The sequence below is a fragment of the Bacillus sp. CFBP9009 genome (assembly GCF_036541465.1).
GTDB lineage: Bacteria > Bacillota > Bacilli > Bacillales > DSM-1321 > Peribacillus.
In genome coordinates this window covers 230,687-288,357 of record NZ_JAZHFU010000004.1, presented here as the reverse complement: position 1 = coordinate 288,357, position 57,671 = coordinate 230,687, and the positions used below count along the sequence as shown (strand labels likewise).

59 protein-coding genes and 2 pseudogenes (2 of these 61 running past the window's edge) are annotated in these 57,671 nt (G+C 42.2%); 49 read left to right on the top strand and 12 right to left on the bottom strand.

Features of this window, described 5'->3' with window-relative positions:
- The 7 genes and pseudogenes from dxs to V3595_RS14480 all read left to right on the top strand — a co-directional run.
- Positions 1 to 186 carry the end of a 1-deoxy-D-xylulose-5-phosphate synthase gene (gene dxs, locus V3595_RS14510; RefSeq protein ID WP_485907905.1) on the top strand. 1,707 nt of this gene lie to the left of the window's left edge, so the window shows 186 of its 1,893 coding nt (coding positions 1,708–1,893); the start codon falls outside the window, past its left edge; it ends in the stop codon at positions 184 to 186.
- A gap of 4 nt (positions 187 to 190) precedes the next feature.
- Complete coding sequence (locus tag V3595_RS14505) at positions 191 to 1,018, top strand: TlyA family RNA methyltransferase (protein ID WP_485907904.1); 828 nt, start codon at positions 191 to 193, stop codon at positions 1,016 to 1,018.
- Between the two features lie 331 nt (positions 1,019 to 1,349).
- A complete protein-coding gene (gene ahrC / locus V3595_RS14500) occupies positions 1,350 to 1,799 on the top strand; it encodes a transcriptional regulator AhrC/ArgR (protein WP_034308279.1) in 450 nt (149 codons plus the stop codon).
- 22 nt (positions 1,800 to 1,821) lie between these two features.
- Complete coding sequence (gene recN, locus V3595_RS14495; protein ID WP_148358711.1) at positions 1,822 to 3,537, top strand: DNA repair protein RecN; 1,716 nt, start codon at positions 1,822 to 1,824, stop codon at positions 3,535 to 3,537.
- A gap of 161 nt (positions 3,538 to 3,698) precedes the next feature.
- The gene (spoIVB, locus tag V3595_RS14490) at positions 3,699 to 4,991 is read left to right on the top strand and encodes a SpoIVB peptidase (protein WP_485907903.1); all 1,293 of its coding nucleotides are present in this window, start codon (positions 3,699 to 3,701) and stop codon (positions 4,989 to 4,991) included.
- A gap of 328 nt (positions 4,992 to 5,319) precedes the next feature.
- The gene (spo0A, locus tag V3595_RS14485; protein WP_137016177.1) at positions 5,320 to 6,111 is read left to right on the top strand and encodes a sporulation transcription factor Spo0A; all 792 of its coding nucleotides are present in this window, start codon (positions 5,320 to 5,322) and stop codon (positions 6,109 to 6,111) included.
- Positions 6,112 to 6,644: 533 nt separating this feature from the next.
- Positions 6,645 to 7,389: pseudogene (locus V3595_RS14480) on the top strand (glycerophosphodiester phosphodiesterase).
- A gap of 45 nt (positions 7,390 to 7,434) precedes the next feature.
- Here the strand turns inward: V3595_RS14480 and V3595_RS14475 are convergent.
- Positions 7,435 to 7,671: a DUF2627 domain-containing protein gene (locus tag V3595_RS14475; protein WP_101222519.1), complete on the bottom strand. Its 237-nt coding sequence runs from the start codon at positions 7,669 to 7,671 to the stop codon at positions 7,435 to 7,437.
- A gap of 205 nt (positions 7,672 to 7,876) precedes the next feature.
- On the opposite strand from V3595_RS14475, the gene V3595_RS14470 reads away from it, so the two are divergent.
- The 15 genes from V3595_RS14470 to V3595_RS14400 all read left to right on the top strand — a co-directional run bounded on the left by V3595_RS14470 (position 7,877) and on the right by V3595_RS14400 (position 26,796).
- Positions 7,877 to 9,934, top strand: coding sequence for a sigma-54 interaction domain-containing protein (locus tag V3595_RS14470; RefSeq protein ID WP_485907900.1), 2,058 nt, complete (start codon positions 7,877 to 7,879; stop codon positions 9,932 to 9,934).
- A gap of 368 nt (positions 9,935 to 10,302) precedes the next feature.
- Complete coding sequence (gene bcd, locus V3595_RS14465; protein WP_485907898.1) at positions 10,303 to 11,400, top strand: branched-chain amino acid dehydrogenase; 1,098 nt, start codon at positions 10,303 to 10,305, stop codon at positions 11,398 to 11,400.
- Positions 11,401 to 11,531: 131 nt separating this feature from the next.
- Positions 11,532 to 12,953, top strand: a complete 1,422-nt coding sequence (gene lpdA / locus V3595_RS14460; protein ID WP_421162640.1) for a dihydrolipoyl dehydrogenase — start codon at positions 11,532 to 11,534, stop codon at positions 12,951 to 12,953.
- 24 nt (positions 12,954 to 12,977) lie between these two features.
- On the top strand, positions 12,978 to 13,973 hold the full coding sequence (locus V3595_RS14455; RefSeq protein ID WP_048679300.1) for a thiamine pyrophosphate-dependent dehydrogenase E1 component subunit alpha: 996 nt from the start codon (positions 12,978 to 12,980) through the stop codon (positions 13,971 to 13,973).
- Positions 13,974 to 13,985: 12 nt separating this feature from the next.
- Complete coding sequence (locus tag V3595_RS14450) at positions 13,986 to 14,969, top strand: alpha-ketoacid dehydrogenase subunit beta (RefSeq protein WP_048679296.1); 984 nt, start codon at positions 13,986 to 13,988, stop codon at positions 14,967 to 14,969.
- Between the two features lie 25 nt (positions 14,970 to 14,994).
- Positions 14,995 to 16,278, top strand: a complete 1,284-nt coding sequence (locus V3595_RS14445; protein ID WP_485907895.1) for a dihydrolipoamide acetyltransferase family protein — start codon at positions 14,995 to 14,997, stop codon at positions 16,276 to 16,278.
- A gap of 343 nt (positions 16,279 to 16,621) precedes the next feature.
- Positions 16,622 to 18,499, top strand: a complete 1,878-nt coding sequence (locus tag V3595_RS14440) for a methylmalonyl-CoA mutase family protein (protein ID WP_485907893.1) — start codon at positions 16,622 to 16,624, stop codon at positions 18,497 to 18,499.
- 1 nt (position 18,500) lies between these two features.
- Positions 18,501 to 20,693 (top strand): methylmalonyl-CoA mutase, encoded by a 2,193-nt coding sequence (gene scpA / locus V3595_RS14435; RefSeq protein ID WP_485907892.1) that lies wholly within the window; start codon positions 18,501 to 18,503, stop codon positions 20,691 to 20,693.
- Complete coding sequence (meaB, locus tag V3595_RS14430) at positions 20,693 to 21,820, top strand: methylmalonyl Co-A mutase-associated GTPase MeaB (RefSeq protein ID WP_485907891.1); 1,128 nt, start codon at positions 20,693 to 20,695, stop codon at positions 21,818 to 21,820. Before scpA ends, meaB begins: the two co-directional genes overlap by 1 nt.
- A gap of 210 nt (positions 21,821 to 22,030) precedes the next feature.
- The gene (locus V3595_RS14425; protein ID WP_034308239.1) at positions 22,031 to 22,468 is read left to right on the top strand and encodes a BrxA/BrxB family bacilliredoxin; all 438 of its coding nucleotides are present in this window, start codon (positions 22,031 to 22,033) and stop codon (positions 22,466 to 22,468) included.
- 312 nt (positions 22,469 to 22,780) lie between these two features.
- The gene (locus V3595_RS14420) at positions 22,781 to 23,584 is read left to right on the top strand and encodes a transporter substrate-binding domain-containing protein (RefSeq protein WP_170971507.1); all 804 of its coding nucleotides are present in this window, start codon (positions 22,781 to 22,783) and stop codon (positions 23,582 to 23,584) included.
- Positions 23,585 to 23,692: 108 nt separating this feature from the next.
- On the top strand, positions 23,693 to 24,352 hold the full coding sequence (locus V3595_RS14415; RefSeq protein WP_095392033.1) for an amino acid ABC transporter permease: 660 nt from the start codon (positions 23,693 to 23,695) through the stop codon (positions 24,350 to 24,352).
- A complete protein-coding gene (locus V3595_RS14410) occupies positions 24,345 to 25,067 on the top strand; it encodes an amino acid ABC transporter ATP-binding protein (RefSeq protein WP_402834979.1) in 723 nt (240 codons plus the stop codon). Before V3595_RS14415 ends, V3595_RS14410 begins: the two co-directional genes overlap by 8 nt.
- A 191-nt stretch (positions 25,068 to 25,258) precedes the next feature.
- A complete protein-coding gene (locus tag V3595_RS14405; protein ID WP_485907890.1) occupies positions 25,259 to 26,248 on the top strand; it encodes an aromatic acid exporter family protein in 990 nt (329 codons plus the stop codon).
- Positions 26,249 to 26,280: 32 nt separating this feature from the next.
- Positions 26,281 to 26,796, top strand: coding sequence for a L,D-transpeptidase (locus tag V3595_RS14400; protein WP_485907888.1), 516 nt, complete (start codon positions 26,281 to 26,283; stop codon positions 26,794 to 26,796).
- A gap of 40 nt (positions 26,797 to 26,836) precedes the next feature.
- On the opposite strand, the gene prli42 is transcribed toward V3595_RS14400, so the two are convergent.
- Positions 26,837 to 26,932 carry a stressosome-associated protein Prli42 gene (gene prli42, locus V3595_RS14395; RefSeq protein ID WP_155726463.1) on the bottom strand — a complete coding sequence of 32 codons (96 nt, stop codon included), beginning with the start codon at positions 26,930 to 26,932 and terminating at the stop codon, positions 26,837 to 26,839.
- A 167-nt stretch (positions 26,933 to 27,099) separates the two neighbouring features.
- On the opposite strand from prli42, the gene mce reads away from it, so the two are divergent.
- The 5 genes from mce to gndA all read left to right on the top strand — a co-directional run bounded on the left by mce (position 27,100) and on the right by gndA (position 33,535).
- Positions 27,100 to 27,525 (top strand): methylmalonyl-CoA epimerase, encoded by a 426-nt coding sequence (mce, locus tag V3595_RS14390; protein ID WP_202190570.1) that lies wholly within the window; start codon positions 27,100 to 27,102, stop codon positions 27,523 to 27,525.
- A complete protein-coding gene (locus V3595_RS14385; RefSeq protein ID WP_063233117.1) occupies positions 27,522 to 29,072 on the top strand; it encodes an acyl-CoA carboxylase subunit beta in 1,551 nt (516 codons plus the stop codon). The genes mce and V3595_RS14385 overlap by 4 nt, the downstream gene beginning before the upstream one ends.
- A 235-nt stretch (positions 29,073 to 29,307) precedes the next feature.
- A complete protein-coding gene (locus V3595_RS14380) occupies positions 29,308 to 30,429 on the top strand; it encodes a tripeptidase T (RefSeq protein WP_485907885.1) in 1,122 nt (373 codons plus the stop codon).
- 376 nt (positions 30,430 to 30,805) lie between these two features.
- The gene (locus V3595_RS14375) at positions 30,806 to 32,080 is read left to right on the top strand and encodes a DNA polymerase IV (RefSeq protein ID WP_485907884.1); all 1,275 of its coding nucleotides are present in this window, start codon (positions 30,806 to 30,808) and stop codon (positions 32,078 to 32,080) included.
- Between the two features lie 42 nt (positions 32,081 to 32,122).
- Positions 32,123 to 33,535, top strand: coding sequence for an NADP-dependent phosphogluconate dehydrogenase (gndA, locus tag V3595_RS14370; RefSeq protein WP_352920090.1), 1,413 nt, complete (start codon positions 32,123 to 32,125; stop codon positions 33,533 to 33,535).
- A 104-nt stretch (positions 33,536 to 33,639) separates the two neighbouring features.
- Here the strand turns inward: gndA and V3595_RS14365 are convergent.
- Positions 33,640 to 33,812: pseudogene (locus V3595_RS14365) on the bottom strand (asparagine synthase).
- Between the two features lie 293 nt (positions 33,813 to 34,105).
- Between V3595_RS14365 and V3595_RS14360 the strand changes: the two are divergent.
- Positions 34,106 to 34,267: a hypothetical protein gene (locus V3595_RS14360; RefSeq protein WP_485907881.1), complete on the top strand. Its 162-nt coding sequence runs from the start codon at positions 34,106 to 34,108 to the stop codon at positions 34,265 to 34,267.
- Between the two features lie 44 nt (positions 34,268 to 34,311).
- On the opposite strand, the gene zwf is transcribed toward V3595_RS14360, so the two are convergent.
- Positions 34,312 to 35,811 carry a glucose-6-phosphate dehydrogenase gene (zwf, locus tag V3595_RS14355; RefSeq protein WP_485907879.1) on the bottom strand — a complete coding sequence of 500 codons (1,500 nt, stop codon included), beginning with the start codon at positions 35,809 to 35,811 and terminating at the stop codon, positions 34,312 to 34,314.
- Between the two features lie 232 nt (positions 35,812 to 36,043).
- Between zwf and rnz the strand changes: the two genes are divergently transcribed.
- The 5 genes from rnz to V3595_RS14330 all read left to right on the top strand — a co-directional run bounded on the left by rnz (position 36,044) and on the right by V3595_RS14330 (position 40,900).
- Positions 36,044 to 36,985 carry a ribonuclease Z gene (gene rnz, locus V3595_RS14350; RefSeq protein WP_485907877.1) on the top strand — a complete coding sequence of 314 codons (942 nt, stop codon included), beginning with the start codon at positions 36,044 to 36,046 and terminating at the stop codon, positions 36,983 to 36,985.
- Between the two features lie 63 nt (positions 36,986 to 37,048).
- Complete coding sequence (locus V3595_RS14345) at positions 37,049 to 37,864, top strand: squalene/phytoene synthase family protein (RefSeq protein WP_485907875.1); 816 nt, start codon at positions 37,049 to 37,051, stop codon at positions 37,862 to 37,864.
- A 207-nt stretch (positions 37,865 to 38,071) separates the two neighbouring features.
- Positions 38,072 to 39,067: an ABC transporter substrate-binding protein gene (locus V3595_RS14340; protein ID WP_101222497.1), complete on the top strand. Its 996-nt coding sequence runs from the start codon at positions 38,072 to 38,074 to the stop codon at positions 39,065 to 39,067.
- Positions 39,068 to 39,099: 32 nt separating this feature from the next.
- Positions 39,100 to 40,131, top strand: coding sequence for an ABC transporter permease (locus V3595_RS14335; protein WP_402897534.1), 1,032 nt, complete (start codon positions 39,100 to 39,102; stop codon positions 40,129 to 40,131).
- Positions 40,106 to 40,900, top strand: coding sequence for an ABC transporter ATP-binding protein (locus V3595_RS14330; RefSeq protein ID WP_485907873.1), 795 nt, complete (start codon positions 40,106 to 40,108; stop codon positions 40,898 to 40,900). Before V3595_RS14335 ends, V3595_RS14330 begins: the two co-directional genes overlap by 26 nt.
- A 157-nt stretch (positions 40,901 to 41,057) precedes the next feature.
- Here V3595_RS14330 and V3595_RS14325 read toward each other — a convergent pair whose 3' ends face one another.
- On the bottom strand, positions 41,058 to 41,609 hold the full coding sequence (locus V3595_RS14325) for a MerR family transcriptional regulator (protein WP_485907871.1): 552 nt from the start codon (positions 41,607 to 41,609) through the stop codon (positions 41,058 to 41,060).
- A gap of 284 nt (positions 41,610 to 41,893) precedes the next feature.
- On the opposite strand from V3595_RS14325, the gene V3595_RS14320 reads away from it, so the two are divergent.
- Positions 41,894 to 42,325 carry a VOC family protein gene (locus V3595_RS14320; protein ID WP_485907870.1) on the top strand — a complete coding sequence of 144 codons (432 nt, stop codon included), beginning with the start codon at positions 41,894 to 41,896 and terminating at the stop codon, positions 42,323 to 42,325.
- A gap of 70 nt (positions 42,326 to 42,395) precedes the next feature.
- On the opposite strand, the gene proC is transcribed toward V3595_RS14320, so the two are convergent.
- On the bottom strand, positions 42,396 to 43,241 hold the full coding sequence (gene proC / locus V3595_RS14315; RefSeq protein ID WP_133347699.1) for a pyrroline-5-carboxylate reductase: 846 nt from the start codon (positions 43,239 to 43,241) through the stop codon (positions 42,396 to 42,398).
- Positions 43,242 to 43,753: 512 nt separating this feature from the next.
- On the opposite strand from proC, the gene V3595_RS14310 reads away from it, so the two are divergent.
- From V3595_RS14310 to V3595_RS14300, 3 genes are all read left to right on the top strand, one after another.
- Positions 43,754 to 44,722: an MBL fold metallo-hydrolase gene (locus V3595_RS14310; protein WP_137023177.1), complete on the top strand. Its 969-nt coding sequence runs from the start codon at positions 43,754 to 43,756 to the stop codon at positions 44,720 to 44,722.
- A gap of 23 nt (positions 44,723 to 44,745) precedes the next feature.
- Entirely contained in the window at positions 44,746 to 45,537 is a 792-nt protein-coding gene (locus tag V3595_RS14305; RefSeq protein ID WP_241663219.1) for an SDR family NAD(P)-dependent oxidoreductase, read from the top strand.
- A 155-nt stretch (positions 45,538 to 45,692) separates the two neighbouring features.
- The gene (locus tag V3595_RS14300) at positions 45,693 to 46,220 is read left to right on the top strand and encodes a DUF3221 domain-containing protein (RefSeq protein ID WP_485907867.1); all 528 of its coding nucleotides are present in this window, start codon (positions 45,693 to 45,695) and stop codon (positions 46,218 to 46,220) included.
- 50 nt (positions 46,221 to 46,270) lie between these two features.
- On the opposite strand, the gene V3595_RS14295 is transcribed toward V3595_RS14300, so the two are convergent.
- Complete coding sequence (locus V3595_RS14295) at positions 46,271 to 46,930, bottom strand: C40 family peptidase (protein WP_485907866.1); 660 nt, start codon at positions 46,928 to 46,930, stop codon at positions 46,271 to 46,273.
- A 413-nt stretch (positions 46,931 to 47,343) separates the two neighbouring features.
- Here V3595_RS14295 and V3595_RS14290 point away from each other — a divergent pair, with 413 nt between their 5' ends.
- The 3 genes from V3595_RS14290 to V3595_RS14280 all read left to right on the top strand — a co-directional run bounded on the left by V3595_RS14290 (position 47,344) and on the right by V3595_RS14280 (position 49,502).
- Positions 47,344 to 48,603, top strand: coding sequence for a Y-family DNA polymerase (locus V3595_RS14290; protein ID WP_137023178.1), 1,260 nt, complete (start codon positions 47,344 to 47,346; stop codon positions 48,601 to 48,603).
- Between the two features lie 26 nt (positions 48,604 to 48,629).
- Complete coding sequence (locus tag V3595_RS14285) at positions 48,630 to 48,962, top strand: YolD-like family protein (protein ID WP_101222486.1); 333 nt, start codon at positions 48,630 to 48,632, stop codon at positions 48,960 to 48,962.
- Between the two features lie 216 nt (positions 48,963 to 49,178).
- The gene (locus V3595_RS14280) at positions 49,179 to 49,502 is read left to right on the top strand and encodes an iron-sulfur cluster biosynthesis family protein (RefSeq protein WP_485907864.1); all 324 of its coding nucleotides are present in this window, start codon (positions 49,179 to 49,181) and stop codon (positions 49,500 to 49,502) included.
- A gap of 43 nt (positions 49,503 to 49,545) precedes the next feature.
- On the opposite strand, the gene V3595_RS14275 is transcribed toward V3595_RS14280, so the two are convergent.
- The gene (locus tag V3595_RS14275) at positions 49,546 to 50,445 is read right to left on the bottom strand and encodes an alpha/beta hydrolase (protein WP_063233135.1); all 900 of its coding nucleotides are present in this window, start codon (positions 50,443 to 50,445) and stop codon (positions 49,546 to 49,548) included.
- A gap of 130 nt (positions 50,446 to 50,575) precedes the next feature.
- Between V3595_RS14275 and V3595_RS14270 the strand changes: the two genes are divergently transcribed.
- The gene (locus V3595_RS14270) at positions 50,576 to 50,836 is read left to right on the top strand and encodes a YqkE family protein (RefSeq protein ID WP_095389715.1); all 261 of its coding nucleotides are present in this window, start codon (positions 50,576 to 50,578) and stop codon (positions 50,834 to 50,836) included.
- A 163-nt stretch (positions 50,837 to 50,999) separates the two neighbouring features.
- The gene (locus V3595_RS14265; RefSeq protein ID WP_485907861.1) at positions 51,000 to 51,437 is read left to right on the top strand and encodes a MarR family winged helix-turn-helix transcriptional regulator; all 438 of its coding nucleotides are present in this window, start codon (positions 51,000 to 51,002) and stop codon (positions 51,435 to 51,437) included.
- Positions 51,438 to 51,482: 45 nt separating this feature from the next.
- Here the strand turns inward: V3595_RS14265 and V3595_RS14260 are convergent, their stop codons facing one another.
- The gene (locus tag V3595_RS14260) at positions 51,483 to 51,908 is read right to left on the bottom strand and encodes an Ohr family peroxiredoxin (protein WP_403162341.1); all 426 of its coding nucleotides are present in this window, start codon (positions 51,906 to 51,908) and stop codon (positions 51,483 to 51,485) included.
- Between the two features lie 73 nt (positions 51,909 to 51,981).
- On the opposite strand from V3595_RS14260, the gene V3595_RS14255 reads away from it, so the two are divergent.
- Positions 51,982 to 52,137, top strand: a complete 156-nt coding sequence (locus tag V3595_RS14255; RefSeq protein ID WP_485907859.1) for a hypothetical protein — start codon at positions 51,982 to 51,984, stop codon at positions 52,135 to 52,137.
- 32 nt (positions 52,138 to 52,169) lie between these two features.
- Here V3595_RS14255 and V3595_RS14250 read toward each other — a convergent pair whose 3' ends face one another.
- Entirely contained in the window at positions 52,170 to 53,078 is a 909-nt protein-coding gene (locus tag V3595_RS14250) for an aldo/keto reductase (RefSeq protein WP_485907858.1), read from the bottom strand.
- Between the two features lie 56 nt (positions 53,079 to 53,134).
- Positions 53,135 to 53,296 (bottom strand): Z-ring formation inhibitor MciZ, encoded by a 162-nt coding sequence (gene mciZ, locus V3595_RS14245; RefSeq protein WP_485907856.1) that lies wholly within the window; start codon positions 53,294 to 53,296, stop codon positions 53,135 to 53,137.
- Between the two features lie 75 nt (positions 53,297 to 53,371).
- Here mciZ and V3595_RS14240 point away from each other — a divergent pair, with 75 nt between their 5' ends.
- Together V3595_RS14240 and V3595_RS14235 are read left to right on the top strand one after the other, a co-directional pair.
- Positions 53,372 to 53,923, top strand: a complete 552-nt coding sequence (locus V3595_RS14240) for an NUDIX hydrolase (RefSeq protein ID WP_485907854.1) — start codon at positions 53,372 to 53,374, stop codon at positions 53,921 to 53,923.
- Positions 53,924 to 55,105, top strand: a complete 1,182-nt coding sequence (locus tag V3595_RS14235; protein ID WP_485907852.1) for an endonuclease Q family protein — start codon at positions 53,924 to 53,926, stop codon at positions 55,103 to 55,105. It begins immediately after the preceding gene.
- Between the two features lie 38 nt (positions 55,106 to 55,143).
- Here V3595_RS14235 and V3595_RS14230 read toward each other — a convergent pair whose 3' ends face one another.
- Positions 55,144 to 55,707 (bottom strand): GNAT family N-acetyltransferase, encoded by a 564-nt coding sequence (locus V3595_RS14230; protein WP_485907850.1) that lies wholly within the window; start codon positions 55,705 to 55,707, stop codon positions 55,144 to 55,146.
- A 138-nt stretch (positions 55,708 to 55,845) separates the two neighbouring features.
- Between V3595_RS14230 and spoIIM the strand changes: the two genes are divergently transcribed.
- The 4 genes from spoIIM to xerD form a co-directional block, all read left to right on the top strand.
- The gene (spoIIM, locus tag V3595_RS14225; protein ID WP_057278761.1) at positions 55,846 to 56,493 is read left to right on the top strand and encodes a stage II sporulation protein M; all 648 of its coding nucleotides are present in this window, start codon (positions 55,846 to 55,848) and stop codon (positions 56,491 to 56,493) included.
- 119 nt (positions 56,494 to 56,612) lie between these two features.
- Entirely contained in the window at positions 56,613 to 57,071 is a 459-nt protein-coding gene (gene fur / locus V3595_RS14220; RefSeq protein ID WP_101223459.1) for a ferric iron uptake transcriptional regulator, read from the top strand.
- Positions 57,072 to 57,231: 160 nt separating this feature from the next.
- Entirely contained in the window at positions 57,232 to 57,459 is a 228-nt protein-coding gene (locus tag V3595_RS14215; RefSeq protein WP_057914302.1) for a YqzK family protein, read from the top strand.
- A 5-nt stretch (positions 57,460 to 57,464) separates the two neighbouring features.
- Positions 57,465 to 57,671: the beginning of a site-specific tyrosine recombinase XerD gene (gene xerD, locus V3595_RS14210; protein WP_101222475.1), read on the top strand. The gene runs 687 nt beyond the window's last position; 207 of the gene's 894 nt are visible here — the first part of the coding sequence; it begins with the start codon at positions 57,465 to 57,467; its stop codon lies beyond the right edge, outside the window.

Sequence of the window (57,671 nt, the reverse complement as noted above, 5' to 3'; positions counted from 1 at the left end):
AGTTCAGTACTTGAATATGCCCATGATCAAGGATTTTATGGGGCAATTATAGATCGAATGGGGATACCTGATTATTTCATTGAACATGGAAGTGTCGATGAACTGCTTGAAGAAATCGGTTTAACGACTGAGACAGCGATCAAAAAGATTAAAATGATAACACCCAAAAAAGAAAAAAGGGCCTGACAATATGAAAGTGATGAAAGAAAGAGTAGATGTATTACTTGTAGAACAAGGCTTGGCCGATACACGTGAAAAAGCGAAGCGTATGGTTATGGCTGGTCTTGTCTACGCGAATGAAGAGAGGTACGAAAAACCGGGGGAAAAAGTGCCGGTCGATCTCGAATTTACGATCAAAGGAAAAGTCATGCCTTACGTTTCAAGAGGCGGTCTTAAACTTGAGAAGGCATTAAGGGAATTCGATTTACAAGTGAATGGAAAAATACTGCTTGATATCGGTTCATCAACTGGTGGGTTCACGGATTGTGCATTGCAAAATGGCGCTCTAATGTCTTATGCGCTTGATGTGGGCTATAATCAACTTGCTTGGAAGCTTAGGCAGGATGAGCGGGTTAAAGTAATGGAACGAACCAATTTTCGTTATGTTACACCCGCCGATCTCGATGGGGAGATGCCAAACTTTGCAAGCATTGATGTTTCTTTCATCTCGCTTACGTTAATTTTACCGGTGCTAAAGACCTTGCTCGTCCCGAATAGTGATGTCGTTGCCTTGGTTAAACCGCAATTCGAAGCTGGGAAGGATCAAGTGGGTAAAAAGGGGATTGTTCGCGATCCCAAAATCCATAAACAAGTATTGGATAAGATCATTTCTTTTTCTATAAAGGAAGGCTATGATATTAAGGATGCCTCCTTCTCACCGATTACCGGCGGTGATGGAAATATTGAATTCTTACTTCATTTACACTGGCAAGGGTCGAAGGATGAAGGAGCGATATTGCTTTCGAAAACGGTTGACGACATCGTTGGAGAGGCCCATGCCCAATTTAAAAAAGAATAGTTAGAACTTTGTATGGGCTCCTTTGGCTGAATGGTTGGCTAAAGGAGCTTTTTAACTATAGATTGTGGTCATGCACTGAACCATTTAATGGTGGATACATAAAATAGGTACGTACAAAAAAATAGACTTGTATTCATTTTTAGAGAAAAAGTTGTACAATTGCATAAAAATCCGATAACATTAATATTAGCCACTTTCTAAAGCGGCCTATTTGCACGTACTGAAGATAACGAAGCAATCCCATATTGGGGCAGCTTGCTTAAGTAAGAAATGAAAGTGATACCATTACCATTAAATGAGCAACAGCAGTTGAGAAGAGGTGCTTCTACTTATGAATAAAGGACAACGACATATAAAAATAAGGGACATCATAACGAATAATGATATCGAAACCCAGGATGAGTTAGTTGAAGAATTGAAATTAGCTGGATACAATGTAACTCAAGCCACTGTTTCAAGGGATATTAAAGAGCTTCACCTTGTAAAGGTTCCTTTGACGGATGGAAGGTATAAATACAGTCTGCCGGCCGACCAGCGCTTCAATCCACTTCAAAAATTAAAGAGAATCCTTGTCGATGCATTTGTACGCATTGACTCAGCCAACAATTTACTGGTTATGAAAATGCTCCCAGGTAATGCCCAGGCAATCTGCGCATTGATTGATAATTTAAATTGGCAAGAAATACTCGGGACGATCGGCGGCGACGATACTTGTTTGATTATCTGCCGTTCTGAGGAAGATGCAAAGATCATTTCCGGCAAATTCTTGGACATGCTCTAATAATGTTGTGAGGTGACCTAGTTTGTTAACAGAACTATCGATTAGGAATTTTGCGATCATAGACAGCCTGTCCGTTTCATTTGAGAAAGGCTTGACGGTCTTGACAGGAGAAACAGGGGCAGGGAAGTCAATCATAATAGATGCCGTTCATCTTTTGGTTGGGGGACGTGGTTCTGCAGAGTTCATTCGGCATGGTGAGTCTAAGGCCGAAATAGAAGGATTATTCCAAATTGAAGATGAAAAACACCCGGTCTTTGCCAAAGCGGAAGAGTTTGGCCTGGATATGAATGATGGGATGGCGATACTTCGAAGGGACATCTCACAAAGCGGCAAAAGCGTTTGCAGGGTAAATGGAAAGCTTGTAACGATTTCCACTTTACGCGAGATAGGCCGGACATTGATAGATATCCATGGTCAGCATGAACATCAGGAATTAATGGATGAACGACTCCATCTTCCACTGCTCGATCAATTCGGCGGTGAAAAAATCGCATCTGCACTCACTGAATACCAAAAGCTATATAAACGTTATGAAACCGCTTCTAAGCAATTGAATGGCTTGAGCCAAAATGAACAGCAAATGGTCCACCGCCTTGATTTGATCCAATTTCAATTCGATGAAATCCAAAAAGCTGATTTGAAGTTACGCGAAGATGAAGAATTGATGGAAGAGCGGAAGAAAATTAATAATTTCGAAAAAATTCATGAAGCGCTGCAAACCAGTTATAATGCTTTAAATGGTGAGCAGCATGCAATTGATTGGCTTTCCGTAGCCATGAATAATTTGGAGGAAGCGGCAGGGCTTGATGAGGGTTTAAAGAATAGCTCTGAAACCGTTTCAAATAGCTACTTCCTGCTTGAAGAGGCCGTGTCAAACATCCGAGACCAATTAGACTCTTTGGATTATGATACAGAACGTGTGGAATTCATTGAAAGCCGCCTTAATGAAATAAATCAATTAAAGCGGAAATACGGGCGGACCATCGAGGAAATCCTGGAATATGGAGCCGCTATAGAAGAAGAAGTCGAAAAACTGCAAAATAGGGAAACCCATATAGCGAAGCTCGAAAAGGAAATGAAATCCATCAAGGCAGATTTAATTGTCGAAGCAAAGAATCTTTCTGAACTTCGCCAGAAATTCGCTCAGCAGTTAACCAAAAAGATCCATCAGGAATTAAAAGATTTATACATGGAAAAGACAATTTTCGAACCACATTTCCTTCAAACTGCTTATACTTTCGATGAATTGTCAGATAGGGGCATTAATCAGTCAGGCCTGGATTCGATGGAATTTTATATTTCCACCAATCCAGGTGAACCGTTAAAACCTCTTTCCAAAATCGCATCTGGCGGAGAACTGTCGAGGATCATGCTGGCTTTGAAAAGCATTTTCTCCAAACATCAAGGCATAACATCCATTATATTTGATGAAGTGGACACAGGTGTGAGCGGAAGGGTTGCACAATCCATTGCCGAAAAGATCTATAAAGTGGCAACCGGATCACAAGTATTGTGCATATCCCATTTGCCACAGGTGGCCGCTATGGCGGATACCCACCTTTTCATAGCAAAAAATGTAAGGGCCGGACGCACGAATACCTCGGTCAAGCCGCTAATTGAAACGGAAAAAGTAAAAGAAATCGGCAGGATGATTTCAGGAGTCGAGATAACGGATTTGACGAAGCAGCATGCCAATGAATTAATCCAGCTGGCCAAAAGGCTGAAGATTACATCATGAAGGGCCGGTAAGAAGATTATTTAAACTTATCATAAGCATTCATTGTAAAGCTATCCAAAAACGGATAGCTTTTATTTTTTGCACCTGTTATAAATGACTGTCATGAGGGCTAAATTAAAGGTGTAGCCATAAAGTTTCAGAGAGCGAGGAGAGTGAATGGATTGAAATTTATATGGATAAACAGGATCATCGGTGGAATTCTCCTTGTTTCGCTATTAACATTAGGGTTATACCAGCCATCTCGTGAATATTTTTTAATTCCAAATCATCTTGTACTATTTGAAGGAAGTCAATATAGCATTTCCAAATCATTGCCTGTTTCTGCAAAAACTTCGGGATCCAGTGATGGAATTTCGCTTCATGATGAACAAGCCTCGATTACGCTTGGTGCTGAAAAACCAGGTACGAATGAAGTGTTACTCGATGTAGCAGGCTTACCTGCCAAAAAGGTCGACATCAGGGTGTTAAAAGACTTTAAAGTCATGCCTGGAGGCCAATCCATTGGAGTAAAGCTTAATACTCTTGGGGTTCTCGTAGTAGGTCATCATCTTATTGATACTGCGCAGGGGAAAAAATCACCGGGAGAAAAAGCAAAAATTGAAATCGGTGATATTATTACAGAAATCAATGGTCAGACGATAAAGAAGATGGGGGATGTAACCCCTTTTGTTCAGCAGGCAGGTGAAAAGGGTGAGGCGTTGAATCTTGTCATTAACCGTGATAATGAAGTGCTTCATAGTACCCTATTACCTCTAAAAGATAAAAATGAAGGAACTTACAAATTGGGTTTGTATATCCGTGATTCGGCAGCTGGCATCGGAACGATGACGTTTTATCACCCGGATTCGAAAAAATACGGGGCGTTGGGACATGTCATATCCGATATGGATACAAAAAAGCCGATTGTTGTCAAGGACGGACAGATTGTTCAATCGACGGTCACATCCATCGAAAAGGGAAGCAATGGTGATCCGGGAGAAAAACTGGCACGCTTTTCTTCCAATAAAGAAAAAATAGGAAATATCAATCGCAATAGTCCCTTTGGAATTTTTGGGAAATTAAATCAAGATTTTAAAAATGGAATTAAAGATAAGCCACTCCCCATCACCCTTTCCCATGAGGTAAAGGAAGGACCAGCAAAAATCCTTACAGTGGTGGATGGTTCTGAAGTGGAGGAATTCGATGTTGAAATCGTCAGTTCCATACCACAGAAGTTCCCCGCAATTAAGGGAATGGTCTTAAAAGTGACGGATAAGGAATTGCTTCAAAAAACGGGTGGGATTGTTCAAGGTATGAGCGGCAGTCCTATCATACAAAATGGGAAATTAATCGGTGCAGTCACCCATGTATTCGTTAATGATCCTACAAGTGGGTATGGAGTCCATATCGAATGGATGTTAAACGAAGCCGGTATAAATATATACGACAAAGATAATTATGAAAAGGCAAGCTAAGAATCCGGGTATCCTTTTGGATGCCCCTTTTTAATGGAAAGTTATGATTAGCAAAGATTTTGGGTAGGAATAAATTGATTTCTTCAAAAAGTAGAGGTTTTTTTGAAACGATGTGATAAAATGATAACGATATGAAGATTTTTCGACAATCGCTTTATTCGAATAGCAAACGAAGTCGAAAACAAGAGATATCCGGAGAATAATATTGAATTCCTTATATTTTTTCAAAAATAAAAGGAATTTAGTTTCCATTGTCGAAAAGTTCAATTACAATAGAATTTAGTCATATAGAAAAAAAGACCAATTGTAGTTGAGGAGGAAATCAAGCGTGAAAAAAATTAAGGTGTGCGTTGTAGATGATAATAGAGAACTTGTTGGCCTTCTGGAAGAATACATTTCTGCACAGGATGACATGGAAGTAATTGGGGTGGCACATAACGGTCAAGATTGCCTGGGTATGCTTGAAAGCGTTGACCCGGATATATTGATCCTCGATATTATCATGCCTCATTTAGATGGATTAGGTGTGCTTGAAAAACTTCGTGAAGTAAAACGGGGTGCCATGCCTAATGTGATTATGCTTACTGCCTTTGGTCAAGAAGATGTAACGAAAAAAGCTGTTGATTTGGGTGCCTCTTACTTTATCCTGAAGCCATTTGATATGGAAAATCTGGCCAATCACATACGTCAGGTAAGCAGTAAAGGGCAGGCAGTTTTAAAAAATCATAGTCAGTTTAGCTATCGTCCCCAAAATGAATCCAAGCCGAAGAACCTCGATGCCAGCATCACAAGCATCATTCACGAGATTGGAGTCCCTGCACATATAAAGGGCTATTTGTATTTAAGGGAAGCCATATCCATGGTATATAATGATATTGAACTATTGGGTTCCATCACCAAAGTTTTATATCCGGATATCGCAAAAAAATACAATACTACGGCGAGCCGTGTTGAACGTGCCATCAGGCATGCGATTGAAGTGGCCTGGAGCCGTGGCAATATAGAATCCATTTCATCACTTTTCGGATATACCGTAAGTATGACTAAGGCAAAACCTACAAATTCCGAATTCATTGCCATGGTTGCCGATAAGCTGCGCCTCGAACATAAAGCTTCTTGACAAGGGTAGGGGGAACACCTGTTGTTAAGAGCCAGGGGTAACAATTGACCATATAAAGGCTAGAGCCGCTAAATATAAATAAGAACTCTCCGTCTGGCTGTAGGACAGGAAGAAGTTGCTTCGTGATTTTTTCTAATCGGCAACTTTAAATTTTTTACGCTGCCGGTTAAAAAAATTAAACGCCTTTTATTTATTGGATTTTTCAGGAAATCCCATAAATAAAAGGCGTTTTTGTTTGGTTGAAAAGCGGCACGAATTATTTTAGACGATGTTCGGGCTATATAGCTCCTTTTTTTAGTTTTCAGATTATGATTATAGGTATATTTAATCATAAGAAAAGGAGGGGAGTAAATGATTTGTGTGAAAAATGAGCATTTTGTATTGGAAGCGGATAACAGATTTGACGAAAGGAACCTTCTATGCAGAAAATAATCAACTGCATTTTATTAGAGTATTGAGCTAGATGAAAATAATTGCTGTTTCTGTTCATAACATTGGGATATAACCATTATTGAGAGAGGCGGCGTTTCTTCATGACCTTAATCTTTGCACATCGAGGCTCAGCAGGAACACATCCGGAAAATACGATGTCGGCGTTCAAAGAAGCTGCCCGTGTCGGGGCGGACGGAAGGAATTGAAACGGATGTCCAGCTCTCGAAAGATGGAGAAGTGGTCATCATTCACGATGAAAAGCTCGATCGGACCACGAATGCCTCGGGATATGTAAAAGATAGGACCTTGAAGGAGTTGAAAACCCTTAATGCGTCTTCAAACTATAAGGGTAAATTGGGTTTGGGTAAAGAAAAGATTCCTACACTTGAAGAACTATTTATTTGGCTTGACGATAATCAGCTTTTCTGCAACATTGAGTTAAAAAATACGCTTTTTCTGTATCCAGGCTTAGAAGAGAAAGTCATCCGGCTCATCCGTACTTACGAAATGGAGGAAGGGATTATCCTTTCTTCTTTCAACCATTACAGCTTGGTCAATTGCCATCAATTGGCACCTGAATTGGAAACCGCACCGCTTTATAGGGATGGTCTATACATGCCTTGGATATATGCCAAGGCAATAGGCGGAAGTGCAATCCACCCAAATATCCGGGCTGCCCCTGATGCACTAATTCAAGCATCTGTGAGTATGGGTGTTCCTGTACGGCCATATACCATTAATAAAGAAGCCGAGATGAAGAGGCTATTCAAATTGGGGTGCAGCGGCATCATAACCGATTTTCCCGAGGCAGCCGTACGGGTCAGGGAAGGATTGGAATCAAGATAAAGAAAGAAAGAAGGTGCCATATGATACATGGCACCTTTTTTTGCGTTAAAATTTATTGAACCTGCTTTGGACCTTATTTTGTTTTCGATCTCGATGAAGGACGAAGCCGGCGATGAAGGCTATTCCGCCAATCGTAATGAGCAGTCCTATTAAAAATTGCAGCCAAAGGACTGGATAGGGGGGCTGCAGAATACCGAACACCATGTCCCTCATTATTTTTATGCCATAGGCAGCAAAGGCACCGGGTATAAAAAGAATCAAAAAAGCGATTAAACGTTTCATGCGGTCAAATCCCTTCCGAAAATTCCGTCTTTAAAAAATGATAAAGGATATAAATTATTTGTCAAGTTTCGGGAATCTAGATAATGACTGGGAGTTGGTGGCTGTTTTTAAAGGGAGCCGATATGGTAAAATGGTGTGGAGTATGAAAAAAATTGCATAGATTGATCTAATAAAAGGGGTAATTATATCTTAAGGGGGATGGCTCATGCAAAAGGTCATGATAGTAGGGGCAGGAGTGGGAGGGACAACCGTGTTGAAACTCCTATCGGAAAGTGAAGTATTCTCCATTGTTTGTATGGCTGATACGAATGAATCCGCTGAAGGGATGCTTGCTGCAAAGGAACGAGGGATTCCTACAGTGACTAATTGGAGCCTGGGATTGGAGCGGGATTTGGACATCATTTTTGATACGACCGGAGACCCGTCTGTCTATAAAAAGATAAAAAGGGACATGGGCGAACAAACGATTCTCATTCCTGGAAGTGTCGCCCTCATTATGACTAAGTTGTTTGAAGAGAAAAATCGTTTAATAAGTAAATTGGAGAATACCTCGGCAAAAATGGACTTGATCCTTAATACGACCAGTGAAGGGATGGTGGTGATTGATCATGAAGGATTCATCATCATGTTCAATGATAGTGCCGAACGTGCAACTGACACAAAGCGCGAGGATGTGATAGGCAGACATATCAAAGATTTCATCCCTTCAACTGGATTGCTGCGAGTGATGCAAACGAACCAAAAAGAAGTGAATCAGGAAATCACCCTTAGCAATGGAATGGAACTCATAACGACAAGGATACCTCTTGTGAATGCCGATAAGGAAATCATAGGGGCTTTTTCCGTGTTTAGGAATAAAACCGAAGCTGTACAATTGGCGGAGCAGATCACCGATTTAAAAGAGATACAGACGATGCTCCAGGCGATCATTCAATCCAGTGATGAAGCCATATCTGTTGTGGATGATCAAGGCAGGGGGCTTTTGATCAATCCGGCATATACAAGAATTACCGGTTTAACAAAGACCCAAGTGATCGGTAAGCCGGCTTCCATCGATATTTACGAAGGTGAAAGTATGCATATGAAAGTGCTTCAGACAAAAAAGCCTGTTCGGGGTGTCAATATGCGTGTCGGCCCAAAACATAAGGAAGTGATCGTGAATGTTGCTCCAATCATTGTGGACGGGTGCCTGAAAGGGAGCGTTGGCGTCATTCATGATGTATCGGAAATTCAAGCCCTGACCCACGAACTCAATCGGGCAAGACAGATTATCCGGACATTGCAGGCTAAATATTCCTTTGATGATATAATTGGCGCTTCCGAAGAGATGAAGCTTCCCATTGAACAGGCGAAATTATCGGCAAGAACACCTGCTACTGTCTTATTAAGAGGGGAATCAGGGACTGGCAAAGAGTTATTTGCACATGCCATCCATAATGCGAGCGATAGGAAATTCAATAAATTCGTTCGTGTAAATTGTGCGGCCATTTCGGAATCATTACTTGAAAGTGAACTGTTCGGTTATGATGAAGGAGCCTTTACAGGGGCAAATAGGGGCGGAAAGGTCGGTTTTTTTGAAGAGGCAAATCAAGGGAGTATCTTTTTGGATGAAATTGGTGAATTACCAGCCAACATCCAAGCTAAATTACTTCGGGTTTTACAAGAAAAGGAAATCGTCAGAGTGGGGGGGACGAAGCCGATTCCCATCAATGTCCGGGTCATAGCCGCTACGAATATCAATCTCGAAGAGGCCATCGCAAATGGATCATTCAGGGAAGACTTATATTTCAGGCTGAATCGCATGCCTATTTTCATTGCTCCATTAAGAAAGAGAAAAGAGGATTTGAGAGAATTGGCGGAGCATTTGATTAATAAAATCAATCAGGAGTATGGACGAAGCATAGAGGGAATTACAGCAGCAGCTATACATAAGATGCAAATCTATAACTGGCCAGGTAATGTTAGGGAACTGGAAAACATCTTAGGACGGGCCATCATTTTCATGAAATTGAACGAGACGATCATTGATATACAGCATATTCCGGATTTTATCGAAGAGATTCCATTAAAACAAGAGAAATTATTAATGAAGCCTTCTGGCTACGTATCGGGCAAACCGCTCTCGGAGATAATAGACCAGTATGAAGCCGAAATCATTCAGCAAGCGTTCCATACCCACAAGGGAAATAAAACACTTACGGCAAAAGATCTTGGGATTTCTGTCAGAAATCTATATTACAAAATGGAAAAACTAAAACTGTGAAAATTTTTGCACGCAAGTAATTGCGCACTATGAAAAAAACTGCACGGAATTTTCTGATTTATTTTAATTTAAGCGAGACTCCACTTCTAACATGAAATTTTTTTCAATTTGTTATAGGCTATAGTTGCCCAACATATTAACCAGCATCTCCTTTTTTTGGATAAAAACGCTCTCATTATGTATTTTATTGGCATGTTATTTGCATATTTAGAGGTGTATGGATTTTTCAAGGGAACCATTCCCCATAGGGAAAATATCATGTGAGTAGCGGATTTTATTTAAAATGAACGTAGGAACAAGTAAGAATGAGGAGAAATTCAGTGTCCTCATATCTGACATGTATTAAAACATCTAGGGAGGATTCCTTTATGGAAATTTTTAAATATCTTGAGAAGTATGATTACGAGCAACTGCTATTCTGTCAGGACAAACAATCGGGTTTGAAAGCGATTATTGCCATTCATGATACAACATTAGGGCCTGCGCTTGGAGGCACACGGATGTGGACGTATGCATCTGAAGAAGATGCCATTGAAGATGCCTTAAGGCTTTCGCGAGGAATGACATATAAGAACGCCGCTGCCGGCTTGAATTTAGGCGGGGGGAAGACCGTCATCATCGGCGATCCGCGTAAGGATAAAAATGAAGAGATGTTCCGTGCATTCGGAAGGTATATCCAAGGGCTGAATGGGCGTTATATAACAGCTGAAGATGTAGGTACAACGGTTGAGGATATGGATCTCATTCATGAGGAGACTGATTTTGTCACTGGGATTTCCCCTGCATTCGGTTCTTCGGGTAATCCTTCCCCTGTAACTGCATATGGGGTATACCGAGGTATGAAAGCTGCTGCAAAAGAGGCATTCGGAACTGATTCTTTAGAAGGCAAGGTGGTTGCGGTCCAAGGCGTCGGGAATGTTTCTTATAACTTATGCCGTCACCTTCATGAGGAGGGCGCCAAGCTGATCGTTACGGATATCAATAAAGAAAGCGTGGCCCGTGCGGTTGAATCCTTTGGGGCGACTGCAGTGAATCCTGATGAAATTTATGGAGTCGACTGTGATATCTATGCACCTTGTGCATTAGGGGCTGTCATAAATGATCATACAATCAATCAAATCAAGGCGAAGGTCATTGCAGGTGCGGCCAATAATCAATTAAAGGAACCTGTTCATGGCGATCAAATTCATGAAAAAGGTATTATATATGCTCCTGATTATGTAATTAATGCAGGTGGAGTCATAAACGTGGCCGATGAGCTTTTAGGGTATAATCGGGAAAGAGCCCTTAAGAAAGTGGAAACGGTTTATGATACAATTGAAAGAGTCATCGAGATTGCAAAACGTGATCAAATCCCAACTTATAAAGCGGCGGATAGGATGGCAGAGGAGCGAATTGCTCGCATGAGGAATTCAAGGAGCCAATTCCTGCAAAATGAAAAACATATCCTGAATGGAAGAAAATGAATGTAATTTTACAAGATTAGATTCCTGTGTTTTTTTAAATAAACACAGGAATTTTCAACATGGATAACGTAATAAACATAGGGCAAGTAAAAATGGTGACAAAATGTATGTATTTGTGAGGAGGAGTGGTTTTGGCTGAAGAATTTGACCTCGTTATCCTCGGAGGAGGAACAGGCGGGTATGTGGCGGCAATAAGGGCTGCTCAATTAGGATTGAAAACGGCTGTCGTGGAGAAAGGCAAGCTCGGCGGAACGTGTCTACATAATGGCTGTATCCCTTCGAAAGCACTTTTAAGGAGTGCGGAAGTTTATCAGACTGCAGTGAAAAGTGAGGAATTCGGTATTGTTACCGGGGATGTAAAGGTAGATTTCCTTAAGGTGCAGGAAAGAAAGAATAAAGTGGTCGATCAACTCTATAAAGGAGTTCAGCACTTGATGAAACAGGGAAAGATAACGGTTTATGAAGGGTTAGGGCGTATACTTGGTCCTTCTATATTTTCACCGATGCCTGGGACTATTTCCGTGGAAATGAATGATGGCACTGAAAATGAAATGCTCATCCCCCAGAATGTCATCATTGCCACCGGATCGCGTCCGAAGACACTGCCTGGTTTAGCGATTGATGGGGAATTGGTGCTTACATCGGATGAAGCTCTAAAGCTTGAGAGCCTGCCAAAATCGATGATTATTGTAGGCGGTGGAGTTATCGGCATTGAATGGGCTTCGATGCTTAATGATTTTGGTGTGGAAGTGACAGTACTAGAATATGCAGATAGAATCATCCCGACAGAAGACCATGATATTTCCAGTGAAATGCTTCGTCTCCTGACGAAAAAAGGCGTCAAATTCGTTACAGGTGCCAAGGTATTGCCTGAAACCCTGAAAACGGATGATTCAGTATCCATTTCTGCTGAAGTCAAAGGTTCGGTAGAGGAATTCACAGCTGAAAAAATGCTGGTTTCCGTAGGCAGATCGGCAAATGTTGAAGGGATCGGCCTTGAAAATACGGAGATTGTGAAAGAAAAAGGTTTTATTGAAACCAATGACTTTTTCCAAACGAAGGAATCACATATCTATGCGATCGGTGACTGTATCGGCGGTCTGCAATTGGCACACGTTGCCTCCCATGAAGGTATTACGGCCGTTGAACATATTGCAGGCAAAAAACCGGAACCGCTGGATTATTCGCTCATTTCAAAATGTGTATATTCAAGCCCTGAGGCTGCAAGTGTCGGTTTGACGGAAGATCAGGCAAATAAGGAAGGCTATGACCTTAAAATAGGGAAATTCCCATTCCGTGCAGTTGGTAAGGCCCTTGTTTTCGGGGAAGCGGATGGTTTTGTCAAAATCATCGCCGATAAGAAAACGGATGATATACTGGGCGTTCATATGATCGGGCCACATGTTACGGATATGATTTCAGAAGCTGGACTTGCAAAAGTGCTTGATGCGACACCTTGGGAAATAGGCAAGACAATTCATCCGCACCCAAGTCTTTCCGAAGCAATCGGAGAGGCGGCCCTTGCTGTCGATGGACGTGCCATTCATTCATAAAGAATAAGGTCAGGAGGTTTTATGATGGTAGAAAAACGTCATGAACAATTAGGCTTAAATGAGGAAACGGTTTTAGATATGTACCGGACAATGCTTTTGTCCCGCAGAATTGATGAGCGCATGTGGCTTTTAAACCGATCCGGGAAAATTCCCTTCGTGATTTCCTGCCAGGGGCAAGAAGCTGCTCAGGTTGGGGCTGCGTTTGCGCTTGATCGGCAAAAGGATTATGTACTGCCTTATTATCGGGATGTAGGTGTTGTGCTTACCTTCGGAATGACCGCAAAAGACTTGATGCTTTCAGGCTTCGCGAAAGAGGAAGATCCCAATTCCGGCGGGCGCCAAATGCCTGGTCATTTTGGTCAAAAGAAAAATAGGATCGTCACTGGTTCATCGCCTGTAACGACACAGGTCCCGCATGCTGTCGGAATTGCCCTTGCAGGGAAGATGGAAGGTAAGGATTTGGTAACATTCGTAACGTTTGGGGAAGGTTCATCCAATCAGGGCGATTTTCATGAAGGGGCCAACTTTGCAGGTGTGCATAAGCTACCGGTCATTTTCATGTGTGAAAATAATAAATATGCGATTTCCGTTCCTATTGAGAAACAGCTATCGTGTGAAAATGTTTCCGACAGGGCGATTGGATATGGGATGCCTGGAATAACGGTGGATGGCAATGACCCATTGGAAGTGTATGCTGCGGTGAAAGAAGCGGCTGACCGTGCACGAAGGGGAGAAGGCCCTACACTGGTAGAAACCGTCTCATACAGGCTCACACCACATTCAAGTGATGATGATGACCGAAGCTACCGGACGGCGGACGAAGTGGCCGAAGCCAAAACGAAGGATTCCATAATGACATTTGGAGCCTATTTAAAAGAAGTGGGAATCATGGATGATGATCTTGAGAAACAAATGAATGATGAAGTCATGAAGATAGTCAACGAAGCAACCGATTATGCTGAAAATGCTCCATATCCGAAGGCTGAAAGTGCTATGAATCATGTGTATGCACAAAAGTAAGGGGGTAATAGAATGCCAGTGATTTCATATATAGATGCCGTGACAATGGCAATGAGGGAAGAGATGGAACGTGATTCCCGTGTATTCGTATTGGGTGAGGATGTAGGAAAAAAAGGCGGGGTCTTTAAAGCCACTAATGGTTTATACGACCAATTCGGTGAAGAGAGGGTCATCGATACCCCGCTCGCTGAATCTGCAATCGCAGGAGTTGGGATTGGAGCCGCCATGTATGGGCTTCGGCCGATAGCTGAGATGCAATTCGCTGATTTCATCATGCCTGCCATTAACCAAATCGTTTCAGAGGCAGCCAAAATCAGATACCGTTCCAATAATGACTGGAGCTGTCCAATGGTAATCCGTGCTCCATATGGAGGGGGGATTCATGGAGCTCTTTATCATTCGCAATCGGTTGAAGCGATCTTTGCCAATCAGCCGGGCTTGAAAATTGTGATGCCTTCCACTCCTTATGATGTAAAGGGTTTGCTTAAAGCTGCCATTCGCGACGAAGACCCAGTGCTTTTCTTTGAACATAAACGCGCGTACCGCTTGATCAAGGGTGAGGTGCCTACTGAAGATTATGTACTTCCCATCGGTAAGGCGGATGTGAAAAGGGAAGGGGAAGACATTACTGTCATCTCCTATGGCCTTTGTGTGCATTTTGCCCTTCAGGCAGCCGAAAAATTAGCTGCAGATGGAATTTCTGCACATGTTCTTGACTTGCGTACCGTCTATCCTTTGGATAAGGATGCTATCATAGAAGCGGCTTCTAAAACAGGGAAAGTATTACTTGTTACGGAAGATAATAAAGAAGGAAGCATCATGAGTGAGGTCGCAGCCATCATTGCCGAGCATTGCCTTTTTGATTTGGATGCCCCTGTAAAACGATTGGCCGGCCCGGATGTACCTGCCATGCCTTATGCGCCTACGATGGAAAAACAATTCATGGTGAATCCCGATAAAGTGGAAAAAGCAATGAGGGAATTGGCCGAGTATTAATGACTGTTAAGAAGGAGGATGAATTATGGCTATGGAATTAATGAAGATGCCCCAACTAGGCGAAAGTGTCACGGAGGGAACCATCAGTAAATGGCTTGTGAAGCCTGGGGATCATGTCACGAAATACGACCCGCTAGCTGAAGTGATGACGGATAAAGTAAATGCTGAGGTTCCTTCTTCCTTCACCGGCATCATCAAGGAATTGAAAGCGGATGAGAATCAAACATTGGCAGTCGGGGAAGTCATCTGCTCGATTGAAGTTGAAACGGCAAAGACGGATAACGAAAATGCCGGGCAAGTTTCTCATAGTGAGGAAAAAGTTGATGCACCTGTTACAAGAGATGTGCAGCAAGCGGCAGAACCAACAAGGAAAGCTCGCTATTCGCCAGCTGTGTTAAAACTTTCCCAGGAGCATGGAATCGATCTATCAAAAGTTAAAGGAACGGGGAATGAGGGACGGATCACCCGTAAAGATTTACTGAAACTTGTTGAATCAGGGAATCTTCCTAAGGCGGATGAGCCTTCCGCAATTTCCGATGCGGCTCCTGAAGAGATCGCCCCTCAAGTCAATCGTCAAACAAGTCCAGTAACAAACGTGCCGACTGCGTTTGGTGACAAGGAAATACCGGTAACCGGCATCCGTAAGGCAATTGCGTCCAATATGTTGAAAAGTAAGCACGAAATTCCGCATGCTTGGACGATGGTGGAAGTTGACGCCAGTAATATGGTGAAGTTGCGTGATAATCTAAAATCCGATTTTAAACAAAAAGAAGGCTATAATTTAACGTACTTTGCCTTTTTCGTAAAAGCGGTTGCTCAAGCCCTTACGGAATTTCCAGAACTGAATTCGATGTGGGCCGGCGAAAAAATCGTACAAAAGAAAGAAATCAATATATCAATAGCCGTTGCAACTGAAGATGCCTTATTTGTTCCGGTCATTAAAAATGCAGATGAAAAATCAATCAAAGGTATAGCAAGGGAAATCCAGGAACTTGCATCCAAAGTGAAGTCAGGTAAGTTAAAAGCAGAGGATATGCAAGGTGGTACGTTCACTGTTAATAACACTGGCTCATTCGGTTCTGTCCAGTCCATGGGAATCATCAATTATCCACAGGCAGCCATTTTACAGGTTGAAACGATTGTAAAACGTCCAGTGGTCATTAATGACATGATTGCAGTACGAGATATGGTGAATCTCTGTTTATCACTTGATCATCGTGTTTTGGACGGACTGGTATGCGGACGATTCCTCGCGAGGGTTAAAGAAATCATCGAAAAGATTTCCAAAGACAACACTCCGATATACTAAAATGAAGAAAAGGAAGGCCGGAAGGTCCTTCCTTTTTTTTTTGCACTTCGCTTTTCCGTAGAAAAACATCGACAAAAATTTTATTTTTGCTATTATTTTATTAAGAGCTGTTCTAATACAGGTCAGGGGCTGTACTTGATTTGAAGAGGCAAAATAGGCTAGTGGTTTCCCTAATAACAGGTTTGCTAATTTCTATTGTCTTAAATTTCAAGAAAATTATGGTAGAATGTTAGTATAATCCAGATCAAATTGACGGGAGGGTGGTTTTCTTATCCAAAACTGACTGAGCGTTCGTTCTCCCAATGAAGGAAAAGGGCGTATGAGGATAAGAAAGCGATTACAGATGGAACTGAAAGATGTAAAAAACATAACCTTTCCTAAGCCTTCTTATGAAGAGTGGAAAGAAGCTGCGGAAGCAAGTTTAAAAGGGAAAAGTGTAGAAAAGCTTAAAACGAATACATATGAGGGCATCGCTTTATGTCCACTCTATACAGAAAAGGCGGAATCAACGGAAAAAGTAGCTGAATTGCCAGGATTTTTCCCTTTCACCCGAGGAACGTCCCCAACGGGATATCATGACAAACCTTGGCTTGTCGTTCAACCTGTAAGCGGTATCACGGCTGAAGAAGCAAATGAAAAGATGAGGGCTGCATTCAAGCGCGGTCAAAATGTCGTGACATACCCTGCAAGATTGCTTTCCGAGGGAGCAAGGGCTGAAACATTGTTTAAGGAAATACCATTAAAAGAAATGCCGGTTTTCATTGACCTTAAGGGGAAACAAAAAGAATTATTCCCTCAATTCAAAGCGGTTGCCGAAGCACAAAATACCCAATTGACAGGCGTCATTGCTGAAGATCCAATTGCAGAATGGCTCATTTGCGGTCAGCTGCCAGAAGATACGGATAACTATTTTGCAGAATGGCTGAAGACGATCCAGGATTATCAGAAGGTAGGCAGTGACTTAAAAACAGTTTTGATTAATACGGCAGTCTACCATAATGGAGGAGCCAATGCCGTACAAGAAATAGCTTACGGATTATCGGCAGCCGTCCAATATCTATTGGAAGGGCAAAAGCAAGGGCTTTCTATTGCTGCGGTTTCTGAAAAAATAGTATTCTCGTTTGCAGTGGATTCAAATTACTTCATGTCCATCGCTAAACTGAGGGCTGCCAGAAGGCTTTGGGCAGGTCTTGCAGAAGCTTTCGATACAGCATCGGACCATTTTAAAATGACGATACATGCCGTAACTTCCGAGTTGACAGAAACGCTATATGATCAGCACGTCAATATTCTTCGGACCACGAACCAAGCTTTTGCAGCAGCTATCGGAGGCATTCAATATCTTCAAATCCATCCATTTACACACGCAACAGGTGAAACCGATGAGTTTTCAGAAAGAATTGCCCGTAATACTCACTTGATTTTAAAAGAAGAAACAAATATTACAACAGTCGTCGATCCTGCTGGCGGTTCATGGTATGTTGAGCAACTAACGGATGAATTGGCTGAAAAGGTTTGGGCAAAATTCCTTGAAATCGATGCAGCTGGAGGGATTCTGGAGCTAATTAAACAAAGTACCCTTCAGAAAGAAATAGCTGAAGTTTTCCAAGGAAGAGTTCAAAATGCGGCTTTCAGAAAAGAAAGTATCATCGGAACGAATGTATATCCGAATCCCGCTGATAAGATTAAAACCACGACAAAGGATAAACATGTGTCATATATGAAAGTTGCGAAGCCGATTGGCATTACCCCACTTGAATTGGAGCGGGTATCCAGTCAGTTCGAACAGATAAGACTACGCAGTGAAAAGTTTAAAGGAATAAGCGGAACGGCTCCAACTATCGGTTTAATTAATTTGAAAAATCTCAAATCCTATAAACCTCGTGCAGATTTCGTTCAAAGTCTTGCGGCAGCAGGTGGTATCGAAACAATCGGCAGTAAGGGATGTCAAACCGTTGAGGAAGCAATCGATTATGTAGCTGCGACCAAGCTCCCAATCTATTGTCTTTGCGGAAGTGATGGTGACTATTCGGAATTAGCGCCAGTCATCATTAAAGAAATTAAAAAGCAATTCCCTGAAATCACTATTTATAGTGCCGGCAAGCAGCAAGAAGAATTGGAGATTACACTAAGAGAAGCCGGGGTCAAAGATTTTATCCATGTTAAAACGAATGCAATATCCATTTTACTTGAATTATTGCAGAAGCTAGGGGTGAACTGAAATGAAAAAACCGAATTTTTCTGCTATAAATCCTGCTAAGTCCGAGATGAAAGGTACAGTGGAAGCATGGAAAAAGGAAGTCGAAAAAGCCGTTGGGAAAAACATTGAGGATCTTCTGTTTGAAACCAATGAACAAATAAAAATCAAACCCCTTTATGTTGAGGAAGATATTCGCGGCCTGGAACATATGGAAAGTGTGCCAGGCATCGCTCCTTTTACAAGGGGGCCCTATCCTTCGATGTATGTCAATCGTCCTTGGACAGTACGGCAGTATGCAGGTTTTTCAACTGCTGAGGAATCCAATGCGTTTTACAGACGTAATCTGGCGATGGGGCAAAAAGGGCTCTCAGTTGCTTTTGATTTAGCTACACACCGTGGTTATGACTCCGATCATCCACGCGTTGTCGGTGATGTGGGGAAGGCGGGAGTTGCCATTGATTCCATTCTTGACATGAAGATCCTGTTCAACGGCATTCCGCTTGATCAGATGTCCGTGTCAATGACAATGAACGGCGCAGTATTACCGATCCTTGCGTTTTATATCGTGACAGCTGAAGAACAAGGCGTAACACAGGATAAGCTTTCAGGCACGATTCAAAATGACATCTTAAAGGAATACATGGTTCGGAATACGTATATCTACCCGCCTGAAATGTCCATGAAAATCATAGCTGATATCTTTGAGTATACTTCCAAATATATGCCCAAGTTCAATTCCATTTCCATCTCCGGTTATCATCTGCAAGAAGCGGGGGCGCCGGCTGATATCGAACTTGCCTATACGTTGGCGGATGGGCTTGAGTATGCACGTACCGGAATGAAAGCAGGCATTGATATCGATAAATTTGCACCACGTCTGTCATTCTTCTGGGCTGTAGGAATGAACTATTTCATGGAAGTTGCGAAAATGCGGGCGGCTCGTTTCATTTGGTCAAAACTGATGAAACAATTCGAACCGAAAAATAATAAAGCGATGGCATTGAGGACTCATTCCCAAACCTCCGGCTGGAGCCTTTCCGAGCAGGATCCGTTTAACAATGTCGCAAGGACCCTTATTGAAGCGCATGCTGCTGCACTTGGACATACACAGTCGCTCCATACTAATGCATTGGATGAGGCCATTGCCCTGCCAACGGATTTCTCGGCACGTATTGCACGTAATACACAGCTCTATCTGCAGGAGGAAACCGGGATCACAAAAGTAATCGATCCATGGGCGGGTTCTTACTATGTAGAATCGCTCACTAATGAATTGATCGAACGGGCTTGGGCGCACATAGAAGAAATCGAAGGTCTGGGAGGAATGGCGAAGGCAATTGAAACCGGCCTTCCAAAAATGAGGATCGAGGAAGCCGCTGCAAAGCGTCAGGCTAAAATCGATTCTCAAGATGAAACGATCGTAGGCGTCAATAAGTATCGGTTGAAAAAAGAAGATCCGATTGAAATACTGGAGATTGACAATACAGCAGTTCGGGAAAGTCAGCTTAAGCGTTTGAGCGAATTAAAAGCGAAACGTGATCAGGCAAAGGTGGATGAAGCTCTTCAAGCGCTTTCAATGGCTGCCAGAACTGGAGAGGGTAACCTTCTTGAACTGGCTGTGCAAGCAGCAAGAGTACGGGCTTCATTAGGTGAAATATCCGATGCGATCGAAGAGGTGGCTGGACGTCACAAAGCAACGATCCGTTCTATCAGCGGCGTATACAGCTCGGCATACTCAAAAGAAGCGGAAATTGAGGAAGTCGTCCGCATGACGGAAGAATTCCTTGAAAATGAAGGAAGAAGACCGCGTTTGTTAATGGCTAAAATGGGCCAGGACGGTCATGATCGCGGAGCTAAAGTAGTCGGAACGGGGTTTGCGGATTTAGGCTATGATGTCGATATCGGTCCATTATTCCAAACACCGAAAGAAACCGCCATCCAGGCCGTGGAAAATGATGTGCATGTAGTCGGGATGAGTTCGCTTGCTGCCGGCCATAAAACATTGTTGCCGCAGCTTATGACGGAACTGAAGAACTTGGGACGAGAGGACATCATAGTGATCGTAGGCGGCGTCATCCCTGCACAGGATTATGATTATCTTATGGAAAATGGCGCCACAGCCATTTTTGGACCTGGGACGGTCATTCCGCAGGCAGCAAAGAAAGTGCTTCAGGAAATATACAATCGCCTCGGATATGAGGAAGTGGCCCAATAATGAGTGAAGACAAGAAGCCGGAATGGGTCGATCTTAACAATCAGGAAGGTTTTGCTTCTTCATTAAAGCCAGGTGTGGAATTAGCAGCAAGCCATAACAAACCTTCTAAAAGCAAATTCGTCAAAAAACATAATATAAACATACCGATCATGGAACTTAAAGAGGGAATCATAAAAGGGGACAGGGCCAAGCTAGCTAAAGGGATTACATTGGTTGAAAGCAATGCATCCCACCACTTGGATCATGCACAGGAATTATTGCATAGCATCCTTCCTCAAACAGGAAATTCGATTCGCATCGGGATTTCCGGAGTGCCCGGTGCCGGAAAAAGCACCTTCATCGAGACGTTCGGAACCTACTTGTGTGACAGGGGCCATAAGGTTGCCGTTCTAGCCGTCGATCCAAGCTCTTCGATCAATGGCGGAAGTATACTAGGCGATAAGACAAGGATGGAGGAGCTGGCAAGAAACCCCCATGCCTTCATAAGACCCTCTCCATCCGAAGGCACTCTAGGAGGAGTGCACCGCAAAACGAGGGAAACGATGTTGCTTTGTGAAGCGGCAGGATTTGATGTGATACTGATTGAAACTGTGGGTGTCGGTCAGAGTGAAGCTATAGTTCGAAGTATGGTCGACTTCTTCATGCTCCTTGTCCTTACAGGTGCCGGAGATGAATTACAAGGGATGAAAAAAGGGATTCTGGAACTTGTGGACGGAATTGTGGTCAATAAAGCCGACGGAGAGAACATTCCGCTGGCGATTAGGACGAAGTCCGAATATAGCAGAATCTTGCACTTCCTTCAGCCAGCAACAAAAGGATGGGCAGGAAAGGCATATACTTGTTCAGCCATAACCGGTAAAGGAATTCCTGAGCTTTGGGATGTAATGAATGAATTTTCCGATTTGACCAAGGAATCGGGTGTTTTTCAAGAACGGAGAAGAATGCAATCTAAGGAATGGCTTTATTCATTGATGGATCACCAGCTTAAAACGATGTTTTATAAAAATGAAACCGTCAAGAGTCTTCTCCCAATTCTCGAGAATCAAGTGATGTCAGGGAATAAAACGGTCACTGCTGCTGTTAAGCAGGCCTTTCAATCTTTTACCGATACATTTAAGTCAAATTAAAAAGAAATGGGATGGGGCAGGCGTGGATTGTCTCCCACGCCTGCCCCATCCTTTTGTAAGTCTTGTTGTTACACACATGATTCCCGCTTACCTTTCGTTTTAAACGTGTTCGGAAATGGTTTATGCAGTTTTGACAGGTAAATTTATTGAATCACGAAGTGGCAATTGTTATGATAGGATTGAAGAGAAAACTTGGAAGGAGCACATGCCATGAATATGGATTTTAATTTTTTAATGAACGACGTAGTCAAACAGGCTCGCGATGAGATAAAGACTGCTGGATATACAGAATTGACTACTCCCGAGGAAGTAGAGGAAGTATTTGCACAAAAAGGAACGACACTTGTTATGGTCAACTCCGTTTGTGGCTGCGCCGGGGGAATAGCTAGACCTGCAGCGGCACATGCAATCCATAATGATAAACGCCCAGATCAGCTTGTAACCGTTTTTGCTGGGCAAGATAAAGAGGCGACGGAGAAAGCCCGTGATTATTTCGAAGGATATCCGCCGTCATCTCCATCATTTGCATTGCTGAAGGATGGAAAAATCATCACGATGATAGAGCGCCATGAAATTGAAGGACACCACCCGATGTCTGTAGTAGAAAAATTACAAGACTACTTCGATCAATATTGCGAAGAAGTGTAAACCATAGCGATAACCTAAAAAACCCGCCCAATCGGCGGGTTTTTTTATTCATGAATCTGCATAAATAAGGAACGTTTAGGAAAGAAGATAGATAAGGAAGCCGAAATATTCCCTTTGGGGAAAAAGCGCGAAGCCAGAAATGAAATTATAGTAATATTCTGAAAAATGAATCTATTATTTACGTTATTGAATAATTATTAGAGTGTGTTAAAATACACATTAGTGTATGAATATTAGTTATTCAAATTTTAACTAAACCGAATTTAATAACAAGAGAATTGAAAATATCATTTTGGAGGAATAATAATGAAGTTGAAAAAGCAGTTAGCATTGTTGCTTACTTCTGTTTTATTAGTAGGTATTTTAGCGGCATGCGGAACATCAGAGAAAGAAGATAAGAACACAGCTGACAAAGAAGACAAAAAGGTTCTGGTAATGGGAACATCTGCGGATTATCCGCCATTTGAATTTGTTGAAACGTCTAAAAGTGATGAAATCAAAGGATTTGACATTGATATCGCTAAAGCAATCGGAAAAAAATTAGGTTATGAGGTCCAAGTGAAGGACATTGACTTTAATAGTCTTGTGCCTGCTCTGGAAAATAAATCGGTCGATTTCGTTATCTCTGGAATGACTCCAACTGAAAAACGTGAGCAATCAGTCGATTTCAGTGATATTTACTATACAGCTAAAAACATGATCATCACGACAGAGGACAGTAAGATCAAAACTGTTGAAGATTTAAAAGGGAAAACGGTAGGCGTACAGCTTGCATCCATCCAGGAGACATTGGCAAATGATTTGAATAAATCCCAAAATATCGGGATGAAAGTTGAAAAACGGAATCGTATTCCAGAAGTTGTTCAAGAAATGTCAACAGGACGTTTTGACGCCGTGATCATGGAAGATACTGTTGCAAAAGGCTACTTGAAAGATAATAAAGAATTGGTGGGCCATGTGATCGAGTCTGGTGATCAAGATGCCGGTTCGGCAATCGCATTCCAAAAAGGAAGCAAGTTAACTGAAGAATTCAATGCCGAGTTGAAAAAAATGATGGAAAATGGCGAAATGGAAAAATTAATATTAAAATGGTTCGGTGGCAGTGAAACTGAATAAAACAGAGAGATGAAAAGCGTTCAGAATGCCTTCTGAACGTTTTTCCGCGCTTTAAAATGAAGCAGGAGAAAGGCCCGATAACGGTCTTCATAAGAGAGGATGAATGGAGTGAATCTGGAATTTGAAAGGATTATGCCTTCCCTTCCATATATCCTGGAGGGGATACCGACTACATTAAAGGTTGTAGCGGTAGCGGCAGTAATCGGATTTGTTTTGGGAATTATATTATCTATACTTAAAATCAGCAGAATCAAGCCATTGAATTGGATTGCTGACTTTTATACATCCATTTTTCGCGGTACTCCTTTGGTGCTGCAATTAATGCTGATTTATTTTGGTTCGCCACAAATATTAGGGATTCAAATCGAAGCGTTCCAAGCAGCATTTTTAGCATTCGGGCTAAATTCAGCGGCATATATTTCTGAAATTATCAGGGGCGGCATTTTAGCGGTCGATAAAGGCCAACGAGAGGCTGCACTTGCACTTGGGGTTCCCTATTCAGGGATGATGCTTAATATTATCCTTCCGCAGGCCATCAAGAATATCCTGCCATCCCTTGTTAACGAATTGATTTCCTTAACGAAGGAATCAGCCGTTGTCACAATTATTGGATTAGGGGATATCATGCGCCGTGCTTATATTGTCGGCGGTGAGACATATAAATTCTTCGAGCCGATTTTATTTGCCGGTCTCATTTATTATGTGATGGTCATGATTCTCACCATCTTGGGCAAAGTGATTGAAAGGAGAATGAGACGCAGTGATTAAAATTGATGGACTTAAAAAAAATTATGGTAAGCTCGAGGTTTTAAAAGGAATCAGCACCGAGATAGGACAGGGTGAAGTGGTAGCGATCATCGGTCCATCCGGTTCGGGAAAATCAACTTTCTTGCGCTGCATCAATATGCTTGAAACTCCAACTGATGGTCAAATCAGGTTTAAAGATCAAATCATCACTGAAAAAAAGACCAATATCATGAAGGTGCGTGAAAATGTCGGAATGGTATTTCAGCATTTTCATTTATTTCCACATAAAACCGTACTGGAGAATCTGATATATGCACCTATGAAGGTGAAAAAATTATCAAAGGCCGAGGCTGTAAAACAAGCTCGTGAGCTCTTGACTAAAGTCGGTTTGGCCGATAAAGAATCTACTTATCCGAATCGTCTGTCAGGCGGACAAAAACAAAGGGTCGCGATTGCACGGGCATTGGCAATGAACCCGGAAGTAATGCTTTTCGATGAGCCGACTTCAGCGCTTGATCCCGAAATGGTAAAAGAAGTGCTCGAGGTTATGAAGTCACTGGCACATACGGGGATGACCATGCTGATTGTAACGCATGAAATGGGATTTGCCAAAGAAGTGGCCGATCGAGTACTATTCCTGGACGGGGGTCTGCTAGTTGAGGAAAGTGCTCCGGAAGAATTCTTTTCCAATCCGAAAAGCCAGCGTGCAAAAGACTTCTTGGAAAAAGTTTTATAAGTTAAAGTAAATAGTATATAATTGTGAAAAAAGGTAACGTTTAGGTTACCTTTTTTATTTTTTTCCTATAATGTATTTTTGCGTGAATGTATTTAGAAAAATTGGAAATTTAACTCGCAAAGGACTGTGAAAATATCTCATTTCCTGATAGTATTATAATAGATAGAGAAAGAGCCAGGTGATACATAACAATGTTTAAAATCGGATACAGGACGATTAAAACTGCTTTGGGGGCCACCCTGGCAATTATTATTGCACAAATGCTTAATCTCGAATATTTCTCTGCTGCGGGAATCATTGCGATCTTATGCATTCAAGTTACGAAAAAGAAGTCGGTGTATGCCTCCTGGCACCGGTTATTAGCTTGTTTGATCGCAATGGCCTATGCATCCCTATTGTTTCAGTTCATCGCATTCCACCCGCTGGTAATAGGTTTGATCCTCTTGATTTTCATTCCAACGACAGTTGCCTTGAAGATTAATGAGGGGATTGTGACGAGCAGCGTCATCATCATGCACCTATATGGGGCGGGTGACATCACTTTTTCCCTGCTGATCAATGAAACGATATTAATTGCAGTTGGAGTTGGAGTGGCGCTTGTCATGAACCTGTACATGCCCAGTGTCGATGACAAACTGCTGGCCTATCAGGAAAGTATCGAAACTAATTTTAGTGCGATCTTGATGGGGATTGTCCGCTATTTAAGAGATAATGATCACACATGGGATGGGAAGGAAATCACCGAAACGGCCAATCTTCTTAATCAGGCCAAAAGCCTCGCCTTCAGGGATGTCGAAAATCATTTTTTAAGGGAAGAAGACCTGTATTACCATTATTTCAAAATGCGTGAAAAGCAGTTTGAAATAATTGAACGAATTCTTCCCCTAGTCACGAATATTCCGTTGGTCGTCAAGCAAAGCGGGATAGTGGCTGAGTTTATAGAAGATTTGGCAGAAAACGTCCACCCGCAAAATACGGCCATTCTTTATCTGAAAAAGCTTGAAGAAATGGAGATTCATTTTAGGGGAATGGCACTGCCGCAGACACGGGAAGAGTTCGAATCCAGGGCCGCATTACTGCAGCTCATGAAGGAAATGGAGCGCTATTTATTGTTGAAGCATTCTTTCAAGGGGTTGCCCAAGCTGACCAGCAACCGAATGAAAAAGAGACACTTGGCTTAAACTAAGCAAAAAAGTAAAAGGAATTGATACAAATGAAATGGATCCTTTCTTTGTTGCTTATGCTATCTTTGTGGCCGTTGCAGGTACAAGCCCAACCTCAGTCGGTCAAGCCTGGCGATCCGTTTATCATCATCAATAAAGCCAACAATAAATTGGCGTTCATTGATGATAACGAGGTCAAGGAGATTCTGCCGGTCGGTACGGGAAAGAGTCAGGAACTGACGCCTGAAGGGATTTTCACGGTAAAAGTAAAAGCGGTCAATCCATATTACCGGAAAAAGAATATTCCTGGAGGCGATCCAAGGAACCCTCTGGGGTCGCGGTGGATTGGATTCGATGCACGAAATACCGATGGGAGGATTTACGGCATTCATGGTACGAATCAGCCATCATCAATTGGTAAATACATATCAAATGGCTGTGTACGGATGCATAAATCCGATGTAGAGCGTTTGTACGAAAAAGTCCCCATCGGCACTAAGGTGTTGATCACCATATCGAAAGAGGATTTCAAAACGTTGGCAAAGAAAAATGGAGCGATAAAATAAAGAGAGGGAAGCTTTGCTTCCCTCCCCATCACGGTGTCTATTACAAAAGAAATGCGATACCTGATAATAAGCTTGTTAATAACATTGAGATAAGCATTAAATACACGACGATTTTTCTGATTTTCTTGTTTCCCATATGCCCTCTCCCTTAAAACAGTTTAATTGATTTTATTTTAACTTGAACATTTAGTAGAAACAAGTAAAAGTATAATGTTCATATTATTCCGAATCTTAAAAGGTTTTAATGCAAGATTAGTAGTATTTTAATGGAGTCATCCAATAATACATAGCATGGAGGTTTTTATGATGATTAAAAATATCGATCATATCGGTATTGCCGTCAAGTCACTAGATGAAGCCTTGCCGCTTTATACGGAAACGTTGAAATTGCAACTTGAAGGAATCGAGACAGTGGAGAGCCAAGGAGTGAAAGTGGCCTTCATCCTGGCAGGCAATACGCGTTTGGAGTTGTTGGAAGCGTTGTCACCGGCAAGCCCAATCGCCAAATTCATCGAAAAACGCGGTGAAGGGATTCATCATGTGGCCCTTGGCGTCGATGACATCGAAGATAGAATAAAAGAAATCAAAGAATCTGGATTGCGCATGATTGATGATTCATCAAGAAAGGGAGCGCACAATGCGGATGTTGCTTTCGTTCATCCCAAGTCAACCGCGGGTGTATTATATGAGCTTTGTGAACAAGCATTATCAAAGGAGGAGCAGGAATGACAGACATATATGATACGATCAATGACCTATATGACAGACGCCGCAAAGTGGAAATGGGCGGCGGTGAAGAAAGAATCGATAAGCAGCATGAAAAGGGCAAACTTACTGCAAGGGAAAGAATTGAACTTTTAGTTGATCCAGGTACTTTCATAGAGCTTAATCCTTTTATCAAACACCGTAATACCAATTTTGGCATGGAAAAGGAAGAAGGGCCGGGAGAAGGGGTCGTCACCGGTTACGGAAAGGTCAACGGCCGCGACATTTATCTGTTTTCACAGGATTTTACTGTTTTTGGCGGTGCACTCGGTGAAATGCATGCTCTGAAAATTGCCAATGTTATGGATTTGGCAGCGGAAAATGGAGCCCCTTTCATAGGTTTGAACGATTCTGGTGGTGCGCGTATTCAAGAAGGCGTAGTTTCGCTTGACGGATATGGCCAAATATTTTACCGGAATTCCATTTATTCAGGGGTCATTCCACAGATTTCGGTTATTATGGGACCTTGTGCAGGAGGAGCCGTATATTCCCCAGCCATAACCGACTTTGTCTTCATGGTTGAAAAAACGAGCCAAATGTTCATAACAGGTCCTAAAGTCATTGAAACGGTTACAGGTGAAAAGATTTCATCTGAAGGATTGGGTGGAGCGACTGTACATAATACCATAAGCGGTAATGCCCATTTCAAGGGAGCATCTGAGGAGCAAGTATTGGCGGACGTTAGACGTCTCCTGAGCTATCTTCCACAAAATAATGAAGAGAAGCCGCCGGTTTTGGAAGCCGACGATGGAGATGACTACCGTCCGGACTTAACGGATGTAGTCCCTTATGAAGGGATCCGTCCATATGATGTTCGGAAAGTATTGAAGCAGGTTGTCGATGAGGATTCCTTTATGGAAGTTCAAGAGGGCTTTGCGAAAAATATAGTGGTCGGCTTGGCGCGGATCAAAGGGAAATCAGTGGGGCTTGTCTGTAACCAGCCAAAGGTGTTGGCAGGGGGACTTGATATTGATTCATCAGATAAGGCTGCCCGTTTTATTCGTTTCTGTGACTCGTTTAACATTCCGCTAATTACGTTTGAAGACGTTTCAGGGTTTTTCCCGGGTGTTAAACAAGAACATGGCGGAATCATTCGCCACGGTGCAAAGCTGCTATACGCTTATTCGGAAGCAACAGTACCAAAATTGACGATCATTCTGCGTAAAGCATACGGGGGAGCATACGTGGCCCTTAATAGTAAATCCATCGGTGCGGATCTTACGTTTGCATGGCCGAATGCTGAAATCGCGGTAATGGGTTCTGCTGGAGCGGCAAATATCATTTTTGCCCGTGAAATTCAAAATAGCGAAAATCCGGAAGCGACACGTGCAGCAAAAATTGAAGAATATCGTGAGAAGTTCGCCAATCCATATGTTGCCGCAAGTCTTGGAATGGTGGATGATGTTATTGATCCCCGTGAAACCAGGATTAAGATCATTCAATCTCTTGATATGCTACGCAACAAAAAAGAAACTCGACCATGGAAAAAACACGGAAATATCCCGTTGTGATCCAACATTGCAAGGAGCCCAAACTATCTGTTTTGGGCTCTTTTCCATACTGGGGAAGATATCATTTTAAAGAAAACCATTTATAAGTCATCATTCACCTTTTTAAAACGGCCTTCTGGCAGGGAAATGACCAGCACGCTTTTTAAAGCTGGGGTCTTCCTTTTCACATTATTTGCCGGGGCGCAGCTTTTAGAAGTATAATTAAAGGGGAAAACTTTTTTGGAGGTTTTATTTTATGATTAATGAAGAACGTTTAGTTAATGAATTTATGGAATTGGTGCAGATTGATTCCGAAACGAAAAATGAAGCAGCCATCGCCAAAGTGCTGAAAGAAAAATTCGGGGCACTGGGTGTAGAGGTTTTTGAAGATGATACAACAGCAGTTACCGGTCATGGTGCAGGGAATTTAGTATGTACTTTAAAAGGAATGAAAGAAGGCGTGGATACCATTTATTTCACCTCCCATATGGATACGGTTGTACCTGGGAACGGAATCAAGCCTTCCATCAAAGATGGATACATAGTGTCAGACGGAACGACCATTTTAGGGGCGGATGACAAAGCTGGATTAGCGGTCATGTTAGAAACGCTTAAAGTGTTAAAAGAACAGAATATCGAACATGGTACAATCGAATTCATTATTACAGTCGGTGAAGAATCTGGCTTGGTTGGTGCAAAGGCATTGGATCGCTCCCTTGTAACGGCTAAATTCGGTTTTGCACTTGATAGTGATGGAAAAGTGGGCAATGTGGTTGTTGCTGCACCTACTCAGGCGAAAGTGTCTGCAACCATTTTAGGCAAGACTGCTCACGCTGGTGTCGCTCCCGAGAAAGGCGTTTCGGCCATTACGATCGCTGCCAAAGCAATCTCTAGAATGCCATTAGGCAGAATCGACGATGAAACTACAGCAAATATCGGACGTTTCCAGGGTGGACAGCAAACCAATATTGTTTGTGACCATGTTGAAATCCTTGCAGAAGCAAGATCCTTGATTCCTGAAAAAATGGAAATACAGGTAGCGAAAATGAAAGAGGCATTCGAGACTGCAGCCATTGAAATGGGTGGACGTGCTGAAGTTGAAGTTAACGTCATGTATCCTGGTTTTAAATATGGTGCTGGTGATCATGTAGTCGAAATCGCAAGAAAAGCAGCAGAGAAAATCGGGCGTCCATGCGAGCTGGTTAAAAGCGGCGGAGGAAGCGATGCGAATGTCATTGCGGGCTTTGGCATCCCTACTGTCAATCTCGCAGTGGGCTATGAAGATATCCATACTACGAATGAAAGAATTCCGGTTGAGGAATTAACGAAGCTAGCTGAAATGGTCGTCACTATCATCAAAGAAGTATCAGGGGAATAATCACCTGCAATATGACAGGGTAATGTAGGAGTTTTCAATCGAAAAAGGTGGTCGCATTTCTTGCGAAGGATGAGGAATATCCCTTGTCGATTGAACCCGTGAAATTCTTGATTTATACCCTTTGAACGGTGCCTTATTAAGTAATCGGTGTTGCCGTTTGATTACGACATTGATCAGCAAGAACTCGTATATATTTGGAAGGCGTTCAAAGTATTGAAGGAATACAGTCATCAATGACATGATGGCTGTTTTTCTTGGAGTGGAGCATCTATCACCGAGGTTACCGAAGATAAATAGGGGTACCTTAATAGAAATGGTTTTTTATTGTCCCTATTATCCGGTGTTTTTTATTTTTACAAGGATGTGACGGTCAAACATGAAGGACATGTATCCCAAAAATGGCAGGGTCATTCTCCATGTAGACATGAATAGTTTCTATGCTTCAGTGGAAATGTCATATGATGTTTCCTTGAAAGGCAAACCGCTTGCCATTGCGGGCAATGTTGAAGAGAGAAGGGGGATAATCGTCACCTGCAGCTATGAGGCGAGGAAGTTCGGGGTTAAAACGACCATGCCGATTTGGCAGGCAAAAAAACTATGTCCTCAATTAGTCATTCAGAAACCGAATTTCGAGCGCTATCGAAAGGCATCACTGGCTATTTTCGATGTATTAAGGCAATATACAGAGATGGTTGAACCGGTTTCGATAGATGAGGGGTATCTGGATATTAGTGAATGCGCCGAATTGGGTTCGCCTTTAGATATAGCCAATAGCATTCAGGAAAGAATTTTTAATACGATGGATCTCCCTTGCAGCATCGGGATTGCCCCTAATAAATTTTTGGCCAAAACTGCTTCGGATATGAAGAAGCCAATGGGAATCACTGTGTTAAGGAAACGGGACATCCCGGAAAAGCTCTGGCCTTTACAAGTTGGCGAAATGCACGGCATCGGGGATAAGACCTCGGAAAAGCTTCAAACTATCGGGATAAAGACGATCAGGGACCTTGCACATGCCAATGATAGTCTACTTAAACAGCTACTTGGTATCAATGGCATCCGTTTGAAGGATAGGTCTAATGGAATCGACCCCAGGGTAGTGGATCCCGAAGCGATTTTTGAGCATAAGAGCATTGGGAACTCGACAACTCTTCCGCATGACTCTGCCAACCAAAAAGAACTGATTGGTGTATTGGAACAGCTTTCCGGTAAGGTAGCCGTCCGTTTGAGAAATAAACGCCTGCTTGGTCAAAAAATAGGTGTGACGATCCGTTACAAAGACCGCCGCACTATAACGAGAAGCAGAACGGTTCCTAATCCAGTTTTTGAAAAAAAGGATATTTTGGATGGAGCTATCGATCTATTCATGAAAAACTGGAATGGGGAAGGAATCAGGCTTCTTGGTGTCACTGCCTATGATGTCATCGAAAAAGAGTCGGCCTTCAAGCAACTGGATATTTTCTCCTTTCAAGAGGATGCAGAAAAAGAACCTCTGTATGAAGCGATGGAACACTTGCAAAATAAGTATGGAGAAAATATTATTAAAAAGGGATTACCCTTGAAAAATCGTTCAATTGGAACAGACACTAGCTTCAGTAAAGATTTCTTTGAGCAATCCAGGAGGAATGATCCTTCTTTTGACAAAGATTAGCGTACAAGCTGTGTAAAGATATAGAGAAGGGAAAGATGAATCATGACAAAACAGCAGATTGGCGTTATCGGACTAGCCGTAATGGGAAAGAACCTTGCATTTAATATTGAAAGCAGGGGATATTCAATTTCCGTGTATAATCGCTCAGGATCAAAAACGGACGAAATGATGAAGGAAGCGGAAGGCAAAAACGTAACAGCTGCTTATACGCTTGAAGAATTCGTCAATTCTTTGGAAACACCCCGCAAAATTTTATTGATGGTTAAAGCCGGAGCTGCAACGGATGCAACAATCGAGCAATTAAAACCGTTACTTGAAAAAGGTGATATCGTTATTGATGGAGGGAATACCTTCTTCAAGGACACTCAGCGCCGTAATGAGGAGTTAAGCAAGCTTGGCATCCATTTCATCGGTACAGGCGTGTCAGGAGGGGAAGAAGGAGCTCTGACAGGTCCATCCATCATGCCTGGAGGTCAAAAAGAAGCATATGAACTGGTTGCACCGATCTTGAAGGACATTTCAGCTAAGGTCGATGGGGATGCTTGCTGTACGTATATCGGACCGGATGGGGCAGGTCATTATGTTAAAATGGTACATAATGGTATTGAATACGGAGACATGCAATTGATTTCCGAATCTTATTTCCTTCTGAAAAATCTTCTTGGATTATCTGCTGAAGAATTGCATGAAGTCTTCTCTGAATGGAATGAAGGGGAACTTGATAGCTATTTAATTGAAATTACTGCTGATATTTTCAAAAAATATGATGAAGAAACCGGCAAGCCGATGGTCGATGTCATTTTAGATAAAGCTGGCCAAAAAGGTACTGGGAAATGGACAAGTCAAAGCGCGCTTGATCTTGGTGTTCCGCTTCCAATCATTACGGAATCCGTATTCGCCCGGTTTATTTCAGCAATCAAGGACGAGCGTGTTGAAGCGAGTAAAATCCTTCGTGGGCCAAAAGCCGAATCATTTACAGGCGACAAAAAGGCTTTGATCGAAAGTATCCGTAAAGCACTTTATATGAGCAAAATCTGTTCATATGCACAAGGATTTGCACAAATGAAAGCAGCATCAGAAGAAAATGACTGGAACTTGCAATATGGGGAAATCGCGATGATTTTCCGTGGCGGCTGTATCATCCGTGCACAATTCCTCCAAAAAATCAAGGAAGCGTACGATCGTGAAGCGAACTTGAACAACCTTCTTCTAGATCCTTACTTCCAAGGAATCGTCGAAAGCTATCAAGGAGCTTTGCGTGAGGTGGTATCAACGGCAGTGATGAATGGAATCCCGGTTCCTTGCTTGTCATCAGCACTTGCCTATTTCGACAGCTATCGTACAGAAACGCTGCCAGCTAACCTTATTCAAGCTCAGCGTGACTATTTTGGAGCTCATACTTATCAACGCATTGATAAAGAAGGAACGTTCCATACCGAATGGATGGAAAAATAAAAAGTTCAAGCCGGCTTAAAAGGGGATTCCCTTTTAAGCCGGCTTTTTTGTTTCGGGATTCAGTTGTAGTAAAAAAAGAGGGCGCTTGGCGCCCTCTTTTTTTACTATCTCCGATGCTCTACAAGGTCGATGGCCCCTAATACAACATGTGCCAAACCAAAACCAAAAACCGTATTAGCTACCATTTTGTTTGAGCCCCGGTCTGCTTCATTGCATAACCCGCAGCTGTCACGGCTGTGCCCAAGGCTGTTGGAATTAATCCTTCACGAATGTCCATCGTTTAATCCCTCCACATCGAAGTTAGTGGTGCCGTCACTGGCGCCTTTTCTAGCAAGGACTTACCATTCTATTTCTATAAAGAGGTTAGAAGGGTAAAAATGGTAAAGATGAACTAGTTGTAAATAGTTCCAATTAAGTTACCTTTTTTATGGAAAACATAGTATGATGTATGTCATTCATCCTTGCTTTTTAGGTTTAAACACCTGCGGAAAAAGGAATATAAACATTGAAAGAGATGGACGGACCGTAGGATACAGTAGGCAGATAGAAGAGAGAAGGAGCGGGTGACTTATGTTCATCATCTGGTGGGCTGTAGCCATATTTTTATTTTTCATCGCCTTAGAATTCGGTGTTTCATTTTGGCTCAATTCGGAAGTAGAGGAAGAATTGTCTAAGCCCAAGGAAATGTATCATATTATCCGTGATAAATTGCTGAGGAAGAGTGTTTCATGAATGAAAAAAGGGATGCAGATTCAAATCTGCGTCCCTTCTTCATTTCAATCATTATTATTTTCGTTTTTCTTGACTTGCCACCAAATATTTCCATCTTCTGCCAGGAGTTCATCGGATGCAAGTGGACCTGTGGATCCCGCTTCATAGTTAGGGAAAGACTCGTCTTTAGTGTTTTCCCATGCATTGGAAATGGTATCGACGAACTTCCATGAGAGGGCAACCTCGTCCCAGTGCGTAAAGTTTGTAGCATCCCCGCGCATGCTGTCAAACAATAGCTTTTCATATGCCTCGGGAGAATTGATGTGTTCGATCCCTTTGTTCGAGACGGTCAGCTTCATTGGCTTTGTATTGGATGTCGTCCCGGATTTCTTCACATTTAGGTACAATGTGATACCTTCGTCAGGCTGGATATTGATAACGAGAAGATTCGGGTTCAGTGTTTCTTCCGTTTTATAATACAGGTTCATTGGGATATCTTTGAATTGAACAACGATATTCGTTGATTTGACATCCATTCTCTTACCGGTGCGGATATAAAAAGGAACACCGGCCCATCGGAAGTTATCAATCATCAATTTACCCGCAACATAGGTCTCTGTGTTGGATTCCGGATTTACGTTATGTTCATTGCGGTAGGCCGGAAGTGTTTGACCGTCTATCGTTCCTTCACCATACTGGCCACGGACGAAGTATTGATTGACTTCGTCCACTTTCATTGGTCGAAGTGAACGTAATGCCCGCACTTTTTCGCTTCGAATCTCTTCTGTCGTCAAAGCGATCGGGGGTTCCATGGCTAGCAAGGCCACCATTTGCAGCAGATGGTTTTGGACCATATCCCTTAGGGCACCGCTGGTTTCATAATAACGCCCGCGTTCTTCAACGCCAAGTGTTTCGCTTGAAGTAACCTGGATGTTGGATATATATCTGTTATTCCAAAGCGGCTCGAATAGGGCATTGGAAAAACGGATGACCTCAATATTTTGTACCATTTCCTTACCTAAATAATGATCGATACGGTAGATTTCATCTTCAGCGAATGCAGTTCGAATCTGCTCATTCAATTTTTGTGCTGTTTCGAAACTGTGTCCAAATGGCTTTTCTATGACCAGGCGCTTATATCCATCCGTGTCACTCAGGCCTTGTGCTTTAATCTGTTCGGCAATCGTTCCGAAAAACTCAGGCGCCATCGCCAAATAGAAGATCCGGTTTCCTTCTAATTGATAGTGTCCGTCTAATTGTTCGGCAATGTCTTTTAACTGCAGGTATGATTCCGAGCTGGAAACGTCGTGGGAGTGATAATGGAAATGGGAAATGAATTCGTCGACCTTTTCTTCCGCATGTCCGAACGTAAGTATCGAGTCCTTGACACTTGTTTGAAACTCCTCGTTCGTCAATGGCCTCCTTGCCACTCCAACAACGGCGAACTTATTGATTTTCTCTTTTTGAAATAGTCGATATATGGAAGGAAACAATTTCCTTTTCGCTAAATCTCCGGTAGCACCAAAAATCATGATCAATGCTGTGGGTTTATTGTTTTCTGTCATGTTTAAAACCTCAACTTTCCGTTAAATCTGTCTATAAAGTTGGAATTCCCGAATGTGTACCAATTTCTAATTTTACGTTTAGCTTTCCCTCAAAGCAATCAATTTGCGCATTTTTTCTCTATATTTCATTAAAAGTTTAATTTGGTTTCGGTTTTAATGGGTCATAAATGAAAGAGCACCTAAGGTTATGCTATAGTTAAGTCATAAAGTATTTGCAACGGAGGTAGTATGAGTGGATTTCGTTTTATTGGGTACAGGCGCTGGCGTTCCGGCTAAAGCGCGTAATGTGACATCAATCGCCCTTCAATTATTGGAAGAACGAGGGACGGTTTGGTTATTCGATTGTGGGGAAGCGACACAGCATCAAATATTAAAAACGGCGGTCAAACCGCGAAAGGTTGAAAAGATATTCATCACCCATTTACATGGTGACCATATCTTCGGACTACCTGGATTTTTAAGCAGCAGATCTTTTCAGGGCGGAGTGGATAAATTGACCGTATATGGTCCACAAGGCATAGATGCATTTATTATGACGAGCTTACAGGTGAGTGGAACTCATTTAAAATATCCCTTGGAAATCATCGAAATAGAAGAAGGCGAAGTGTTTGAGGACGAACAATTCACAGTGACGGCCATGTCGCTTGATCATGGCATTTATAGCATCGGTTACCGGATTGTGGAAAAAGATCGTCCGGGAAGCTTACTGGTCGACCGGCTGCGGTCTGAAGGTGTGAAGCCAGGGCCTCTTTTTAAAGCATTGAAAAATGGACAAACGGTCTGTCTCGATGATGGCCGTGTCTTAAATGGGAAGGACTATATCAGTGCTCCGCAAAAAGGCCGGATCATCACGATTCTTGGTGATACAAGAATGTGCAGCAATGCGCTCATTCTTGCTGAATCGGCGGATTACCTTGTTCATGAAGCTACATTTTCAGCGGAAGAAGCGGAAATGGCATCAGCCTATTATCATTCGACCACCGTTCAGGCTGCAGAAACGGCTTTGAAAGCGGGAGCTAAGCATCTAATCCTTACGCATATCAGCTCACGGTATACTCCGGAGGATGCTGAGAGGCTAAAAGAGGAAAGCAAAGCGATTTTTCCAAACACGATTATGGGTGAAGATCTAATGGCCATTAAAATTCCTTTGTATTCAGAGGAATCGGGCAGCTGAAATCAAAGCCAATGTTTGATATAATTAATCAATTGTTCATTGGATATTTAAAGGAGTGTAAATATGACTGACAAAAGTGCCCTACATACTAAAGCAATGGATTTTCTCCTAAAAACAAGCCGGACTTTTTTCATTCCGATCAGCTATCTTCCAAAGGGATTACAAGAGGCCATTGGAGCTGCATACCTTTGCATGCGCGCCATCGATGAGATCGAGGACCACCCAGGTCTTCCAGCAGATAGTAAGGTTTCCCTGTTACAGGCTCTTAGTGAGCTTGATGCGGATTTCAGGGAAGAAGATCTTCAATCGTTATTTGAACCATATAAGGATGATCTGCCCGAGGTGACCCTGTTTCTTTCGGACTGGATTGAATTTTGTCCTCCCGGTGCAAAATCCAAAGTCTTGGAGTCGACAAAGGAAATGGCCGAAGGCATGGCAAAATGGGTTACTAAGGACTGGCAAATCCATAATGAAGAGGAACTCGATGATTACACATATTATGTAGCAGGTTTAGTGGGGGTCATGCTGTCCGATATGTGGAACTGGTACGATGGAACCGAAACGGACCGTGAACTTGCCATCGCATTTGGCCGTGGACTCCAAACGGTCAATATCCTGCGTAACCGTGAGGAAGATGCAGAACGTGGTGTGAACTTTTATCCGGATGGCTGGGGTTTCGACGAGATGCTTGCCCATACGGAACATAATCTTGCATTAGCCGATGCGTACATTGGAGAGATTGAAACGAAAGAGATCATCCAATTCTGTAAAATACCCTTGGAATTGGCAAAAGCCACATTGAAAGCCCTAAAAGAAGGCAAAGAAAAAATTGATCGTGCTACAGTTACCGAAATTGTCAGCCAGGTCGTTGAACACTGATTTTTCATAAAGCTGCTGTGAAAGTTACCATACCTTTCACAGCAGCTTTTTTCATGTTTTATATTTAGAACTCAAAAAATTCTAAAAAGTTAAAAAATATATTGGAATAATTGGGACTAAACGATTATAATTTAGGACATAAAAGCGAAAAAAGCTGGCGTCGTTAGAAAAACATTATTTTAAATAAGGAAAAAGCGGGGGGAAAATATGAAAAAGAAATTATATTCAACTGCAGCCATGACATTGGTCGCAGGTTTATTATTGGCTGGGTGTGGAAATGACAAGGAAAAAGATACAGCAAAGGATGAAAGCGGAAAGGATACCTTCAACATTGGGGTAACTCAAATCGTTCAGCATGATTCCCTGGATCAAGCATATGAAGGATTCCAGGCGGCACTGAAGGACAGTGACATCAATGCCAAATATGATCTTCAAATTGCACAGGGTGACCAAAACAACAGTCAGACGATTGCCAATAACTTTGTTGGGGATAAAGTGGATCTGATATTTGCAAATTCGACTCCTAGTGCTCTAAGTGCTTTAAATGCGACCAAGGATATCCCAATCGTCTTTACATCGGTTACCGATCCTGTAGCGGGGGAGCTTGTTACTTCTTTGGAAAAACCAGGCGGAAACGTGACGGGTACGACGGATTCCCATCCTGAAGCCATTGCAAAGTCAATGAAATTCCTAGCGGAAGAGCTTGGGGCGAAGACAATTGGAACTGTCTATAATACAGGGGAGCAAAATTCAGTCGTCCAAATAAAGAATGTGAAAGCGGAAGCGAAAAAAGCTGGTTTGAAAGTCGTGGAAGCATCCGTCTCGACTTCAGCGGATGTTAAACAGGCAACGGAATCTTTAATCGGAAAAGCGGATGCTTTCTATATCATTACTGATAATACAGTTGTCTCGGCACTGGAATCGGTCATTTCCGTGGCAAATGATCAAGATATCCCATTGTTTGTCGGCGAACTTGATTCCGTAAATGCTGGCGGTTTTGCAGCATATGGCTTCAGTTACTATGATATTGGTTATGAAGCGGGGCAAAAAGCGGTTGAAATCCTGAAGGATGGTAAAAAACCTGGAGATATCCCGGTTCAATATCCACAAAAACTGAAATTGGTCATCAATGAAAAAGCAGCAAAAGATATGGGTGTTGAAATAAAAGAAGAATGGAAAGCAGATGCTGAGTTTGTAAAATAAACTCTGCTTTTGTTCGGGGAAGGAAGAAAAAAATGTTCTCAGCCTTATTCAACTCTTTTGAGTCGGGAATGATTTATGCGATCATGGCACTCGGTGTTTATTTAACATTCAGGATTCTCGACTTCCCGGATATGACTGTGGAAGGCAGTTTTGTGACAGGGGCCTCTGTTGCCGCCATTATGATCGTTAACGGTTTCTCGCCGATCGTTGCCACGTTGAGTGCCATGGTGGCAGGGTTCATCGCTGGGACGATAACGGGTTTCCTGCATACGAAAGGGAAAATCAATCCTCTCTTGGCAGGTATCTTAATGATGATCGCGCTCTATTCGATCAATTTGAGGATCATGGGTGCATCCAACATACCGTTGCTTTCTCAAACAACCATTATCACGAATATCCAGGATGCCTGGGCTGGCACCGGGCTGGACAATTTGTTGAATGGTCTTTTATCCTTCGTGGGTCTCGGTGACAGCCTGCCAAAAACGTGGGCCATATTAATCGTTATGCTGATTGTGGCTGTAGTCATCCAAGCTGGAATGTCAGCTTTTTTAAAAACGGAAATTGGTCTTGCCTTACGTGCGACAGGTGATAATGAAGCCATGGTCAAGAGTTTTTCCGCCCATACCGGCAACATGAAGATTCTGGGACTTGCAATCGGAAATGCACTTGTGGCTTTTTCGGGATCCTTGGTTGCCCAATATAACGGTTTTAGCGATATAGGCATGGGGATTGGAATCATTGTCATCGGTTTGGCATCCGTCATAATCGGTGAGGCTCTATTTGGTGCAAAAACGATTGCACGTGCGACGCTGGCGGTCATTGGAGGGGCGATCATTTACCGAATCGTCGTAACTTTGGCACTTCGCGTAGAATTCCTTGAAACGGGTGATGTTAAATTAATTACGGCACTTATTGTGGTCGGGGCACTTGTCATTCCTAAAATTTCCGATAAACAAAAGGAAAAAAACCGGAAGAAAAGGCGGCTTAAAGAAATACAGATGCGCCATGATGGGACTTTACCGAAAGGGAGGGAAGAATATGCTTCGGTTAAATCAGATTTATAAAGTTTTCAATGAGGGAACACCAGATGAAAAGTTAGCCCTTGGAAATCTGGAACTGCAGATGACAAAAGGTGAATTTGTAACAGTCATCGGAAGTAATGGAGCAGGTAAATCGACGTTGATGAATATGATTTCCGGTAAAATTCTCCCTGATGCAGGTGAAGTCGTCATCGATGGTGAAAACGTATCGGCCATTGAAGAACATGCCCGTGCCAAAATGATTGGCCGCGTTTTTCAGGATCCCATGCTGGGTACGGCACCACATATGACGATTGAAGAAAATATGGCGATTGCCTATGGCAGAACCAATAAAAGAGGTTTAGGCTTTGGGGTGACAAAAAAACGGAAAGAACTTTTTAAAGAGTGTTTGGGCACCCTTCATTTAGGCTTGGAAAATCGGATGACTGCAAAAGTGGGATTATTATCAGGAGGGGAGCGCCAGGCACTATCATTGCTGATGGCGACCTTCACCGACCCTAAAATCCTGCTACTTGATGAACATACAGCAGCACTTGATCCTTCACGGGCAGAGCTCGTTACAAACCTGACGAAGGAAATCGTCGAAAAGAACCAGTTAACGACGTTGATGGTGACTCATAATATGCAGCAGGCAATCGATCTTGGAAATTCCTTGATTATGATGGATAAGGGACAGATCATTTTTGAAGCCAGAGGCGCTGAAAAGCAGAAGCTAACCGTCGAAAAACTGCTTAACGAATTCCAGCGCATTAAAGGCGAAAAAATGCTCAATGACCGTGCAGTGTTGATTTAAGATGATGAAAAGGCCCGACCCAGGTGAGATTAATCTTGGGTCAGGGCCTTTTTATTTTGGGGTAATTAATAAGATCAGGTCCTATTACTGAGGAAATACTTTGCATAAGAAAATGGCTATCGTGGGGTGCTCTCATGAGCGATCTTGAAAATCGATGTTAATCGCTGTCGGCTGTGCTCCATGATGAACTATCGTTCTTTCTGTTTCCAAAAATCATTTTTATGAATGGCCTTTTCTTCGTCTTTTTAGTGGCAGCAGCTTCTTCAGCCGCGAGGAAATAATCAAAGTTTTGACCCATTGGTTTTTCTAACGCTTCGATCCGGTCTTCGAGCTTCTTAACGAGTTTGTGCATTTCTTCCATTTCACTTCTGTGCTGTAAAAGCTGATAGGATACAACATCGTCCGCTTTTGTTTTCAGTCCATTTTCAAGCCGGATGATGCGTTCTAGCAGTTGATCATGTTCTTTATTAGGTTCGGAGTGTTTCTGGATGGTTGCTTTTCTAAGCTTCTTCTCTGAGATGCTTACCTTTTGGAGAATGATGCCCTCGTTCAGCTGATCTTGGATTTTTCTCAATAATGCAATGTCTTCATCCGAAAACTGGTAGTGGCCAAGCTGATTCCGTTCTACTTCCATGTTCAATTGGGTGACCCAGCGTTGAATCGTACTATGGGAAACATTCAGTAACCGGGCAACTGCACTTGTATTCATCGAGATTCCCCCTTTTGGTTGTTGAATTCGATAAGTATGAGGAAATTCCTTTACAGTTGACAAAACATGTATTCATTCGGCAAAGAAAGTGGAATTCCTACGTAATTTGCATGAGGGGCAATCCAAGGTGGAATTCCCCGTAGACAGCTTTTTTGCAAATGGTAGCGTTGTTAGGAACTTTTAGAAGCATTTGTGAAGGCGTGGCTGATGGTAATCAAGCTAAAAAGGGAAATGTGATGTAGATGTCGAATTTACCCTTAAAACATGGAAAAAGGAGGACCAGTATGAACAGGATCAACATTATAACTTTAGGTGTCAGGGATATTGCTGAATCATTAAGGTTTTACCGGGACGGGTTGGGATTTCATACAACGGTTAAAGAGGACGAACCCGCAATCGTTTTTTTTAATAATGCCGGAACGAAACTTGCTTTGTATCCTTTAGAGGAGCTAGCGAAAGACATCAATGAGAAAGAACCGCCTAAGAAAAATGGTTTCCCGGGTCTTACTCTTGCTTATAATGCTAAATCAATTGAAGAAGTGAATGAAGTGATCAACAAAGCTGAAAAGGCCGGGGGAACAATCGAGAAATCACCTCAGGATGTTTTTTGGGGAGGGTACAGCGGATATTTTTCAGACCCCGATGGTTACTATTGGGAGGTTGCGTATTCGAAGGATTGGAGTTTTGATGAAAATGATATGCTGATTATAAAGTAACGCACACTACGAAAAGGATTACCCCTTAGAAAAAAGGGCTGTTGCCTGGCAACAGCCGATCATCATCCCCTTACTGCGAAACTACATATTTGGCTAGTTCTTTACTTATTTGATTGCCCATTCGCTTCGATTGCTCAGTCGCTTCTTGTACACAGGCAATGAATGCTTCTTCTACTTGATGTGCTTGAAGTGCTTTCAGGCCTGCTTCTGTCGTTCCGCCTGGTGAAGTTACTTCCTTTCTTAGTACGGCAGGCGTTTTAGGTGATTTCTGTAACATATCGGCCGCACCCATCAGTGTCTGGAGAATCAATTGCTTAGCGGTTTCGGAATCGAGACCTATTTTTTCTGCTGATTTTTCCAATGCCTCCACCAAGTAATAAATATAAGCCGGACCGCTGCCTGATAGGCCAGTTACCGCATCTAGCTGGGTTTCATCGACAACTGCCACTGTACCTACCGTTTCAAAAAGGGTAATCGCCGTTTGTAATTGCGCTTCTTTCGTATGACAGTTAGCCGCAAGGGCCGTTGCTGATTTTCCTACAGCTGCCGATGTATTAGGCATGGCACGGACGATCGAGAACCGCTTGTTGGCGATACCTTCCAAGCTTGTTGTATGAACCCCGGCAACAACGGATATGAACAGCATTTCTTCACGAATATATTCTTTTATTGATTGCATCGTTTCTAAAATATCTTTTGGTTTCACCGCCAGCACGACAAGGTTTGCATCCTGTACTAATAGCTGCAGCGATCTTGTGGCAGTTACACCATATTGGTTCTTTAAATAATCGAACCGATCATCATTTGATTTATTTGTTACAAAAATATTTGCTGGTTCAATTACCTGTTGGGTCACCAGCCCCGAAATGATTGCTTCTGCCATCGATCCAGCTCCGATAAACGCGATTTTTTTCATATTTCCCGCTCCTTTTTCTTTTAAAGTTTTCGGCCTTTTTTGAAAAACAAAAAGACCCCTCATCCAATAAAGGACGAAAGGTCTAGCTTCCGTGGTACCACCTTTGTTCAACTTTCCCATAATAAATAAACAGAAAAGCTGCACTTGAATCCTCTAACGCGGGAATTACGTCAGGTTTTCCTGAAGGCTCATAAGGTAGGTTCAATAATGAGGGGGCGATGAAGCCTTTCAGCACATTCCGAGCTTCACTCTCTTTACGCCATCAATAATTTACTTGGCCTTAATCAAAGCCATGCCGTCTTTAATTACTTGTGATTATGAAGGATATATTAGCACTCTGTCAATGATAATATATGCATGGACGAGAAAAAATAGACATGAATTATGTGAAAATAATGACAGTAATTAAAAATACATGTAAAATGGTAATTATACATGATAAGTATACTTAGAATTCTGTTTAGTGTATAAAAAGTTTTATATAAATATAATTTTCTAAGGTGGAAAAGATTATGGCGAATTGGAATGGAGATATTGCAAAAATTACTTTGCCCACGCCGTTTGCAGTGGGTGATGTGAATGTTTATGTAGTTAAAGGGGATGCTTTAACGCTAATCGATACTGGAGTGAAAACAAAACGATCAAAGGAAGCCTTGACTAACGGGCTTGGGGATTTGGGTCTGAAACTGACTGATATCGAACAGATCATTTTAACCCATCATCATCCTGATCATGCTGGTGGACTCGATTTCTTTGAAAAAGAGATCCCGGTTTATGGACACAAAAACAATCAGCGCTGGCTGACTATCAGTGATGAATTCCTTGAAACCCATAATCGTTTTTTTCTTGATTATGCCACAAAGTTCGGAGTGGCAGAAGAGCTGAAAAATAAACTTATCCATAACCGTGACGAAATCAGTTTCCTTAGTGAACGGAAGCTGCATGGATATTTGGCTGAGGGAGATGAGCTCCCTGGTCTTCCAGGCTGGAAAGTGATCGAGACTCCAGGGCATGCGCAAAGCCATTTATCCTTTTACCGGGAAAGTGACGGGGTCATGATCGTTGGCGATCATTTGCTTGCCAAGATTTCACCTAATCCATTAATGGAACCACCTTTACTTCCCGGAGGCATGAGGCCTCGCCCGTTACTGCAGTATAATGCATCACTTCAGAAATTATTGGATTTTTCCATATCCACCGTTTACTCCGGACATGGATCTGAAGTGGATGGAGATGCGGTTGCCGACTTGATTCACTATAGATTCGAGCGGCAGCATAACCGTGCCATGCAGGTGAAAAGCATGCTTCAAGATAAGCCTTTATCGGTCTTTGAAGTATGTCAGCAGCTGTTTCCGAAAGTATACCTTCAGGAAGTGGGCCTGACACTTTCGGAAACGGTCGGTCAGCTGGACTATTTAGAAGACTTGGGTGAAGTCGAAACAGAAATCCAATCTGGGGTCATTCTGTATTCAATCGCTTAATGTTCGCAAGGAGGCTCACTTTTTTGAATAAGTTGCAAGGCAAAGTCATTGTTATTACCGGAGCTTCCGGAGGGATTGGCAAGGAAGTTGCCATTCAAAGTGCAAAGCAGGGGGGCCGTCTCGTCCTCTTGGCCAGAAGCATGGATAAATTACTACAGCTAAGGAATGAACTGATCACCCAATATGGGATTGATGCATATGCCTATAAGCTTGACGTGGCAGACACTGATCAGGTGACAAATGTATTTAATGATATCCATGCGCAAATAGGTGAAGTGGATGTATTGGTCAACAATGCTGGTTTCGGCACGTTTAAAGAAGCGCAGGATACGGAATTAAATGAAACGAAAGCAATGTTTGCTGTCAACGTCATTGGATTGATGGCCTGCACAAAGCTGGTTCTTCCGTATATGAAGCAGAGAAAATCGGGGCATATCATCAATATCGCCTCACAGGCCGGTAAAATCGCCACTCCTAAATCAACATTGTACTCATCGACCAAGTTCGCGGTTCTTGGCTATTCAAACGCACTTCGGCTTGAGCTGATGGAAGATCATGTTTTTGTGACCACCGTCAATCCTGGCCCCATAGAAACGAATTTCTTTAACATTGCGGATGAATCAGGTACATATTTAAAGAATGTTGAAAAATTCATGCTTAAGCCTGGAGATGTCGCTGCTAAAATTGTAGCGGCGATGCTGACCAATAAGAGGGAAATCAATCTCCCTGGCTGGATGAATTTTGCTGGGATATGGTATAACATGTTTCCAAAGATCACCGAAACATTAGGAAAAAAAGCATTTTTTAAAAAGTAAGCTAGACTTTCGATGCCGGACAAGGCGAAAGATGGTCTAATAATAGGCAAGGGGGAATGTCGATGACATTCCCCTTTTTGAAATAACCGAAGTTTTCATATGAATTGGTAACTATTCCATGGGGGATCCGTCTATTTCTAGTAGGAGGGATTTGTGTGAAGAGGATTGTAAACCTTTATATATCCATATTCGTTGCCTTTATTCTGGGTAGCTGTCAATCCCTTGATTGGAACATGGATGAAGCCATTGATAAGGGGGAAGAAGGTTTCATTACGGCTCTTGACGATAAAAGGATTTTGATTAAAGAGACGTATTATAAGGTGACCACTGATACATCCATTCAAGATCAACATGGTAACGCTCTCGATTATTCCGACCTGGAAATCGGGATGAAAGTGAAACCATGGCATCGGGGCGGGGTGAAGAAATCATTTCCTGGGAAAGCGGAAGCGGAATTGATTCTTGTTTTGACGGATGAAAAAAGCTTAGCTGAACAAAGGGCGGTCACTGCTGCCCTCGATCATGTCAGCAAAGCGGAAAGTCAACGATTCATGGTTCTCGAAGTCGTCCATTTACCCTCAGAGCATGTTTATAATATCGAAATGATGAACCGTTCCAACTTGGACTCTTCATTCATGGTGACAATAGAGGATTTAACGGATGAAATATTATATATAAAATAAAACAACCGGACTGAATCACTATGAATTCTGTCCGGTTGTTTTATGGGATTTTATAAAGTTTTCGCACCTAAATATTTTGGTTTCCAATAAGAATTATCCATATCCGTGATGGTTATTCCTTTTGAAGACGTAGCACTAATGAATTGACCATTTCCGATATAGATCCCAACATGTGATACTCCTGTACTTCCAGAAGAAGTATCAAAGAATACAAGATCGCCTTTAGATGGTGAAGTTACTTTTAACCCTGTATTGGAATAGAGCAAGGATGTTGTACGCGGTAAGGTAATTCCTTGTGATTTCTGGAATACGTAATAGACGAAGCCTGAACAGTCGAATCCAGCCGTTGTTGTTCCGCCCCATTTGTAGGGTGTGCCGATTAAGGTTTTCGCATAGCTGATCAAGGTTGTATTATTGACATTATAAACACCAAGTGCATTGAACGTGTTCCGGCCGGCAATTCCGTCGGCAGTTAACCCTTTAGATGTTTGGAATTTTTTTACTGCAGATGTAGAATAGGTGCCGTAATATGTAGTCAGTGAACCTGAATATGTGAAATAACCTTTGGTTTTTAAAAGTTGTTGTAATTGTTTGACATCGCTATGTGTCATTCCGGGTCTGAGGGTTTGATCTCCGATATTTGCAAAGGCTTGCAGTGGGGTTAGCATCATGGCAGACGCAACAGCAGCTGAAGCAATCCATTTCTTCATAATTTTCATTTCCTCTCTATCTATCTCTCTATTATTCTTAACAATATTATCCTACAATACCATTATGACAATTAGACATAATTTTGGTTACAGTTTTATTACAAAAAATGAGCAGTAAGACTAAATTTAAAATAGACGAAAGCCTGTTGAAAAGGGTGAAAAATTTTTAAATAACTAAGTATAAGGATCCACTAAAAATTATTCAAGCTACGAATTGATTCTTTTTAAAAAAACTATTTGGATATGTAGTTTAAATTTGGTATTTTAACCATTTTTAGTATCTATTATATTTTTCAAGGAAATTACATTAAAAAGTAGAAATTTGTATGAAAACTTCCATTGAATAAGAACGTATATTCGGTTAAAGTTATGAATATAATAAAAGCGAACGTATATTCTTGTTAGGGTGAGAAATGATGGATTATGGGACGATGCCGAAACAATCAATTATGTGTATCGATATGAAAAGTTTTTATGCAAGCTGTTCAGCGGTCATGCTTGGTCTGGACCCGCTTGATTGTTATCTGGCGGTGGTTGGTGATTTGAAGAGGACAGGGAGCATTGTGCTTGCGGCTTCTCCAAAGATGAAGAAGGAATTTGGCATCAAGACAGGTTCGCGGATGTTTGAGATCCCGAATGATCCGAGGATTGTCGTCGTTGAACCTAAAATGGCGACCTATTTAAGGGTTTCGACGGAAATTACCCGCTTGTTCAACCGTTATGTGCCCAAAGAAGCGATTCACGTATATAGTGTGGACGAAAGTTTTGTGAAAGTCGATGGTGCCGCTTCTTTATGGGGAGATGCCCGGATGATAGCTGAAAAGATAAAGGATGAAATCGAACGGGAATTACAGCTCCCCTGTGCCATTGGAATTGGACCGAACATGCTTATGGCAAAACTTTGCCTTGATTTGGAAGCCAAACATCATGGGATTGCAGAATGGAAGTATGAGGATGTGCCAAGCAAACTTTGGCCGATTTCCCCGCTTCGTGAAATGTGGGGGATCGGCAGGCGCGTAGAAAAAACCCTTCATGGAATGGGCATATTTACGGTTGGACAGCTTGCCAATTATGATCTTGAATTACTTGAAGCGAAGTTTGGAATTATGGGCAATCAGCTTTACCACCATGCGTGGGGAATAGATTTATCCGATATGGGGGCAGCGATCATCGAAGGGCAGGTGAGCTTCGGCAAAAGTCAAATCCTGCTGCGGGATTATAAGGAGGAGCATGAGGTAAAGCAGGTCATGCTGGAAATTTGCGAAGAAGTTGGAAGAAGGGCACGCACCCATCGCAAGGCAGGAAGGACGGTGAGCCTAAGCATTGGTTACAGCAAGGACGAGTTCGGCGGAGGTTTCCATCGTTCGCGTTCGATTAGCGAACCGACCAACATTACGATGGAGTTATATAAAGTTTGCCTGGAGCTTTTTCATGAGAACTATAAGCAAAAAACGGTTCGGAGCATAGAGGTCAGGCTCTCGAATATTGTGGATGATAACGAAATGCAGCTGACTTTATTCGATGCTTCGCGCTGGAAGAAGCGGGAATTGAGTTACACGGTTGATCGAATCCGCCATAAATATGGAGCCAAATCATTATTGCGTGCCGTTTCGTATACAGAAGCAGGTACAGCCGTTTACCGAAGCAAGCTGCTTGGTGGGCATAAGGCGTAAGGTTGACTTTGAAGGGAGGGAAAAGAATGATACGTGATCGCGGCCGTATCAAATGGACATCGATGATGTTGCCGGAGCATGTGAAGATGCTTCGGGATTGGGTGGTGGAGGATGGTTATGAAACGAAGCGCATCCTGGATGAGCAGCAACTGGAAGAAATGAATGCGGTAATGGGGGAAGCGATGGAGGAAAGAAAGGATGTCACGATTGCTCATTATGAAGGAAACCGGTATCAGCTGTTAATCGGCAGGATCCATTATTATAATGAGCTCACCCAAAAGCTTCATATCGTCGATCGGTTTCAGCAGGCTCACTATATCAGGCTTTCCGATATAGCGGATGTAAGGATAATGGAATGATGAGCGGAAGGGCTGTTCCCAAGGGACAGCCTTTCATTTTCAAAACGGCATCGTGATGAAAGGAATCGGCGTAAGAAAATCGGCATTTGTTAGCACGGCAATGAAGAAAGTGATTTTCGTGTCGGCTGACGCTTGCAAAGGAAGGCAGTTTCTTTAACAGAAGCGTATTTATCGTTTATAATGGGGGAAAGGAAAGACATCGGGAGGCGTGCAATCATGTATATTGAATGGACGGAAACAGCGGCTGAGAAAATAGCCGATAAGGTACAGGGACAAGAAGGATATTTACAATTGAAATATGATACTGATGGCTGTGGCTGCGTGGTAAGCGGTGTGACGGCGCTATGGTGGGTCAACGAACCTGAAGAAGGTACCGAAAAAGTGGAAACAAACGGAATTCCTCTATATGTGGAGAAATCAAAAATCATTTTTCTTGATGAAGTCATGAAAATAGACTTTGTTCCGGAAGCGAACAGCTTTCAGTTAAAAAGTCCGAATCAAATCTTAAATCCGAGGATGAGCTATTTTAATAAAATCTAACTGAAGCAAAGAGGGAATCTTGGATACCCTCTCTCTTTTCTTCTCAGACAAGTTTTAGAAACTGATCGATTTGATCTTCATATTCTTTTGGATTTTCATTATAAGATTGAGCGTGGGCCCCTTTTTTAGCGATGTACAGCTGCTTTGGGCCCTCTTTTGCTGCATATAATTCCGCTGTCATGGAAGCGGGAATGAAACTGTCATTTTCACTATGGATGAAGAGCACGGGGTTTCGGATATTTTTCATATAATCAATTGGGGACACTTCATTGGTCCAATATCCATCACGGAGTTTGATGAACGTACGCCCAAGCGGAAACACGGTCCAAGAGGGAAGTGGGACTACATGCTTAAGCTGGTGTTTGATCTGATCCTCGAAATTTGAAAATGGACAGTCGGCAATGTAAAAATCAGCACCATCTTCAAGCATTCCGGCATATAAAAGCAGGGTTACGGCCCCCATGGATTCTCCATGAATGCCAATATGAAGGTCGGGACCTTTACGTCTTTTCAATTCATCGATTACGGCCTTCAGGTCGAATTTTTCATAATGTCCGTAACTGCTCGTCTTGCCACCGGAATCCCCATGCCGGCGGTGGTCATAAATGATGGCATTGAAGCCCCGCTTAAGAAAAATATTCATGTACTTAATCGAATTGACTTTGTTCTCCGTCACACCATGAGAAATGACCACCCACTTATTGGTATCATGCGGTTCGATAAACAAGCATTTCAAGGAATATCCGGATGGTGACGATACCCAAATTTCCGTTTTAGGCAGATTATCAAAATCCTCCGTGATCAGGCGTTTAGCCATGATTTCACGATTCTGGATAAAATCATCTTCCTTCTTTTTCATGTACATGATCCGATTGGAAAAATAAATGCCGACGCCGATGATATACGACAGGATTCCGGCGAGTGTAAACCACCATTTCTTCATGAAAGGTCCTCCTAAGTTGATTTTCTTTATTTTACCATGTGGGAAATGGGAAAACACTGTTTGAAAACCATGACGAGGAAAACGACAGTCGTGATATAATAATTTCATAAATGGCCAGGAGGTTTTAAGGATGAAAAAGAAACAGCCGCGAAATCAAAATCAAAGCAAAAACCAAGATAAAGATTCATCTTCATTGAAACTTGGTGATATGATCAATCAAGATATCATGTCCCAGCTTCGTCAAAAGCAAAAGGAACTTAATGAGGCTGAACAAGAAAAAAGGGCAGCGGAAGAAGAAAAGAAACGCGAAGAAAGAAAGCGGCGGGAGAAGAATAAATCATTTGAAGAACTATTGGGTGAAAGCAATCTGAACTGGAAGAACTATAAATGACGGACAGGGAGCAGTTTAAGTTTTAAGTGGGCTGGCTCCCTTTTTCTGTTCAGGAAGACCATTCCTTGCTGATACTCCTTTATTTTATAAAGTATAACGATTATATTAAAGATAAGTTCGATATGCTTTCATATCGGATGGACTACTATTAGCTGGTGATATGATGCAAAGTAAAATAGAAAAAGTGCTGGAAGACCAATTATGTTTCCTGCTTTATGCAAGTTCAAGGGAAATGACGAAGAAATATAAACCGCTGCTTGATAAACTCGAAGTGACATATCCTCAATATCTGGTCCTACTTCTATTATGGGAACAGGATACACTTACAGTAAAAAAACTAGGGGAGCTCCTTGCCCTCGACTCAGGAACGCTTACCCCCATGTTGAAACGAATGGAGCAGAATGGCTTAATTGTCCGTGAACGTTCGACTGAAGATGAACGGTCTGTCCTGATTAAGTTGACGGAAAAGGGACTTGGTTTACAGGAAGAGGCATGCTTCATTCCCGATCGCATTTCGGCTATGTCGGGTGATGATAAGAAGGTGGTTGAGGATTTAAAAGCTTCCCTGATCCAACTATTGAAAACTTTACAGCAATTTTAGCAATGAAAAGACGCTTGGGGTTCCCCAAGCGTCTTTTTGTCGGATTTAATCTACATCTATTTCAAAGGCGACGTCCACATTGCCGTTGATTGCTTTTGAATAAGGACACATTTGATGTGCTTTATGAACAAGGGTTTCAAATGTCTCCTTGTCGACCCCGGATCCCTTCACGGCCAAAGTTACAGCCAAGCTGTACTGATGCATTTCACCCATCAATAGGCTGACGCTTGCGGTGACTTTGGAATCGAAGGAAATGCGTTCAATTTTACCAACTGATTGCAAAGCACTATCAAAACATGCAGCATATCCAGCTGCAAAAAGCTGTTCCGGATTAGATGCTTCAGGCATCTGTTTAGCCCTTGGTGTTCCAGGCATCGCAATATCAACCGTGAAGTTGCCGTCAGCAGAAATTGCCGTTCCTTCTCTTCCGCCATCAACTGTTACAGACGTTGTAAATAATGTTTTTGTCATCATTTATTCTCCCTTACCTTCTTATTTTAATTGTGCACAATTGAATTGTATAACACTTATTTTGTATTGTCCAATGAAAAATTTCAATTGGTATGAAGTAAATTTGGTTTGGAAAGGGGTTAAGAATGATGGGAAACCTGAAAGCGGTACAGAAGCAGTATGGCGAAAAAAACGTTGGAACGGAAAAAGGCTGCCTATCACGTTGTTAAACGGAGATAGTGCAGCCTAATTTATTTGAAAGTTAGTTTAGTTCTATTCTTTTTAATCCCGGTGACTTTCATATTTGTTCGCTTTGGTCAATTGCTTTAAGATATCCAACTCGGTTTTGGACAGTGAAGGACTGTTAGCGGCCTGGCAGTTCTCACGGAGCTGCTGTACTGAGCTTGCTCCTGGTACAACGGTAGCGACGCTTGGATGGGACAATACATATTGAAGTGCCGTTTCATTCAACTTCCTATCGGAAAGTTTGTCCTTTATTTGCGGAAGCAAATCTTTAAGTTCGTGATAGCCATAGTCAAGGTATCCATCCTCATTTGCCTTTTCAAGCATTTTTTCACTGAGCAGCCCTTTGGCAAGCGGGCCACGGGCAATAATGCTGATCTGTTTGTTGGCCAAAAGGGACATCCACTCTTCTGGGCGGCGGTCGAGTAGATTAAACTGCATCATCACGGAATCAAGCTCAGACTTTTCCGTGAATTCCTTGATCACATTCGGACGAATCGAGGAAATTCCATAATATCGGATATAGCCTTCTTTTTTCAAATCTTCAAATGCTTCTACCGTTTCTCCGATATTGTCTGAAATGGTGCCGCCATGCAACTGATAAAGATCAATATAGTCAGTCCCCAATCTCTTTAAGCTATCTTTTACTGCCGTTTTAATATATTCGCCAGATGGATCCCAGCTCCAAGAATCTTTGTTTTCATTCCAGCGGTTTCCGACCTTGGTGGCTATGTATACCTTATCGCGGACCGATTTTAAATTCTTTCCGACGATTTCTTCATTCATGCCAAAATCATATAAGTCAGCAGTATCAAAATAATTGATTCCTTCATCTAAAGCGGCCTGTATGATTTCGGATGCCTGATTTTCAACAGTCCCCAATGACATGCATCCGAGTCCGATTTCAGAAACTAGCAAGTCTGAATTTCCTAGTCTGCGTTTTTTCATGTTATCCACTCCCTTACATTTCATTGTAAAGGAGAAATCCATTTCACTCAAAGAATTCACTTGATCCGTTTTAAAGGAGTGGGCGGCACCTGATCGTGTATGTCGGCTATCCAATCATTGATATAGACATATTGATTTTGCAATTGTTTTAGTTTTTGAAGGATTTCCCAACTCTTTCCGGATAAAGTAATGCTTTTTTCCAGTACGTAAACTTTCATTAAATCGCCCTCCATCTCTATTATGGTAAAATGTATGAGGAATCATGCTGCAATTAGAACAGAGGAGTGGTCAGGATGAAAAAATTTGAAGAAAAAACGCTGTCTTCGGAAAAAATCTTCACAGGAAAGGTAATCAGCCTGCAAGTGGATGATGTAGAGCTTCCTGATGGGAAAACGGGTAAACGTGAAATAATCAAGCATCCGGGAGCGGTTGCCATCATAGCTCTCACGGCAGAAAGTAAAATCATCATGGTTGAACAGTACCGTAAAGCGCTGGAGAGAAGCTTGGTGGAAATTCCTGCAGGAAAGCTGGAAAAAGGCGAAGAACCGGTTCTGTCGGCTAAACGGGAGCTGGAAGAGGAGACAGGTTATGAATGTGAAAAAATGGAGCACATCATATCCTTCTATACATCCCCAGGTTTCGCCGATGAATTGGTCCACCTATATGTGGCCCACAATTTGAAAAAGAAAGAAAATGCGGCCCCGCTTGATGAAGATGAATTCGTCGAGATGATTGAACTCACGCTGGAGGAAGCTCAAACTTATATGGATGAAGGGAAGATCAAAGATGCCAAAACGGCATATGCAGTTCAGTATCTACAGTTGAAAAAGGCGATGAAATCGTAAATGAAAGAGTTTTACGCTGACCTGCATATCCATATAGGCAGAACGAGAAGCGGAAGGGCCGTGAAAATAACAGGTGCTAAAACGTTAACCTTCAGCAATGTGCTGCAGGTGGCAAGTGAAAGGAAGGGCCTTGATCTAATCGGGATAATCGATTGCCATTCTCCTGAAATTATCGAAGAAATCGAAGCGGGGATGCTGGACGGCGAAATCACGGAGAAGATTGAAGGCGGACTTCAATACAAGAATACAACCATCATTCCAGGCTCGGAGATTGAAATTTATGATCAGAATTGTAATGGACCGATCCATGTCCTCGCTTATTTTCCCACTATAAAAGCGATGAAGGAATTCTCCTCATGGATGAGCGGACATGTTAAAAATATTACCTTGAGCTCCCAAAGGATTTATTGTGATGGAAGAACGCTGCAAAAGATCGTGAAATCACTGGGCGGCCTGTTTATTCCGGCACATGTTTTCACCCCATTTAAAAGCTTATATGGAAAAGGGGTGAGATCCAGTCTGACTGAAGTATTCGATCCGAAGCTAATTGATGCCATCGAACTTGGTTTAAGTTCTGATACAGAAATGGTCAAGGATATCGAGGAGTTGGACTCCTATGTATTCGTAACAAATTCCGATGCGCATTCGCTTGGGAAAATCGCTCGTGAATATCAAAAAGTCCTGCTTGAAGAACCAAGTTTCAATGAGCTGGCAAAAGCCCTTAAAGAAAAAGGGAATCGTAAGGTGACTGTTAATTATGGATTGAACCCCTTATTGGGAAAGTATCATCAAACTGTATGTTCAGGGTGTTTGCACCAGGTATTGAGGGATAGTGAACAATGTCCCGAATGCGGTAATAAATCCATTATAAAAGGGGTATCGTCAAGGATTGAAGAGCTCTCCATTTCCGGGACGGACGGAAGAAATGGTAGGGAAAGGCCGCCGTATATCCATCAAGTACCACTTGATTTCATCCCGGGACTCGGTCCTAAATCCATGGAAAAACTGCTGGTGGCATTTGGAACAGAGATGAATATCCTACATGAAGTTACGCTTGAACAGCTCAAGGAAATCGTTCCTGAAAAATTGGCGGGCTACATCGATTCTGCCAGAAAAGGGACGCTATCTTTTGAAGTGGGGGGCGGAGGAAAGTACGGAAAGGTCAAAAAGGAATTAACCTGAAAAAAAGCCCTGACAGATGGAGATCTGTCAGGGCTTTTTTAGTTTGTTGTTTTTGCATAAATGGAAGTGTCCCGCGCTTCCTTGCCGTCTGCACTAAGGCAGTCATTACGCAAAATTCCCTCAAGGGTATACCCCAGCTTCTCGGGAATCCGTTTGCTGGCAATATTATTAGGGTCACAGCGGATTTCGACTCGTTTTGCGCCATAATGGTAAAAGGCGAATTTAGTTAACTTTTCAACTGCCTCCGTTATGTAGCCTAGTTTACTGTATCTCGTATCAATCCAATAGCCAATTTCGAATTTAGGGATATCCCAGTTGATACGGTGCAGACCAGTGGAACCGATGAATTGATCGTCTTCTTTCCTATAAATATGGAGTCTAATATCCTCTTTTAAAATAAAGTCCGCAAAGGACTTAAGGACGTTCTGTTCAGAAGTTTCCAAAGAAACATCTAGATGGGCAAACGGCAGCCACTGTTTCAAGTCAGGTTTAGAATGGACAATGGCTTCGTGAACGTCCAGGCCATCGCCAGGCTGACAAGGTCTTAGATATAATCGTGGGGTTTCAATTTTTTCGGGGAAATCCATTAATATAGCTTTCATATCCTGCCTCCATATCATTGATGTGGAAAATTATAACATAAAATGGGTTCAAGGTGTTCGGCTGATGGGTAAGTTTTCTTAGCATAAACGAGAGAGTGAAAACATAGATTCTAGTAAGCGGAGTTGGGAGGATGAAAGATGAAAAAAAAATCTGTCGTACAAAATGCCGTAATGAAACATATTAACGAACATTCCTCATTATATGTCTTTATCACTGTGCTTTTTTTGATGGGTGTCATTTTTGGGGCAATATTGGTGAATAGTTTGAGCTTTACCCAAAAGGAAGACCTGTTCTATTATTTATCGCAATTTTTCGGACAAGTATCCAAAGGTGAATTTGCCTCTTCGCATGATATGTTCAGCCAAAGTATTATGCATAATATAAAATATATCGGGGTCATCTGGATTCTCGGAATATCGGTCATCGGTTTGCCTGTCATCCTGGTTTTGTTATTTATAAAAGGGATGGTTGTTGGATTCACAGTCGGCTTTTTAGTCAATCAAATGGGATGGAGCGGGTTCTTATTATCGTTTGTCGCTATTCTGCCCCAAAATATATTCATCGTCCCGATATTCATCGTAATAACCGTCCTTGCCGTCTCACTATCAATGAAAATGATCAGCCGGATTTTCCTTAAGCAGATTCGTGAACCGCTGAAACCGATAATTTCACGGTATATTTTCTCATTGGTTTTGTCGGGGTTATTTTTGATTACAGCTGCTGCATTTGAAGCGTACCTATCCCCTTCTTTAATGAAAAATGTCGTAAGTTTATTGGGACATTGATGGAAATTTACCGTTCGCGGAAATTTTTTTATCATTAAAAAGAAATCTATTTTGACAGTTTTCCCTCTTTTGATATAATGGATAGGATAGCGGCGCGGGAGGGAATATTAGGTATGGAAATAGAAAACAGAATTGATAGGATAAAAAAGCAGTTACACTCGTCCAGCTACAAATTAACGCCTCAGCGAGAAGCGACCGTCCGCGTTTTACTTGAGCATGAAGAGGATCATTTAAGCGCAGAAGACGTTTACCTCCTTGTCAAAGAAAAGTCGCCGGAAATAGGATTGGCAACAGTTTACCGTACGCTAGAGTTGCTGACTGAATTGAAGATAGTAGATAAAATTAACTTTGGAGACGGGGTTTCCCGTTATGATTTAAGACAAGAAGGAGCTGCGCATTTCCATCATCATCTTGTTTGTGTGGAATGTGGTGCGGTAGATGAGATTCAGGAAGACCTACTTGAAGACGTAGAAGACATTGTGGAACGCGACTGGAACTTCAAGATAAAAGACCATAGATTAACCTTTCATGGCATTTGTCATCGATGTCATGACAAAGAAGAAAATAAAGGTGAATGAAGTCGGACCTTTTCCATTTAATGGAGAAGGTTTTCTGCATTTTTAAAAGCCTATTTTCTCAAGTAAGAGTTGTTTTTGTTTTCTCCTTTCCGAAACACGTATAAAACTTGTCCTGTTGGGCATAGATTGATACAAAGGATTGAATGGGAGGGGAAAGATGATGAAAACATCATTATCGCTTGTTTTGCATACGGCTAAAGTGATGGTTCTCTTTGTTAGCTTCACTGTTCTTTTTTATATAGGAATGGTATGGTTAAATCAGGAATATCAAAGTTATCATCGTTATGATGAACCGAAAGGCATGGCTGTAAAAGTATCGAAGGCTGTTGATACGGGTGATGATGCATGGCTTGAACGCTTAATGTTGTTTTATTTAAACGGGGAGTAATGAATATGGAGAATCAAATTAGGGATTTCATTCATTTTTTAACCATTGAAAAAGGACTTGCCAAGAATACGCTCGTTTCCTATGAGCGTGACTTAAGATCATATTGGAGCTTTCTGAAAGAGGCTGAAGCCATCGAAGATTGGAATGATTCACGGCGGGTCAACATCCTGCATTTTCTCGTGCATTTGAAGGATCAAGGGAAATCATCGAAG

Excerpts from the sequence above, each read along its gene's own strand:
- zwf (WP_485907879.1), bottom strand. The coding sequence starts at position 35,811 with ATGACAGAAAACAATAAACCCACAGCATTGATCATGATTTTTGGTGCT.
- spoIIM (WP_057278761.1), top strand. The coding sequence starts at position 55,846 with ATGAAAAAAAAATCTGTCGTACAAAATGCCGTAATGAAACATATTAAC.
- V3595_RS14230 (WP_485907850.1), bottom strand. The coding sequence starts at position 55,707 with ATGAAAGCTATATTAATGGATTTCCCCGAAAAAATTGAAACCCCACGA.
- V3595_RS14360 (WP_485907881.1), top strand. The coding sequence starts at position 34,106 with ATGTTCATCATCTGGTGGGCTGTAGCCATATTTTTATTTTTCATCGCC.
- V3595_RS14275 (WP_063233135.1), bottom strand. The coding sequence starts at position 50,445 with ATGAAGAAATGGTGGTTTACACTCGCCGGAATCCTGTCGTATATCATC.
- V3595_RS14260 (WP_403162341.1), bottom strand. The coding sequence starts at position 51,908 with ATGACAAAAACATTATTTACAACGTCTGTAACAGTTGATGGCGGAAGA.
- V3595_RS14285 (WP_101222486.1), top strand. The coding sequence starts at position 48,630 with ATGATACGTGATCGCGGCCGTATCAAATGGACATCGATGATGTTGCCG.
- V3595_RS14265 (WP_485907861.1), top strand. The coding sequence starts at position 51,000 with ATGCAAAGTAAAATAGAAAAAGTGCTGGAAGACCAATTATGTTTCCTG.
- V3595_RS14425 (WP_034308239.1), top strand. The coding sequence starts at position 22,031 with ATGAATATGGATTTTAATTTTTTAATGAACGACGTAGTCAAACAGGCT.
- V3595_RS14295 (WP_485907866.1), bottom strand. The coding sequence starts at position 46,930 with ATGAAGAAATGGATTGCTTCAGCTGCTGTTGCGTCTGCCATGATGCTA.
- V3595_RS14325 (WP_485907871.1), bottom strand. The coding sequence starts at position 41,609 with ATGAATACAAGTGCAGTTGCCCGGTTACTGAATGTTTCCCATAGTACG.
- V3595_RS14405 (WP_485907890.1), top strand. The coding sequence starts at position 25,259 with ATGTTTAAAATCGGATACAGGACGATTAAAACTGCTTTGGGGGCCACC.
- proC (WP_133347699.1), bottom strand. The coding sequence starts at position 43,241 with ATGAAAAAAATCGCGTTTATCGGAGCTGGATCGATGGCAGAAGCAATC.
- bcd (WP_485907898.1), top strand. The coding sequence starts at position 10,303 with ATGGAAATTTTTAAATATCTTGAGAAGTATGATTACGAGCAACTGCTA.
- V3595_RS14450 (WP_048679296.1), top strand. The coding sequence starts at position 13,986 with ATGCCAGTGATTTCATATATAGATGCCGTGACAATGGCAATGAGGGAA.
- prli42 (WP_155726463.1), bottom strand. The coding sequence starts at position 26,932 with ATGGGAAACAAGAAAATCAGAAAAATCGTCGTGTATTTAATGCTTATC.
- V3595_RS14470 (WP_485907900.1), top strand. The coding sequence starts at position 7,877 with ATGCAAAAGGTCATGATAGTAGGGGCAGGAGTGGGAGGGACAACCGTG.
- V3595_RS14240 (WP_485907854.1), top strand. The coding sequence starts at position 53,372 with ATGAAAAAATTTGAAGAAAAAACGCTGTCTTCGGAAAAAATCTTCACA.
- V3595_RS14445 (WP_485907895.1), top strand. The coding sequence starts at position 14,995 with ATGGCTATGGAATTAATGAAGATGCCCCAACTAGGCGAAAGTGTCACG.
- V3595_RS14280 (WP_485907864.1), top strand. The coding sequence starts at position 49,179 with ATGTATATTGAATGGACGGAAACAGCGGCTGAGAAAATAGCCGATAAG.
- meaB (WP_485907891.1), top strand. The coding sequence starts at position 20,693 with ATGAGTGAAGACAAGAAGCCGGAATGGGTCGATCTTAACAATCAGGAA.
- V3595_RS14335 (WP_402897534.1), top strand. The coding sequence starts at position 39,100 with ATGTTCTCAGCCTTATTCAACTCTTTTGAGTCGGGAATGATTTATGCG.
- V3595_RS14440 (WP_485907893.1), top strand. The coding sequence starts at position 16,622 with ATGGAACTGAAAGATGTAAAAAACATAACCTTTCCTAAGCCTTCTTAT.
- mce (WP_202190570.1), top strand. The coding sequence starts at position 27,100 with ATGATGATTAAAAATATCGATCATATCGGTATTGCCGTCAAGTCACTA.
- V3595_RS14380 (WP_485907885.1), top strand. The coding sequence starts at position 29,308 with ATGATTAATGAAGAACGTTTAGTTAATGAATTTATGGAATTGGTGCAG.
- V3595_RS14340 (WP_101222497.1), top strand. The coding sequence starts at position 38,072 with ATGAAAAAGAAATTATATTCAACTGCAGCCATGACATTGGTCGCAGGT.
- V3595_RS14455 (WP_048679300.1), top strand. The coding sequence starts at position 12,978 with ATGGTAGAAAAACGTCATGAACAATTAGGCTTAAATGAGGAAACGGTT.
- V3595_RS14310 (WP_137023177.1), top strand. The coding sequence starts at position 43,754 with ATGGCGAATTGGAATGGAGATATTGCAAAAATTACTTTGCCCACGCCG.
- V3595_RS14345 (WP_485907875.1), top strand. The coding sequence starts at position 37,049 with ATGACTGACAAAAGTGCCCTACATACTAAAGCAATGGATTTTCTCCTA.
- mciZ (WP_485907856.1), bottom strand. The coding sequence starts at position 53,296 with ATGAAAGTTTACGTACTGGAAAAAAGCATTACTTTATCCGGAAAGAGT.
- V3595_RS14270 (WP_095389715.1), top strand. The coding sequence starts at position 50,576 with ATGAAAAAGAAACAGCCGCGAAATCAAAATCAAAGCAAAAACCAAGAT.
- V3595_RS14375 (WP_485907884.1), top strand. The coding sequence starts at position 30,806 with ATGAAGGACATGTATCCCAAAAATGGCAGGGTCATTCTCCATGTAGAC.
- V3595_RS14505 (WP_485907904.1), top strand. The coding sequence starts at position 191 with ATGAAAGTGATGAAAGAAAGAGTAGATGTATTACTTGTAGAACAAGGC.
- V3595_RS14475 (WP_101222519.1), bottom strand. The coding sequence starts at position 7,671 with ATGAAACGTTTAATCGCTTTTTTGATTCTTTTTATACCCGGTGCCTTT.
- V3595_RS14320 (WP_485907870.1), top strand. The coding sequence starts at position 41,894 with ATGAACAGGATCAACATTATAACTTTAGGTGTCAGGGATATTGCTGAA.
- scpA (WP_485907892.1), top strand. The coding sequence starts at position 18,501 with ATGAAAAAACCGAATTTTTCTGCTATAAATCCTGCTAAGTCCGAGATG.
- V3595_RS14250 (WP_485907858.1), bottom strand. The coding sequence starts at position 53,078 with ATGAAAAAACGCAGACTAGGAAATTCAGACTTGCTAGTTTCTGAAATC.
- V3595_RS14400 (WP_485907888.1), top strand. The coding sequence starts at position 26,281 with ATGAAATGGATCCTTTCTTTGTTGCTTATGCTATCTTTGTGGCCGTTG.
- gndA (WP_352920090.1), top strand. The coding sequence starts at position 32,123 with ATGACAAAACAGCAGATTGGCGTTATCGGACTAGCCGTAATGGGAAAG.
- V3595_RS14215 (WP_057914302.1), top strand. The coding sequence starts at position 57,232 with ATGAAAACATCATTATCGCTTGTTTTGCATACGGCTAAAGTGATGGTT.
- V3595_RS14385 (WP_063233117.1), top strand. The coding sequence starts at position 27,522 with ATGACAGACATATATGATACGATCAATGACCTATATGACAGACGCCGC.
- V3595_RS14290 (WP_137023178.1), top strand. The coding sequence starts at position 47,344 with ATGATGGATTATGGGACGATGCCGAAACAATCAATTATGTGTATCGAT.
- V3595_RS14330 (WP_485907873.1), top strand. The coding sequence starts at position 40,106 with ATGCTTCGGTTAAATCAGATTTATAAAGTTTTCAATGAGGGAACACCA.
- V3595_RS14235 (WP_485907852.1), top strand. The coding sequence starts at position 53,924 with ATGAAAGAGTTTTACGCTGACCTGCATATCCATATAGGCAGAACGAGA.
- ahrC (WP_034308279.1), top strand. The coding sequence starts at position 1,350 with ATGAATAAAGGACAACGACATATAAAAATAAGGGACATCATAACGAAT.
- V3595_RS14255 (WP_485907859.1), top strand. The coding sequence starts at position 51,982 with ATGAAAAATTTCAATTGGTATGAAGTAAATTTGGTTTGGAAAGGGGTT.